Consider the following 56500-nt stretch of genomic DNA (forward strand, 5'->3'; position numbering starts at 1 on the left):
CCAAGGCGGCCCGATCGCCTTTCAAAAAACGCCCATGCATCACGTGCGCCAAATATCGGCTCCCGTGCAAAGGCCTCATGTCGGGAGCGTCGGGGGGCGACATCGTCCGGAAACAGTGCCGATGCTAGTGCCGACGCTGGAAGTCCGGCGGCGACAGCGCTCGCCTGGCGATCAACTCATTCCCAGCTTGGGAAAAGGCAATTCGGGGGACTAATATGCAAGGGACAGCACGGAATTTCTTCACGCTGGCGATCATCTATGCGCTGTGCGGCATGGCACTCGGCATCCACATGGCCATCAGCGAAGATCACGGCCAGATGCCGACCCACGCCCACACTATGGTGGCGGGCTGGCTGATGTCGGCGGTCTTCGCGTTCTTTTACCACCTGTTTCCGGCAGCCGGGCAAAAGACGCTGGCCCTGGTCCATTTCTGGCTGACGGCAATCAGCGGCATCGGGCTCATGATCGGCCTTTATATACTGCTTGCCGGAAATCCGGGGATCGAGCCGTTGCTGGGGATATCCTCAATCGGCTTCTACGCAGGCATTCTGCTGTTTGCCTTCATTGCCTTGCCAGTGGTGTGGAAAAAGACCTGAGGGAAGGTTGAAACCGGGCCTGTGCGGCTGTGCTGTTACGGCACAGGAGCACGGTGTCGGGTTAAAAAATATCAGGGATGTTAAGGGTTCATTAAGCTTTACAGGCGTTTACTATGTCCATCCAGTGATCTGGATTCTTACCGAGTGGTTGGAGCCACTTTGTTTGACGCCTCCCTGTTAAACTCCTGAGAGCCGCCTTATCCGCGGCTCTTTTTTTGTCCGCATTCCGGCGGCATTCCGCGCAGCGGTTCCCCGTTAACCTTCTGTTAAACATGTGCTTGCCTTCACCCCGGACGAAGCGCATTTTCAAGCTTCAGTTATATAGCGTCCCGGGTGTATCGGCAGAGAGCCGAATCGGCCGGTTGCGAGTGCAGGGGCATTATCAATGAACGAGCCTTCGAAGGGCATTGCGAAAACCGTGAAGCTGGCGGAGCGCCGGGTTTTTTCGCACTCCTTCAAGCCGCTTTACCAGGAAGGCATGGGGCTGGTCGAACAGGCGGCGGAGTATCTCGACGGCAAGGGCCGGGCCGAGGCCAAGAAACTGTCGCGGCTGGCGGCCACGCTCTACGCGGCCGAATCGATGCGACTGACCACGAGGCTGATGCAGGTTGCCTCGTGGCTGCTTTTGCAGCGCGCGGCGAATTCCGGCGAGATGACCCGCGACCAGGTCGCCTCGGAAAAGTCCAAGGTGCGTCTCGATACCGCTTCCGCCCATGACGAAGCGGCCGGCTGGGCCGAACTGCCAAACGATTTCCTCGACCTCGTTAACCGATCGCTGCGCCTGCAGGCATTGGTGCGCCGCATGGATGAAGAGATCTACGGCGCCGGCGCGGTGGTCGACATGCAGCCCGTGGCCCGCCGGCCCAATCCGGTTTCGGACCAGATCAGCCTGCTCAACACGGCGTTCGCCCGCAATTAAGCGATCCCGCAATCGCTCCCCTTGAATTGGCAAGGGTTGTTTCTGGTTTGTTCACATTTCGCTGGCATCGCTGTCCGCCGGGGGTAAAGTCACCGGATGGGGGACGCGATTCGCATCATCGGTATCGATCCGGGGCTCAGGCGCACCGGCTGGGGCATTGTCGAGAGCCTCGGCAATTCCTTGCGTTTTGTCGCTTCGGGTACCGTGCGCTCCGAGGACAAGGCAGCGCTGGCGACGCGGCTCTGTCAACTGCATGATGGGCTTGCCGAAGTCCTGCATCAGGCCATGCCGCATGAGGCCGCCGTCGAACAGACCTTCGTCAACAAGGACGCCGTTGCGACGCTGAAGCTCGGCCAGGCGCGCGGCATCGCCATGCTGGTCCCGGCGCGGGCGGGCCTCGTCGTCGCCGAATATGCGCCCAACGCGGTGAAGAAGGCGGTGATCGGCGTCGGCCACGGTGACAAGAAGCAGATCCACATGATGGTGAAGGTGCTGCTGCCGAAGGCGATCTTCGACACCGAACACGCCGCCGACGCGCTGGCCATCGCGATTTGCCACGCGCATCACCGGCAGAGTGCGGCCTATCGGCTGGCAGTATTGGCATCATGAGAGGCTGTTGGGGATGATCGGCAAGCTCAAGGGCACGCTCGACGAGGTCGACGAAGACCATTGTCTCGTCGATATCCACGGCGTCGGCTATGTCGCCTACTGCTCGACCCGCACGCTGGCGGCACTGCCTTCGCCCGGCGAAGCGGTGGTGCTGTTCATCGAGACCTATGTCCGCGAGGACATGCTGCGGCTCTACGGTTTCCAGTCGCAGCTCGAGCGCGAATGGTTTCGGTTGCTGATGAGCAACGTGCCGGGTGTCGGCGCCAAGGTGGCGCTGGCCATCCTGTCGACGCTGGCGCCGGCCGACCTCGCCAATGCCATTGCACTGCGCGACATCGCCATGGTTTCCCGCGCCCCTGGCGTCGGCAAGAAGGTGGCCGAGCGCATCGTCACCGAATTGAAGGCCAAGGCGCCGGCCTATGCAGGCACAGCCACCGGCACCATCGGGCTCAAGCAGGAACTCGGCGAAGGCGTAGCGCCGGCGCCGATCACCGACGCGGTCTCGGCCCTGGTCAACCTCGGCTATTCGCGTGACACCGCCGCCAATGCGGTGTCGGCGGCGCTGAAGACGGCGGGCGAGGGCGCCGATGCGTCGAAACTCATCCGCTTCGGGCTGAGGGAACTGGCGCGGTGAGCCATCGCTTGTCCGAGGCGCTACCCTGTGCAAGGAAGGACCCATGAGTCTTTCCCCCCGTCTCATTGCACCGGAAAAGCGTGGCGAGGACGCCGAGCAGACGTTGCGGCCGCAGACGCTCGACGATTTCGTCGGTCAGGCGGCGGTGCGGGCAAACCTCAAAGTCTTCATCGAGGCTGCCATGGGCCGCAAGGAGGCGCTCGATCATGTGCTGTTCGTGGGACCGCCGGGGCTGGGCAAGACGACGCTGGCGCAGATCATGGCGCGTGAGCTCGGCGTCAATTTCCGCTCGACCTCCGGGCCGGTCATCGCCAAGGCAGGCGATCTCGCGGCACTGCTGACAAATCTCGAAGAAGGCGATGTGCTGTTCATCGACGAGATCCACAGGCTCAACCCGGCGGTGGAGGAAATCCTCTATCCGGCGATGGAGGATTTCCAGCTCGACCTGATCATCGGCGAGGGACCGGCGGCGCGCTCGGTCAAGATCGACCTCGCGCGCTTCACCCTGGTGGCAGCCACCACGCGGCTCGGTCTGCTCACCAATCCGTTGCGCGACCGCTTCGGCATTCCGGTGCGGCTCAATTTCTACACCGTCGAGGAGTTGGAGCAGATCGTGCGGCGCGGCGCTCGCATCCTGCAGATGCCGCTCGGCAATGACGGTGCGCTCGAGATCGCACGGCGCGCGCGCGGCACGCCGCGCATTGCCGGCCGGCTGTTGCGGCGGGTGCGCGATTTCGCCTCGGTTGCCGGCGACGGCCATGTCGACCGCCTGATCGCCGACGAAGCCTTGACCCGGCTCGAAGTCGACGCGCTTGGCCTCGACGCGCTCGACCGCCGCTATCTCAGCATGATCGCGCGCAATTTCGGCGGCGGGCCGGTGGGTATCGAGACGATCGCGGCGGGCCTGTCCGAGCCGCGCGACGCCATCGAGGACATCATCGAACCCTATCTGATCCAGCAGGGCTTCATCCAGCGCACGCCGCGCGGACGCATGCTGACCGCCAATGCCTGGCGCCATCTCGGCCTCGATGCGCCGAAGGATCTGGCGCAGCAGCAGATCAATTTGTTCCAGGAAGAGTAGCCCGCCGCGGCTTTCACGCCGATCAAGCATCAGTGAACGGACCTGCGCAAATTCTCCTCATCTTCGCCGGCTTGCAGGCGTATTCTTGGATTGTATCGGGCTCGCTGCCTCTTGCACGTCGTCCTCCCAAATCGAGATCGCTTTTGGGGGGACAGGCGTCAGCGCATGCCGAAATGAGGTGCCGGAGTCACTCAATGATAACCAGACGCGGGTTCCTGCGCTTCATCGGCGGGTCATTCCTGTCGGTCGCCTCGTTCAGTGCCTACGCCGTCGGCATCGAACCGATGCTGCTGACGCATGTGAAGCGCTATGCGCTCACGCCACCGCATTGGCCCGCCGGATTGAAGCTTCGCGTCGTCGCGCTTGCCGACATCCACGCCTGCCGGCCGTGGATGACGCCGGAGCGGATCGCTTCGCTTGCCGAAGAGGCGAATGCTCTGCAGCCGGACCTGATCGTGCTGCTCGGCGACTACATCGCCGGCATTCGCCTGTTGTCGCAAAGGGTGACGCCGCCGGAATGGGCTGGCGCCCTATCGGGCCTCAAGGCACCGCTCGGCGTGCTGTCGATCCTCGGCAATCACGACTGGTGGGCCGATGGCTTCGCGCAGCGTGCCGGAGTTGGTCCGACGATCGCGCGCAAGGCATTGGAGAAGGTCGGCATCCCGGTTCTGGAGAACGACGTCGTGCGTCTGGAAAAGGATGGACATGGCGTATGGATCGCCGGCCTCGCCGATCAGTTGGCGCTGTTGCGGAAAAAGAAGCACGAGCGTCCCAGGCGATTGGACGATCTCGACGGCACGCTGGCTAAAATCAGCGACCCCGCGCCTGTCATCCTGCTGGCGCACGAACCAGACATTTTTCCAAAAGTGCCGTCGCGCGTGTCGCTGACGCTAGCGGGACACACCCATGGCGGGCAGGTGCGGCTGTTCGGCTATTCGCCTATCGTGCCGTCGCAGTTCGGCAATCGCTACGCCTATGGCCATGTCATCGAGAACGACCGCAACCTGATCGTCTCGGGCGGGCTCGGCTTCAGCAATTTGCCCATCCGCTTGGGCATGCGTCCGGAAATCCTGCAGATCGACCTCGGCTGACCGGCACTTCAGGGTAGGCTTCGGATTGCGTCCTTCACGTCCGGCTCGGCCTTCTCGCCATTGAACGCTTCGACGACGCCAGCACGGGTCTTGATCCGCGCCGTCAACAGTGCCATCGGGTTCATGCGCCAAAAATACCTGCCGCGTCGGCATCCAAAAGGAAAGCGCAATGGGCGATCATGGTGAATCCGCGGCATTGCTGGCTGGGCTTTCCGGCGCGCTGACCGAGTTCGGCCACCGGCTGATGGCGCGGGTCTATTATGCCGATACCGATTTCTCAGGCGTCGTCTATCACGCGCGCTATCTCGAATTCCTCGAGCGCGGCCGCTCCGATTATCTCAGGCTCACCGGCGTGCATCATACCGAACTCGCCGACGGCAAGCATGGCGAGAAGATCGTATGGGTGGTACGCCGCATGGAGATCGACTTCCGCATCCCCGCCCGCATCGACGACATACTGACCGTCGACACCCGCACGCGGGACATCTCAGGCGCGCGCATCTTCATGGCGCAGCAGCTCAAGCGCGGCGACGAGGTGCTGGTCGAGGCCAAGGTCGAGGCGGCGATCATCGGCGAGAACGGCCGGCCGAGGCGCTTCCCCAGGGAATGGGTCGCGGCCTTCATGCCTCGGGTACGCTGATATTCAGGTGATGCCGGCCTGCGATGCCCGGGCGCGGCAATGCGCCGCGCCTGACAGACTAACCCATCCTTAACCATAACGGTTCATGAAGAGATTGGCGAAGATTGGCGTTATCCAGCGCCTTCCTTTCACCAATATTTGCCCCGAAAAGGCCGCTAACGGCACGGTTTGGGGTGTCCGGTAGCTTCGTGCGAACCGACCACAAGGGATGCCATGGGCCAGCCGCCAGCTTCGCCCGGAAAATCTTAAGGACGTAACGATGGAAAATATCGCACTCGCCGAACCGGGCGCGCAATTGTCGATTTGGGCCTTGTTCATGCAGGCCAGCTGGGTGGTCAAGCTGGTCATGATCGGGCTGCTTTGCGCCTCGGTATGGACCTGGGCGATCATCGTCGACAAACTGGTTGCCTATGGCCGCATGCGGCTGGCGCTGAACCGCTTCGAGCAGGTTTTCTGGTCCGGGCAGTCGCTGGAGGAACTCTACCGCACGCTCGCCGACCGCAAGACGACAGGCATGGGCGCCATTTTCGTCGCCGCCATGCGTGAATGGAAGAAGAGTTTCGAGAAAGGCGCCAAGTCGCCGCTCGGCCTGCAGACCCGCATCGACAAGGCCATGGACCTGGCGCTGACTCGCGAGATGGAGAAGCTGGAGGGACGCCTCGGCTTCCTTGCCACGACCGGATCGGCAGCACCTTTCATCGGCCTGTTCGGCACCGTCATCGGCATCATGACGTCGTTCCAGGCCATCGCCGGCTCCAAGAACACCAGCCTCGCGGTGGTCGCGCCCGGTATCGCCGAAGCGCTGCTGGCGACGGCCATCGGCCTGCTCGCCGCTATTCCGGCTGTCATCGCCTATAACAAGCTGTCATCGGATGCGAGCAAGATCGCTGTGCGCATGGAGGGGTTCTCCGATGAGTTCTCCGCCATACTCTCGCGCCAAATCGATGAAAAAGTCGCGCCTAAGGCCTGAGGAGTAACGAGATGGGTATGTCCGTAGGCATGGGAGGGCGCGGCGGGCGCGGCCACCGGCGGCGCGGCCGCCACCATGCGCTGATGTCGGAAATCAACGTCACGCCGATGGTCGACGTCATGCTCGTGCTTTTGATCATCTTCATGGTCGCCGCGCCGATGCTGACGGTCGGCGTGCCGATCGACCTGCCGGACACGCAGGCCAAGGCGATGAATGCCGACACCCAGCCGATCACCGTCTCGATCGATGCGACCGGCAAGATATTCCTGCAGGAAACCGAGATTCCGATCGAGGAACTGGTGGCCAAACTGCAGGCGATCTCGAAGACCGGTTATGAAGAGCGTATCTTCATTCGTGGCGACAAATCGACCGACTATGGCACGGCCATGAAGGTCATGGCTCGCATCTCGGCCGCTGGTTACAAGAACATCGGCCTGGTTTCACTGCAGGAACAGGATCAATAGACGCACGATGAGGACCGGCCTCACCACATCGGTGATCCTGCACACGGCGGTGCTGGCCTTCGGCTTGTTCACCCTGTCGGCGCCGGCCGCGCTTCCGTCGGCCGACGTGGAGTCGGTTGCGGTCGATATCGTGCCGATGGAAGCCATTGCGCAGACGCTACAGGGCGACAAGAAGGCCGTGATGCATGAAAAGCCGGCGCCGTTGCCGACGCAGCGTCCCGACGTCGTGCCGGATGCGCAGAAAGTGGGCGAAAACAGCGTCGACACCGACAAGCCGATAACGCCGGAAGCCAAGCCGAACCCCGTCGACACGACGTCGGCCCCGGCGCCAGCGCCAACCCCGAAGGAAATCCCGAAGACCGAAGACGTGCCGAAGCCGCAGGAAAAGCCCAAGCCCATTCCGGCGACGGAAGTGGCGCCAGCGCCGACGCCCAAGGAAGAGGTCAAGCCCGAGCCGGTCAAGAAGACGGAGCCCAAGCCGACGCCGGCCAAGCCGGCGCCGACACCGCCGCCGCAGGACAAGACCGCTGCTATCGATCCGACCCCTGAGGTCAAGCCGGATGCCGTCGCCGAGGCCATAGCCAAGGACCCGCCCACAGAAGAGACCCAATTGCCGAATTCGGCGCCCGCGCCGGAAGCGCGGCCAAAGCCGCAGCCGGCACAGGCCGAAAGCGCCAAGGCGCCTGACCGCAAGGATGCCGACAAGCCGGTCAAGGAAGCCTCGTCGAAGCCGAAGTCCGACGACAAGCAGTTCAACGCCAATGAGATTTCGGCCCTGCTCGACAAGCAGAAGCCGTCCGGCGGCGGCGCCAAGCGCTCGACCCAGCAGGCGTCGCTCGGTGGCGACAAGAATCAAGGCCAGAAGCTGTCGAAGTCCGAGCAGGGCGCCCTGGAAAGCCAGTTGGGCGGTTGCTGGACCTTGCCGGCCGGGCTTGAAGGTTCGGAGAATTTCGTCGTCGTCGTCCGTTTCAATCTGAACAACTCAGGCAAGCTCGACGGCCGTCCCTCCGTTGAAACATCGAGCGGCAACAGGCAGTTCGATGAGAGTGCGGTGCGCGCGGTTCAGAAATGCGACATGGCCGGCCTGCAGGTTCCCGCCGGCAAGCAAGATATCTGGAACGACATCCGGGTCACCTTCGATCCAAGGGAGATGCTCGGCCTGTAGGCCCTGACATCCGAAAATCAGTATGAGAAGCGAGAAGACATGAAATCAATCCTCAAGCCGCTCCTGATGATTGCCGCGATGGCGATGGGCATGACCGCTGCCGGCACGCTGCCGGCGCTGGCGCTCGTCGAACTCAACGTCAACAAGGGCAATGTCGAGCCGCTGCCGATCGCCATCACGGATTTCCAGGGCGGTGATGCGCTTGGCGCCCAGATTTCCCAGATTGTCACCGCTGATCTCAAGCGCTCCGGCCTGTTCGCGCCGATCGACAAGAGCGCCTTCATCGAGAAGATCGCCAATCCGGACGCAACCCCCCGCTTCGACGACTGGAAGGTAATCAACGCGCAGGCGCTGGTCACCGGCAGCGTCAGCAAGGAGGCCGACGGCCGTATCCGCGCCCAGTACCGGCTGTGGGACACCTTTGCCGGACAGCAGATGGCCGGCGAGCAGTTCTTCGCCAACGATGCCAATCAGCGCCGCGTCGCCCACATCATCGCCGATGCCATCTATGAGCGGCTGACCGGGGAGAAGGGCTATTTCGACACGCGCGTCGTGTTCATCGACGAGTCCGGCGCCAAGAACGCGCGCAAGAAGCGCCTCGCCATCATGGACCAGGACGGCGCCAACGTCCGCTACCTTTCGGATGGCCGGTCGATCGTGCTGACGCCACGCTTCTCGCCGAACCGGCAGGAAATCACCTACATGTCGTATGAAAGCGGCCAGCCGCGGGTCTATCTCCTGCAGATCGAGACCGGGCAGCGCGAACTGGTCGGCAATTTTCCCGGCATGACGTTCGCGCCGCGCTTCTCGCCCGACGGCCAGAAGGTGATCATGAGCCTGCTGCGCGACGACGGCAATTCCAACATCTTCGCCATGGACCTGCGCAGCCGTTCGACGACGCGGCTGACCAACTCCACCGCCATCGACACCTCCCCCTCCTATTCGCCCGACGGCAGCAAGGTGGTGTTCACCTCCGACCGTGGCGGCCGCGCGCAGATCTACGTCATGGGCGCCGACGGCTCGGGCCAGACCCGCATCTCCTTCGGCGACGGCGTCTATTCGACGCCGGTATGGTCGCCGCGCGGCGACCTCATCGCCTTCACCAAGCAGAGCGGCGGCGAATTCCAGATCGGCGTCATGAAGACCGACGGCTCTGGCGAGCGCATCCTGTCGTCCGGCTTCCAGCAGGAAGGCCCGACCTGGGCCCCGAACGGCCGCGTGCTGATGTTCTTCCGTGACTCCAATGGCGGCCCGAAACTGGTTTCCGTCGATCTCACCGGCCGCAACGAACAGCCGATCCCGACATCGAATTTTGCTTCGGATCCGGCCTGGTCGCCGTTGCTGGAATAGGTTCGACTGAATTGCCACACAAGCTGAAAAGGGGCCGTTTTCGGCCCCTTTTTCCCGCCTTCGTCGCGTTTTGGCCGCATTTCCGCCTAGGGTCCGCGCCAACTGTGGCTCATGACAAAACGGCTGCGGACGGGCAGTTTAAACCGAATTTTAACCGTGTTTCTTGAATGCCGGTTAACCCAAACGTGGTTACTGGGTGATCAACGAAATCACTCGAATACGAAGGAGAGGCGGCATGGGCCGTATCGCAGCACTTACCAGAAACCCGGTCATGATCGCGCTGGTGGCGATGCTCGCCGTCGCCGGTTGCGCCTCGAAGAAGACGCCGAACAGCGCCGCTGACCTTGGCCTCAATGGCGCGGGTGCTGCAACACCCGGCTCTGCGCAGGACTTCACCGTCAACATCGGCGACCGCATCTTCTTCGATACGGACTCGACCTCGATCCGGGCCGACGCGCAGACGACGCTTTCGCGTCAGGCGCAGTGGCTGAACCAGTACAAGCAGTATGCCATCGTCGTCGAAGGCCATGCCGACGAACGCGGCACGCGCGAATACAATCTGGCGCTCGGTGCCCGCCGTGCGGCCGCTACTCGCGACTTCCTGGTTTCCAAGGGTGTTTCGGCCAGCCGCCTCAAGACGATTTCCTACGGCAAGGAACGTCCGGTCGCGGTATGCGACGACATCTCCTGCTGGTCGCAGAACCGCCGCGCCGTCACCACGCTCAGCGGCGCTGGATCCTGATCGGCAAAAATACAACACACTTCTGCGAAAGGCGGCCTCCCGGCCGCCTTTTTCATATCCGGAGGCCCGAAACAAAATTTGGCCGAAGTCTCGCGCCCTGCTATGAGCCGAGGGCGCTTGGCTGGTCTCACATCGATTGGAAGGCGCGAACAAGCTAACGATTGGACGGCGAGAGGCACATGCATTTGAGATCGGTTCTGAGCGGCACGCTTGCGCTGCTGCTCCTATCAGGCGTAACCGCTTTGGCGAGCGGTTCGGGGCAATCAACCGAGAGCGGGTTTTCCTTCCATCTGCCGACACTTGAGTTGCCCAGCCTTTTCGGTGAGAAGAAAAAGCAGGATCAGGTCCAGCTCGCGCAGTCGAGCGGCGCCGGCGTGACCGGGCTCGAGGACCAGCTGCGGCAGCTGACCGGCAAGGTCGAGGAACTCAATTTCCAGATCCTGCAAATGCAGGAGCAGATCCGCAAACAACAGGAAGACAACGAGTTCCGCTTCCAGCAGCTGGAAGGCGGCTCGCAAGGTGGACAACCGCCGGCGCAGAAGAAATCAGACGCCACCACCGGAACCAACACCGACGTGGCCTCGGCCCCGGCAACCCAGGCGCCGGCTGATGCCGGGGCCGCGCCCGGCGGCGATCAATCCACAAGCGGCAAGACGGTCGAGGACGTCATTGTCGAATCACCCGACGGCGACCCCGGCAAGGTGATCCCCGGCAAGGGAGCGCCCGAAAAGACCTTTGGGTCCATCACCGTCGACAAGAATGGCAATGTGATCGATGCCGGCGGCAATACGCAGGCAACCGCACCGGCACAGGACACGGCACCCGCCAACGGCGCACCTGCCAAGGCCGGCAAGTCCGGCGGCACGGTGGTCGCGGCGCTGCCCGCCACCAACAATCCCGAAGAGCTCTACCGCAACTCCTACCAGTTCATCCTGTCGGGCGACTACGGCACCGCCGAACAGGGTTTCCGCGACCACATCTCCCGCTTCCCCAAGGACGCCAAGACGGCGGACGCACATTACTGGCTGGGCGAATCGCTGCTTGGCCAGCAGAAATACCGCGATGCGGCGGAAGTCTTCCTCGCCGCCAGCAAGGACTATCCCAAAGCCAAGAAAGCGCCCGACATGCTGTTGAAGCTCGGCGTGTCGCTGGTCGGCCTCAAGCAGCATGATGTCGCCTGCGCCACCTTCAGCGAGGTCGGAAAGCGCTATCCCGATATTTCCAGCACACTCAAGGAACGCGTCAAGCAGGAGAAGGCACTGGCTGCGTGCTGATCTTTCCCAGGGATGTCGCAGTCCCAAACCCGGGACCGCTTTTGGGCGACATGCATTGATGCTCGACCCCGGGCCTGATTTTTCGACGAGACTTTTTTCGCATATCGATTTTACCAACGGCGCTGTTGCGGCCGTATCGGGCGGCAGCGACTCGACTGCGCTCCTTCTTCTTCTCAAACAGCATCTCGACCGAACCGCACCGTCCGCCAGGCTGCTGGCTGTAACCGTCGACCACGGTTTGCGGCAGGGTTCGGCTGATGAGGCACTGGCCGTGGCGAAGCTTTGCGCGGAGCGCGGCATCGACCACCGTATCCTGGCCTGGTCCGGAGAAAAACCGTCGACCGGCCTCCCGGCGGCAGCGCGCGAGGCGCGCTATCGGCTGCTGGCCAGCGCCGCGCGGGCGGAAGGCATCGGCCTGATCGTGACCGGACATACATCCGACGACCAGGCCGAGACGGTGCTGATGCGGCTCGATCGCAATGATGCGGCCCGCGACGAGGGACGGGGCCTTGCCGGCATGGCACCCGCCACCTTGCATGACTGGCGCGACTGGATCGTGCGACCGCTTCTTGGGGTGCGGCGCCATGCGTTGCGCGATTTCCTGCGGCGCCAACAGGTCGGCTGGGCCGAGGACCCGACCAATGCCGATGAAGCCTTCGAGCGGCCGCGCATGCGCGCAATCCTTGCCGGGGAGGCTGGCGCACAGCGCATGAACGACGCGCTGGCGTTGGCCGCGAAGGAGGCCGGCGCCCGCACGCGTCTTGGCGCGGAGGCCGCCTGCCTGGTCGAGCGCTTTGCCAGCCGGCCGGCAGTGGGCCTCATCCGGCTCGATCCGGCCCTGCTCGGCGCCGGCGACGATCGGGCGGCCGTCTACGCGCTGCGCATTCTCCTGGCAACGTCGGGCGGGATTGCCTTCCTGCCGGACCTGGCTCGCAGCGAGGCGTTGTTCGCCCGGCTGAAGGCCGGGTTTCTTTGCGCCACATTGTCGCGGACGGTGGTCGACTTCCGGCGCGCCGGCATCTTCCTGCACCGAGAGATGCGGGGCTTGCCGGCGGCAGCGGCGGCGGTCGACGCGGCCATCTGGGATGACCGCCGCCAAATCACGTTGAACGACGCCAACGGTGCATTGTTGATCGCGCCATTCGGGGCAGCGGCGGCGAAGCGGCTGGCTGTAGGCCGGGGCGACACCCCGCCCAGCCTGTTGCGCGCGGCATTGGCGGCTGAACCAGCCCTGCCGGAAGCCGTCGGGAAAGCTGGTCCGGCGCCTGATTGGCCCGCACCGCAAAGGTTTGCGGCCTCGCCGATCGTTAGCCCCTTTGCCCGCTTCCTGCCGTCCTTTGATCTGGCCCCGGCACGCGCCGTCGCCGGGTTGATCGGCGCCGCGCCGCTTCCCGCCTTGCCATTGCGTGGCCACAGTGCCGGTTGACGCTGGGCGAAAGCTTAACCCAGACATGCTGTTCTGCTTGGCAAGGGGGGACGCTCTCCCTATGTTAGGCTCAAGTTTCCTCTCATGATGCTGTCCGCTCGCGGACGCCAACGGGACAATTGATGAATCCGAACTATCGCAACCTCGCGCTCTGGGCGATCATAGCGGTCCTGCTCATCGCCCTCTTCAATCTGTTCCAGACGCCGCAGACGCGCGGGGCTTCGAGCGATGTGCCTTATTCGCAGTTCCTGCAGGATGTCGCGGCCGGCCGGGTCAAGACGGTGACCATCGCGGGCGCCCGCATCACCGGCACCTACACCGACAACTCCAGCGGCTTCCAGACCTATTCGCCCGGCGATCCGCAGCTGGTCTCGCGGCTGCAGGACAAGAACGTCACCATCAATGCGCGGCCTGAGACCGACGGCTCCAATTCGCTGTTCGGCTACCTGATCTCGTGGCTGCCGATGATCCTCATCCTCGGCGTGTGGATATTCTTCATGCGCCAGATGCAGTCCGGCTCCGGGCGCGCCATGGGCTTCGGCAAGTCCAAGGCCAAGCTCCTGACCGAGGCGCATGGCCGCGTCACCTTCCAGGACGTCGCCGGCGTCGACGAGGCCAAGGAAGATCTCGAAGAGATCGTCGAGTTCCTACGCGATCCGCAGAAATTCCAGCGCCTCGGCGGCAAGATTCCGCGCGGCGTGCTGCTGGTCGGCCCTCCCGGCACCGGCAAGACGCTGCTTGCCCGCTCGGTCGCCGGCGAAGCCAACGTGCCGTTCTTCACCATTTCGGGCTCGGACTTCGTCGAGATGTTCGTCGGCGTCGGCGCCAGCCGCGTCCGCGACATGTTCGACCAGGCCAAGAAGAATGCGCCCTGCATCATCTTCATCGACGAAATCGACGCCGTTGGCCGCCATCGCGGCGCCGGCCTCGGCGGCGGCAATGACGAGCGCGAGCAGACGCTGAACCAGCTGCTGGTCGAGATGGACGGCTTCGAGTCCAACGAAAGCATCATCCTGATCGCCGCCACCAACCGGCCCGACGTGCTCGATCCGGCATTGCTCAGACCAGGCCGTTTCGACCGCCAGGTGGTGGTGCCGAACCCCGACATCGTCGGCCGCGAGAAGATCCTCAAGGTGCATGTGCGCAACGTGCCGCTGGCGCCCAATGTCGACCTTAAGGTCGTCGCTCGTGGTACGCCCGGCTTCTCTGGCGCCGACCTGATGAACCTGGTCAACGAATCCGCGCTGATGGCGGCGCGGCGCAACAAGCGCCTCGTCACCATGGCCGAGTTCGAGGACGCCAAGGACAAGATCATGATGGGCGCCGAGCGCCGCTCGTCGGCCATGACCCAGGCCGAGAAGGAGCTGACCGCCTATCACGAGGCCGGCCACGCCATCCTGGCGCTCAACGTGCCGTCGGCAGATCCGCTGCACAAGGCGACCATCATCCCGCGCGGCCGCGCGCTCGGCATGGTGATGCAGTTGCCGGAAGGCGACCGCTACTCCATGAGCTACAAATACATGATCTCGCGCCTCGCCATCATGATGGGCGGCCGAGTCGCCGAGGAGTTCAAGTTCGGCAAGGAGAACATCACGTCCGGCGCTTCCTCCGACATCGAGCAGGCGACCAAGCTGGCGCGCGCCATGGTCACGCGCTGGGGCTTCTCCGACAAGCTCGGCCATGTCGCCTATGGCGACAACCAGGAGGAAGTGTTCCTCGGCCATTCGGTGGCGCGTACGCAGAACATCTCGGAAGAGACCGCGCAGATCATCGACGGCGAGGTGCGCCGGCTGATCGACGAAGCCTATTCGACGGCTAAATCCATCCTGACCAAGAAGAAGAAGGAATGGATCGCGCTGGCACAAGGCCTGCTCGAATACGAGACGTTGTCCGGCGAGGAGATCAAGCAGTTGATCGCCGGACAGAAGCCCTCGCGCGACCTTGGCGACGACACGCCGCCGAGCCGTGGCTCGGCCGTGCCGAAGTCCGGCCGCCGCAAGAAGGGCCCCGAGCCCGAAGGCGGCATGGAGCCGCAGCCGTCCAGCTGAGCTTAGATTACAGGTTTCAAGAAAAACGCCGCGGTTTGAAGCCGCGGCGTTTTTTATTCGTGCTGGTCATGAAGCGTGCGGCGCGGGCGCATCTGCCTTGCCGGGACGCCTTTCAGTCCGCACCGCATGTTGCTTGCCCCATCTGGCGAGCGGGATCAGGGCATTGTCCAGCTCGATGCCGAAGTCGGTGATCGAATATTCGACCCTGGGCGGCACTTCGGGGAAGACCTGGCGATGGACGATGCCGTCCGCCGCCATTTCGCGCAGCTGCTGGATCAGCATTTTTTCGCTGATGTCGGGCACCAGGCGCTTCAGCTCGCCGAATCGCGCCGGCGCTTTGTGTATCTGCCAGAGCAGCAACGCTTTCCATTTGCCGCCGATCACCTCGAGTGCGGGTCCAAGTCCGCAACTATCTGGCTGTTTCTTTCCCATGTTTCATCCAATTCTGAGCAATCGGTGGGTGGCTTACATTTTTGTCGGTACTTGAGAAAAACCAAGTCGGCCCATAGCTTCGGACCAGATCGCAAACACCGGCGAGCACCACAACACCATATCGGTATCCCGCTTCGGCCTGCAAAGGCCGTCGAGGGCAGGATTTTGTCAAAAGGATGCATCATGACACGATACGCAAACAGCAAAGCTGTGGTGATCGGCGGAACCCACGGCATGGGGCTCGCTGTCGCCGAGGCATTGGTTGAGGGCGGCGCCGAGGTGCTGGTCACCGGCCGTGACGAACGCAACATCGATGCCGCACGCGCCAGGCTGTTTTCGCGCGCCCATGTGCTGCGGTCCGACATCGGCGACATGGCCGCTATCGTTACACTCGGCGCAGAGGTCGGGCAGAAGCTCGGCCAGATCGATTTCCTGCACGTCAATGCCGGGATCGCCTATCTGGAGCCGGTGCCGCAGGTGACCGAAGACAGCTACGACCGCATCTTCAACATCAATACCAAGGGGGCCTTCTTCACCGTTCAGCGGCTCTTGCCCCTCATTAGGGATGGCGGCGCCATCGTCTTCACCTCGTCCGTCGCCGACGAATCCGGCACCGGCGGCATGAGTGTCTATTCCGGGTCGAAGGCAGCACTTCGCGCCTTCGCCAAGGTGCTGGCCGCCGAACTGCTGCCGCGCCGGATCCGCGTGAATGTGGTCAGCCCCGGCTTCATCGACACACCGACAATGGGTGTGGCCAGCGCTTCCGCCGAGGAGCGTGCGGCCTTCATCAGGATAGGCGACAAGGTCACGCCGATGAAGCGTCACGGCACGATCGAGGAGGTGGCGCGTGCGGTGCTGTTCCTGGCTTTCGACGCGACCTTCACCACGGGTGCCCGGCTGACCGTGGATGGCGGCCTTGGCCAGGATCTGAGCCCTCTGCCGACGTGACCGGCAAAGCGAACAAAGGAAAAGCAGGATGAGTGATATTGCTGTAATCGGCCTCGGTGCCATGGGCACGGCGCTCGCCGAAGCCTTTCTTGATAAGGGGCACGCGGTGACGGTGTGGAACCGCTCAGCGGCAAAGTCGGAGCTCGTCGCGGCAAAGGGCGCCATAGTGGCCAGGAATGTCGAGGAGGCGGTCAGCTCGAGCCCGCTGATCGTGGCATGCCTTCTGGTCTACGACACGGTCCATGAGGTGCTCGGTCCCGCAGGGGACGCGCTTTCGGGACGCACATTGGTCAATCTCACCAACGGCACACCCGAACAGGCGCGAGTGATGTCCGTCTGGGCCGCCCAATGCGGTGCCGACTATATCGACGGCGGCATCATGGCGGTGCCGCCGATGATCGGCGGGCAGAATGCCTTGATACTCTACAGTGGCTCCAGGCAAGCGTTCGACGACCATGCAGGCCGGTTCGATGCGCTCGGCACCAGCAAGTATCTTGGCGAGGATGCCGGTCTAGCGCCACTCTACGACATCTCGCTCCTGGCCGGCATGTACGGGTTGTTCGCCGGTGTGCTGCAGGCATTGGCATTGACGGGCAAGGCTGGAATCCCCGCCGGCGAATTCATGCCGCTGCTGACATCGTGGCTTCAGGCGATGCAAGGCGGATTGCCGAAATGGGCGCAACAGATCGACAGCGGCGACCACACCGCGAATGTCGTTTCCAATCTGGGCATGCAGGCAGATGCCTATATCAATCTGGTCGATGCCAGCAAAGCGGCTGATGTCAGCACCGAACTCGTCTTGCCGATGCAAAATCTTATGCGACGCGGTGTGGCGGCTGGCATGGCCAACGCCGATCTTTCAAGTCTGGTCGGGCTCCTCTCCAAGCAAGGGAGTTGAGCCTGGCCAATGCCGAACAAAAAAAAGCCCGCGAACCTTGCGGCTCGCGGGCTTTGTTTTTTCAGATGCGGTCGATCAGCTCTTCAGCTTGGCATTGCAGAGGCTGTAGAAGCCGCCGCCCTTCTGGATCCACTTCAGGCCGCCAAGCGTGTTGGCGTCCTTGTTGGCGTAGTACTGTTCGAGGCAGGTGTGCATGCGGCCCTTGGCCGGGGTCTCGCTGGCGAATTTCGGCGAGATGGCGGTCGGGAAAGTCACGCCCTTTGGCGCCACAGCAGTCGGCTTTGCTGGTTCCTTGGTGTAGGTCGCCTCGCTCGGAGCCGGCACGGTATCATCGTCAGAGGCGCTGGCGCCGCATTCGCTCTTGCGGAAGTCGTTCCACTTCATGCCGTTCAGCGTGTTCGCCGTCTTGGCAGCCTGATATTTGGTGCTGCATTCGGCCATGCTCAGGCCCTTGCCAGAAGCGGCGGCCGGGGCGGTCGTGGTCGCAGCCTTGGTGGTCGCCGGCTTGGTGGTGTCAGCGGCGGCGGATGCGCCAGCGGCGCATTCGGTTTTGCGGAAGTCGTTCCACTTCATGCCGTTCAGCGTGCCGGCGGCCTTGGCCGCCTGGTACTTGGTGCTGCATTCCTTGGCGGTCAGGCCCTTGGCCGTGCTGTCGGCGGTTGCGGCGGCAGCCTTGGGGGTCTTGGCCGGCTTGGTTTCGGCCGGCTTGGTTTCAGCAGCCTTGGTCGTGGCCGCCTTGGTGTCGGTGGTGGCCGCGGCGTCGGTGCCGCACTGTGCCTTGCGGAACTGGTTCCAGGTCGCCCCGGCAAGTGTCCCCGCGTCCTTGGCGGCGTTATACTTCGTGCTGCACTCGGCCATCGTCAGCGCGTTGGCTGGCGCGGCCAGGAACAACGTCGCGACCGCAAGGCCGGTCAGAGTAGCAATTCGGTGGATGAGCATAGCGTTTCTCCGTGGCTGCAGCCCATTATACGTCCCAGCGAATCAATAACGCTCAACGGTCGGTTGCGCCAGATGCCAAGTGGCGTATATATCGCCGAAAATCGCATTCTGACGACAAGGTGATGAAATCATTTGGCCTGACGGCCGCCGAAGCAAGAATTCTCGGGGTGCATCCGCGCCGAATGGCTCGCAAAACTGGTATATTGAGAGGCAACCGCGTCTCCATGCTAAGCTGCCGCCATGTTGTGTGCAGTGCACAACAATGATTTTCTAAGGATTGGTAACATATAATCACACAATGTGATCGAGGCGCGGCGGCCAATTGTGGCATCACGTGCCGGCTAAGGACAATCGAGGGTACTGGCTAGCATGGCAGGGAATTACTTCGGCACGGATGGCATTCGCGGGCGCGCCAACAAGTTTCCGATGACCGCCGAAATCGCCATGCGGGTTGGCATGGCCGCCGGTCTTTCGTTCCAGCGTGGCAGCCATCGCCATCGTGTCGTGCTCGGCAAGGACACCAGGCTTTCCGGCTACATGATCGAGAACGCGATGGTGGCCGGCCTTTGCGCCGCCGGCATGGACGTGTTCCTGCTCGGCCCGATCCCGACGCCGGCGGTGGCCATGCTGGTGCGTTCGCTGCGTGCCGACATCGGCGTCATGATCTCGGCCTCGCACAATCCCTATTACGACAACGGCATCAAGCTGTTCGGGCCTGACGGCTACAAGCTCTCCGACGAGATCGAAGAACGCATCGAGAGCATGCTCGACAAGGATATCGAACTGGCGCTCGCCGATTCCGACGGGCTTGGCCGCGCCAAGCGTGTCGACGGCGTGCATGACCGCTACATCGAGTTCGCCAAGCGCACCTTGCCACGCTCTATGTCGCTTTCGGGCCTCAGGATCGTCGTCGACTGCGCCAATGGCGCGGCTTACAAGGTGGCGCCCGAGGCGCTGTGGGAACTCGGCGCCGAGGTCGTGGCGATCAATGTCGAACCCAACGGCTTCAACATCAACAGGGAATGCGGCTCGACCCATCCGGCCGGGCTGCAGAAGAAGGTGCATGAAGTGCGCGCCGACATCGGCATCGCGCTCGATGGCGATGCCGACCGCGTCGTCATCGTCGATGAGAACGGCGCCATCGTCGACGGCGACCAGATCATGGCGCTGATCGCCGAGTCATGGCACCAGAGCGGGCGGCTGGCCGGCGGCGGCGTCGTTTCGACGATCATGTCCAATCTCGGCCTCGAACGCTTTCTCGGCGACATGAAGCTGCAATTGCACCGCACCAAGGTCGGCGACCGCTATGTCGTGGAGCATATGCGCGCGCATGGGCTCAATGTCGGCGGCGAGCAGTCGGGCCACATCGTGCTGTCAGACTTTTCGACCACGGGCGACGGTCTGGTCTCGGCGCTGCAGGTGCTGGCCTGCATCAAGCGGCAGGGCCGCCCGGTCAGCGAACTGTCGAAGAAGTTCGAGCCGGTGCCGCAACTGTTGAAGAACGTTCGCATCGCCGGCGGCAAGCCGCTGGAGGAAGCCCCGGTCAAGGCCGCGATCGAAGACGCCCGCCACCGTCTCGGCAAGGCCGGGCGGCTGGTCATCCGTCCATCCGGCACCGAGCCGCTGATCCGTGTCATGGCCGAGGGCGACGATCCGCAGCTGGTCGAGGCCGTGGTCAACGACATCGTCGGGGTGATCTCGGAAACCCGTAGCGCCGCCTGATCGCCGCCCAGGGGAAGGCGTCGCGCGCCGCCTTGGTTGCATCGAAGCTCCCCTCCCGGCGGCTTTTTGTTGGCCACAACTGGTCTCCTTCTGTCGAAATCATGGCCGAATCCCTGGAACTTTAGAGATTCGTGGTTAATCGACAGGGTTAAACGCCTTTTAACCTTTGCAATTCATTATCCACGCCTGAAAGCCAATCTCATTCGGACGCGATCGCCGTTCCGAGGTTTCTAGGGGTGACAAGCATGTTCAATACAGCAAGAAGGGCCCTGTTCGCGCTGCTGTTCGCGGGTTTGGCCTGGCCGGTGTTCGCAGCCGACCTGCCGGAGCCACAGGTTGAAGAGGCACCGCCACCGGTCTACGAGCAGCCGGTGGACGTCGGCGGCTGGTATATCCGCGGCGACATCGACTATCACAAGTCGAAGGTGGGCGACATCGACTACATCACCTATGGGGCCGCCCCTTGCCCCTGCGGACCTCCTGTCGGGGTCGCCGGCAGCAAGACTTTCGATTATGGCAAGCTCAAAGGCGGCTTCTCGCTCGGCGGCGGCGTCGGTTACAAGATCAACGAACACTTCCGCACCGACCTGACCGCCGACTACTGGTTCAAGTCGAATTTTAATGGCGGAACCTCGGATCTCACCTCGACCTCGACCGAAGTGTCGAAGATGAGCGCCTTGCTGCTGCTGGCCAATGCTTATGTGGATATCGGCACCTGGCACGGCATCACGCCCTATGTCGGCGCCGGCATCGGCGGTGCGCGCATCAAGTGGGATACCGTCCACGATCCGAACACCACCGAGACCAATCCTGGCGCGTCCAACTGGCGTTTCGCCTACGCGGTCATGGCCGGTGCTTCCTACTGCCTGACCGACAAGATCATCCTCGATGCTGGCTACCGCTTCTCCCATATCCAGGGCGGCCGCATGTTCGAATACGACACGAGCAGCGCCGGGCCTGGCTTCGACCATGGCTTCAACACCCACGAGGTGCGGGGTGGCCTGCGCTACCAGTTCGGCGGCAACAACGGTTGCGCCGCACCGGTGGTGGCCTACCAGCCCGAACCCGAGCCGATCTACACCAAGTAAGACTTGCACGACCTGATATATGCGAACCGCCCGGCCCAGCCGGGCGGTTTTCGTTTGGGTTGTCGCCAGGGAAGTACTTCAGACGTCGCATCGAAATAGAACCAAGCGGCACACTTCAGATCTTTGCTTTCCTGCATGCCGGCTTCTCCAAAGGCAGGTCATTTTGGGCGACATGCATTAGCGAAATCAATTCGCTAACGCTCTGTTAGCCTTAACCGCGACTTAACCACTATGGTTAACAATGCTCCTCGAAACGATGGTGCGTCACCTATGCGACGCGCCGAATTCGGGAGCCGGGGACCATGATATCAATATCGCGTATGGGGCTGGCGCTTGCCGCATTCCTGTTGCCGCTGACGCCTGCAATAGCCGCCGACTACGATCCACCGATCTATGTCGACCAGGCACCCGACTATGTGCCGGTCGAGGTCGGCTCTGGCTGGTACCTGCGCGGCGACGTCGGCTATGCGTTCAGCCACCCATTCGATAACGAGGAGGTCTCGAGCGGGCCCCTGAACAGCTTTACGTCCGAGAGCAGCCTTTTTACAGGCAGCGTTGGCATGGGCTATCACGTCAACGACTATCTTCGGGTGGAACTGAATGGCGGGATTCTGCCGACCAATAAATTCGCCGATCATCAGAAACTTGCCACCACTTGCAAAGGCACGACGCTCGTAGATGACGGTTTCGGAACCATCAATTCCGCGCCCGCATCGCAGTTGTGCGACCAGATCGACAACGGCAGCAACAAAGCCTACAGCCTCATGGCCAATGGCTATGTCGATCTCGGCACTTATGTCGGGATCACTCCGTATGTCGGCGGCGGCATCGGCCTTGCGTACAACAAATATTACAAGAGCATCGGCGCCAAGGATTGTGTGGAAACACCGGTAAATTCCGCCGGAACGGGCGGGTTTTTCTGCAATGACCCCGCAGGGTATGATGGCCAAACCGATACGGCCGCCAAATTCAACTTCGCTTACTCGATCGGCGCCGGGCTGTCTTATCAGGTTACGAAGAACGTTTCCGTCGATCTGGGCTATGAGTATTTCTCGGTGCCGGACGGCAAATATGTCGCCTACGACAATGGCGCCTTCAACGTTCACAAGGGCATAGACTACCAGACTGTCAAGCTCGGGCTGCGCTACGACCTCTGGTAAGGCCTGGGAAAGACCGGGACTTTGGCGGCGGATCCTGAGGTCCGCCGTTTGCGTTTGGATCCCGAAATCCTGATCGCAGACATTTCTTGTTTGATTACATGTCGCTGTCCGCCGCGCGCTTTTGGGCGACATGCGTCTGATATCCCGGCAGCGACAAAAACTTTCCTCTTGACGCCCGAGGCCTGAACGCATATCGCCGTCCGTGGGCCACCCCTCCCCAACGAGGGGCCACTATCTGGAAGGATAGACCACGATGACGAAGCTTACGAAGCCCGGACTCCGTCCGGCAAATCCCAATTTTTCCTCAGGTCCCTGCGCAAAACGTCCCGGCTGGTCGGTCGAGGCGCTGAAATCCGCCGCGCTCGGCCGTTCCCACCGCGCCAAGATCGGCAAGACCAAGCTCGAGCAGTCAATCGCGTCGACGCGCGAGATTCTCAAGGTCCCGGCCGACTACCGCATCGGCATCGTGCCGGCCTCCGACACAGGTGCCGTCGAGATGGCGCTGTGGTCGCTGCTCGGCGAGCGCGGCGTCGACATGGTCGCCTGGGAAAGCTTCGGCTCCGGCTGGGTCACCGACGTGGTCAAACAGCTGAAACTCGCCGATGTCCGCAAGATCGAAGCCGGCTATGGCGCACTGCCGGATCTGACCAGGATCGATTTCGATCGCGATGTGGTCTTCACCTGGAACGGCACGACCTCGGGCGTCCGCGTGCCGGACGGCGGCTTCGTTCCCGCCGATCGCAAGGGCCTGACCATCTGCGACGCTACTTCCGCGGCCTTCGCGCAAAGGCTCGATTTCGAGAAACTCGATGTCGTGACCTTCTCCTGGCAGAAGGTGCTGGGCGGCGAGGGGGCGCATGGCATGCTGATCCTGTCGCCACGTGCCGTCGCGCGGCTGGAGAGCTACAAGCCTTCATGGCCGTTGCCGAAAATATTCCGCCTGACCTCGGGCGGCAAACTGATCGAGGGCATCTTCAAGGGCGAAACCATCAACACGCCGTCGATGCTTTGCGTCGAGGACTATCTCGACGCGTTGAACTGGGCGAAGTCGATCGGCGGCCTCGATGCGCTGATTGCCAGGGCGGATGCCAATGCCGCCGTGCTCGACCGGTTCGTGGAAAGCTCATCCTGGCTCAGCCATCTCGCCGTCGCGCCGGCGACACGATCGAACACGTCGGTTTGTCTGTCTTTCAGCGACCCGGATGTCGCGGCGCTCGACGCTGATGGGCAAGCGGCGTTCGCCAAGGGGCTTGTCTCGATGCTCGACAAGGAAGGCGTCGCCTACGACATCGGTTCCTATCGCGATGCCCCGCCGGGATTGCGCATCTGGTGCGGCGCAACCGTCGAGGCCTCCGATCTCGAAGCGCTGATGCCCTGGCTCGATTGGGCTTTTGCCAGCCAGAAGGCGTCGCTGAAAGCGGCTGCCTGAAACTCTCCGTGGCGGCCCGAGGGCCGCCCATTCCCGGATCAATCCCATTTTCAAGGAGGCCGCCATGGCGCCCCGCGTTCTCGTCTCTGACAAACTCTCTCCCACGGCCGTGCAGATCTTCAAGGATCGCGGCGTCGAGGTCGACTATCTGCCCGATCTCGGCAAGGACAAGGAAAAGCTGCTCGAAGTGATCGGCCGCTATGACGGCCTCGCCATCCGCTCGGCGACCAAGGTCACCGAGAAGCTGATCAACGCCGCCACCAATCTCAAGGTCATCGGCCGTGCCGGCATCGGCGTCGACAATGTCGATATCCCTGCGGCAAGCCGCAAGGGTATCATCGTGATGAACACGCCCTTCGGCAATTCGATCACGACGGCCGAACACGCTGTGGCGATGATCTTCGCGCTCGCCCGCCAGATCCCGGAAGCCAACGCTTCGACCCATGCCGGCAAATGGGAGAAGAACCGCTTCATGGGCGTCGAGATCACCGGCAAGACGTTGGGCATCATCGGCTGCGGCAACATCGGTTCGATCGTCGCCACACGCGGCGTCGGGCTAAAGATGCATGTCATCGCCTTCGACCCCTTCCTGTCGGACAAGCGCGCCGAGGAGCTCGGCGTCGACAAGGTGGAACTGGACGAACTCTTCGCCCGCGCCGACTTCATCACCCTGCACACGCCGCTGACCGACAAGACCCGCAACATCATCGATGCGGCAGCCATCGCCAAGATGAAGAATGGCGTGCGCATCATCAACTGCGCCCGTGGCGGGCTGGTGGTCGAGGCCGACCTGGTCGCGGCGCTGAAGAGCGGCAAGGTGGCGGGCGCCGGCATCGACGTGTTCGAGGTCGAGCCAGCGGAGCAGAATGCGCTGTTCGGCATGGAGAACGTGGTGGCGACACCACACCTTGGCGCCTCGACGGCGGAAGCACAGGAGAATGTCGCGCTGCAGGTCGCCGAACAGATGGCCGATTATCTGATCAAGGGCGCGGTCTCCAACGCCATCAACATGCCCTCGATCACGGCGGAAGAGGCGCCGCGGCTGAAGCCGTTCGTCAAGCTCGCCGAAGTGCTCGGCGCCTTTGTCGGACAGGTCACCGAGGATCCGATCAGCGAGGTCGAGATATTGTTCGACGGCTCGACCGCGACGATGAACACCCGTGCGCTGATCAGTGCCGCCCTTGCCGGACTGATCCGGCCGCAGGTCGCCGACGTCAACATGGTCTCGGCGCCGATCATGGTGAAGGAGCGTGGCATCATCGTCGCCGAGGTCAAGCGCGACAAGTCGGGCGTCTTCGACGGCTATATCAAGCTCACCGTCAAGACCGAGCACAGGACCCGCTCGATCGCCGGCACCTGCTTCTCCGACGGCAAGCCGCGCTTCATTCAGATCAAGGGCATCAATCTCGACGCCGAGGTCGGCCAGCACATGCTCTATACGACCAATGCCGACGCACCAGGCATCATCGGGCTGCTCGGCACGGTGTGCGGCGAGAATGGCGTCAACATCGCCAACTTCCAGCTTGGGCGCAACCGACCCGGCGGCGACGCCATCGCGCTGCTCTATCTCGACGCGCCGTTCCCGGAAAAAGTGCTGGAGCAGGTGCGAGGCCACATGTCGATCGACTCGGCAAAGCGCCTCCAGTTCGACGTGGGCGGGATCTAGCTCTCCGCACCTCCCCAGGTGACAAGCACACGACGCCCCGTTTGCCGGCATGCATGCGGGGCGTTTCCATGACCGCCGGAACCGCCCGGCGGATGCGCCGTTGCCGACGGTGGCATGATTTGGAAGCCTCTAGTCAGCGGTTCAATGTTTGATGGAATCGCCGAACCGCTTCAACTCCTTACATGGCAATCCCTAGGGAAAGTGCTACGCGCGCTTCCTGGAATTGCTCTGGCCAGAAGCCATCTTGCGCCCGCTGTGTTCGGCGAGCCCGATGCCGCCCAGAACGAGAACCAATGCCAGCGCCTGATAGAGCTGAAAGGTCTCGCCAACGATCAGCACCGAAAGCAGCGTGCCGAAGATCGGCACCAGATTGATGAACAGGCCAGCGCGGTTGGCGCCGATGAGCTCGTTGCCCCTGATATATGTTATCTGCGAGATCACCGAAGCGCCGATCGCCGTGTAGACGATGACAGCCCAGCCGCGCGTATCGGGCACGATCACCTTGCCGGCGGCGGCTTCCCACAGGAAGAAGGGCAGCGAGGTGATGAGTGCGGCGAACGACATGGCCAGCATCAGGCTCTGCCAGCGCATCGCCGGCTTCAGCCGCAACCCGACCGAATAGCCGCTGTAGAGAACGACCGCGACCAGCATGATGGCGTCGCCGAAATTGAGTTCCAGTGTCAGCAGCCGGCGGGGATCGCCATGACAGGCCGTCAGGATGACGCCGAAGATGGTCAGCGCGACGCCGGCGATCTGCGCCCAGTTCACGCGCAGGCGGAAGAAAACGAAATTGGCTGTCATGATCAGGATCGGCATCGCCGCCTGTTCGATCGAGACATTGATCGCGGTGGTGTAATTCAGCGCGGTGTAGAAGATGGTGTTGAACAGGGTGAAGCCGCTGGCGCCCAACGCCGCCAGCACGAACCAGTGCCTGCGCACGACATGCCAATCCTCCTGGATCGTGCGCCAGCCGATCGGCAGCAGGATCGCCACGGCCAGCATCCAGCGCAGGAAGACCAGCGTCATCGGCGAGACGTGGTCGACCGCCAGCTTGCCGGCCACCGAATTGCCGCCCCACAGCAAGGTGGTGAGCAGCAGGAATATGTAGGCGCTTCGATGCATCGCGGGCTTCCGGCCGCGGGATGGGCTGCGGTGTTTGCCGGCCTATTGCCCCCACCAGCCCAAGTAAATGATGTCAAAGCCGGAAATTGTTGTGCCTCAGGGCATTTTTGGCGGCAAAGAAAGGTCGCACTCGCGAGGTCTTGACGCTATAGAGGCCTGTCGTTTCGAACCATATCCAAGCCGCGCGGCGGCGTCTCAAGGGAAAAGAAACATGGCCAATGTGGTGGTCGTCGGCTCGCAGTGGGGCGACGAAGGCAAGGGCAAGATCGTTGACTGGCTGTCGGAGCGTGCCGATGTGGTGGTGCGTTTCCAGGGCGGCCACAATGCCGGTCATACGCTGGTCGTCGACGGTAAGGTCTACAAGCTGTCGCTGCTGCCTTCGGGCGTCGTGCGGGAAGGCAAGCTGTCCATCATCGGCAATGGCGTGGTCTTTGATCCCCATGCTTTCGTCGCCGAAGTGGAGAAGCTCAAGGCGCAGGGTGTGGAAGTGACGCCGGATCGCCTGAAAATAGCCGAAAACACGGCGCTTATCCTGTCCGTACACCGGGAACTGGACGGATTCCGCGAGGATGCCGCTTCGAATTCCGGAACGAAGATTGGCACGACCCGACGCGGTATCGGCCCCGCCTACGAGGACAAGGTGGGCCGGCGCGCGGTTCGGGTGATGGATCTGGCGGATTTGGAAACTTTGCCCCTGAAGGTCGACAGGCTGCTGACGCACCACAATGCGCTGCGTCGCGGGCTCGGCCACGCCGAAGTCACGCATGACGCGATCATGCAGGAATTGACCTCGGTCGCGAACAACATCCTGCCCTATATGGATCGCGTCTGGAAGGTGCTCGACGACAAGCGCCGCGCCGGCGAGCGCATCCTGTTCGAGGGCGCGCAAGGCACGCTGCTCGATATCGACCACGGCACCTATCCGTTCGTCACCTCGTCCAACACGGTCGCCGGCCAGGCCGCAGCCGGCTCCGGCGTCGGCCCGGGCGCCATCGGCTACGTGCTCGGCATCACCAAGGCCTACACGACGCGCGTCGGCGAAGGTCCGTTCCCGACCGAGCAGAAGAACGAGGTCGGCGAGTTCCTCGGCACGCGCGGCCATGAATTCGGTGTCGTCACCGGGCGCAAGCGCCGCTGCGGCTGGTTCGACGCGGTGCTGGTGCGCCAGGCGGTCGCCGTCAACGGCATCAAAGGCATCGCGCTGACCAAGCTCGACGTGCTCGACGGGCTGGACGAGATCAAGGTCTGTACCGGCTACAGGCTCGACGGCGAGACGATCGACTATCTGCCGGCAAGCCAGGGCGCGCAGGCCCGCGTCGAACCCATCTACGAGACGCTGGAAGGCTGGAAAGGCACCACCGCCGGCGCACGCAGCTGGAACGATCTTCCGGCCCAGGCCGTCAAATATGTCCGATACATAGAGGAGTTGATCGGCGCGCCGGTCGCGCTCCTCTCCACCAGCCCGGAACGGGACGACACGATACTTGTGACCGATCCGTTTCAAGACTAGTTTCTGAAGCCTTTCCGGGCATCGCGGCTGATTTGCGGGGGCCGGCGCGGAGGCAAAATACAGGTCGACTGACGCATGGCAGATTTCGTTGCTGTTCTGAAAAACGCGTTCGAGAAGCACGGCGACGAGACGCCCGAGAAGCGTACGCGCATCTATAACAGCGTTCGCGCCATGCTGGCGAAGAAGCTTGCGGAATATTCGCCGCCGCTGGCTCCCGAGGCCATAGACAAACAGAAACGCTCGCTGGACGACGCCATTGCCGGCGTCGAGCGTGAGTACGTCAAAAGCGTTCCGGAGACGGATCCGCTCGCGGAACTGGAACACATCTTTTCCTCCATCGACCGTAACAAGAACCAGTCGAGCCACGTCAAGCAGCCAGTCAAGGCCGAACCGGTTCCCGCTTCCTCTCCGTATCGGCCCGCCCCTGCCGCGGCCAGCCCGGCGCCGTACAAACCGGCGCAGCCCATGGCGAATCCCGAGCCCTACCGGCCTGCTCCAGCCGCCAAATCCGAGCCAGGCTGGCAAAGGCCGACGCCGGTGCAGCCCGCTCCGGACTTTTCGGAAAAGACCTTGCCGGGGATGGACGCGAATCGGGATGACGACCAGGACGATGTCTTTGCCGATGACGAAGCGTCGGCGGGCGCCGACACTTTCGAGCGTTCGCGCCCGGCTGAACGCAAGCGCAGCTATGGCGGGTTGATCGCCGCCGTCGTCGCATTGCTGGTCGTTGCCGGCGGCGGTTACGGCATCTGGCTGAACAAGGATGCCTTCGGCAAGATGCTGGGCATGGACGGCAGCAAGGTTGTTGCCAAGACCGAACCGGTGAAAACGACGCCGGCCAAGCCGGCAACCGATGCCGCGGCCGCGCCTCCGGCGCCCGCGACAGGCGCCGAAGGCACGAAATTCACGCAGCGGCTGACGCCTGAAGGCGGCGAAACCGATCCCGGCCCGGCGGGTGGGCAGAGCGGCATAGGCGAGGGCGAATCCGTCGCCGCGTTGACGACGCCGCCAACGGCAACGAATGCGCCGGCCACGGCAGCGCCGGCGGTTCCCGCGCCGGCTGCCAATACGCCGGCTGCCGGTACGCCCGCGGCGGGCGCGCCAGCCGCGACCACGCCCGCGGCGGGCACCCCGCCCGCGACACCACCCGCCAATGGAACCGCGCCCGCGGCCCCGGCCGGTGCCGCCGCCACGCCGCCGCCCGCGCCGGCAGGCGCCACGCCGGCGGCACCGGCCGCGGCTGCTGCGCAGACCGCGGTTCCGGTCGGCCAGAAGGCGATCTTCTATGAGGAGCGCACCAGCACCGCGCAGGGTTCGGCCGAGCCCGGCAGCATCGTCTGGTCGCTGGTGCAGGAATCGCCCGGCGGCGACCTGCCGCCCGAGCCGGCGATCCGTGCCGAGGCGACCATACCCGGCAAGGACATCCAGCTGCGCATGACAATCCGTCGCAACACCGACCAGACCCTGCCGGCCAGCCATATCATCGAGATGATCTTCCTGACGCCCGACGGCTTCGAGGGCGGCGGCGTCGACAACATATTGCGCGTCGCCATGAAGAGCTCCGAACAGGATGCCGGCAGCCCGCTGATCGGCATCCCGGCCAAGATCGCCGACGGCTTCTTCCTCGTCGCGCTCAACGATACCAAGGCCGACGAAGACGCCAACATGACCCTCTTGCGCGGCCAGGACTGGATCGACGTGCCGGTGGTCTACAAGACCGGACGGCGGGCATTGCTGACCATGGAAAAGGGCCTTCCCGGCGAGAAGGTGTTCGACGAGGCGATCAAGGCCTGGCAGGCCAAGACGGCGGGTTGAGAAGACGGCGCAACGGTCGCCTTCGTTCAGAAACCCTGGAACAGCATGTCGAGTGCGGCGGCGATTTCGTCGTGATGCCGGGAAAGATTTCCTTCGACGTCCGGCAATTCGGAGGCCGACAAGGCTGAGATGAATTGTGTGACCATCACATGGTCTTTGCCGTCGATGGCGAAGGTCGGGTTTAGTCGGCGGCCCGGCACCGGAGCCATATTGGGCGGCATCAACGGAATGACGACTCTCGTGGTCAACCTATCAAGAAGGTCGGACTGAACATCGAGGAGATAACCGTTGCCGTCGATATTCCGATAAAGATCGTAACGTGCCATCAAAACAGCCGGTATTTGGCCAATGGCAGTCCGTTGCGCTCCACGTAGGCGTTGGAACTTTCAATCGCTTCCTTGTTCTCTTCTTGCCAACGGCGCGTTTTTTCCGCTGCAATTGCCTTGGCAATACCTGCTTCGGCAGCGCGGGAGATGTTGATGCCCAGCGCTTTGGCATCTTCGATCAGCTGGGCGTCAATGGACGTGTTGACCGACTTTCGCTGAGATTTCTGTGTCGATTGCAGCATGGAAATTGCCTTCCTTTATGCGCATAATATATGCGCGCCCAAGGCCGCATGCAATCTTCACCCTTCCATCTCTTCCCGCAGCATTTCAAGCTCCAGCCATTCTTCCTCGAGCGCCGCCAACGTGGCGCGCTCCTTGTCGAGGGCGGCGATCGTCTTCTGGAACGAGGCCGGATCGCGCTCGTAATAGGCCGGATCGGCGATGTTGTTTTCCAGCCGCGAGATCGATGCGGTCACCGCCTCGATCTTCTTGGGTAGGGACTCCAACGCGAACTTCTGCTTGAACGACAGTTTCTTCGCCGGCCCTTTCGGCGCCGCCGGCTCGCTCCTGCCCGACGTGGGCACATCGCCGGCTTCCGCCTTGGGACGCGCTTTTCGGTCGTCCAGCCTGGTGCCGCCGCGTTGCGCCAGCATGTCGGAATAGCCGCCGGCATATTCGACCCAGCGGCCGCCGCCGTCCGGCGCGATGATGCTGGTGACGGTACGGTCGAGGAAATCACGGTCGTGGCTGACCAGGATGACGGTGCCGGCAAAACCGGCAACCAGTTCCTGCAGCAGTTCCAGTGTCTCCATGTCGAGATCGTTGGTCGGCTCATCGAGCACCAGAAGGTTCGCCGGCCGTGCCAGCACGCGCGCCAGGATCAGCCGCGCCCGCTCGCCACCGGAAAGCTCACGCACAGGGGTGCGGGCCTGTTCCGGCTTGAACAGGAAATCCTTCATGTAGGAGACGACATGGCGCTGCTCGCCATTGATGACGAGATTTTCGCCGCGCCCGTCGGTCAGATATTGCGCCAGCGTCTCCTGCGGATCGACCGCCTCGCGCTTCTGGTCAAGCGTGGCGATTTCCAGATTGGTTCCGAGCCGTACCGAACCGGCATCCGGCGCCAATTCGCCGGTCAGCATCTTCAGAAGTGTCGTCTTGCCGGCGCCGTTCGGCCCGACAAGACCGACGCGGTCGCCGCGCTGGATGCGGGTCGAGAACCCCTTGACCACGGTGAGATCACCAAAGCTCTTCTCGATGTTCTTGGCTTCGATCACCAGCTTGCCGGATTCGGCGGCGTCGCTTGCCACCATGGTCGCGGACCCTTCGGCGCCGCGATGGCCGCGAAAGCGCTGGCGCATGGTCTGCAGTTCGCCCAATCGGCGCATGTTGCGCTTGCGCCGCGCCGTCACGCCATAGCGCAGCCAGTGCTCCTCGCGCACGATCTGGCGGCCGAGCTTGTGCTGCTCGCGCTCTTCCTCTTCCAGCACCAGGTCGCGCCATTCCTCGAAATGGCCAAAGCCCTTGTCCAGCCTGCGGGTCTGGCCACGGTCGAGCCAGACGGTGGCGCGCGACACGCGTTCGAGGAAGCGGCGGTCATGCGAAATGACGATGAGCGCCGAGGAAGTCCGGACGAGCTCTTCTTCCAGCCATTCGATGACCGACAGATCAAGATGGTTAGTCGGCTCATCAAGAAGCAGAATGTCGGGCTCCGGCGCCATGACGCGGGCAAGGGCGGCGCGCCTGGCCTCGCCGCCGGACAGGTCTCCTGGCCGTTCCTCGCCCGACAGGCCGAGATGCTCCATCAGATAGCTGGCGCGGTAGGGATCGTCGGCTGGCCCGAGCCCCCCTTCGACATAGGCCCGCACATTGGCGAAGCCGTCCATGTCTGGCATTTGCGGCAGATAGCGCACTGTCGCGGAAGGCTGGCGGAACACCTCGCCGTCCTGCGGCTCGACCAGGCCGGCGGCGATTTTGAGCAGCGTCGACTTGCCGGACCCGTTGCGGCCGACCAGCGCGATCTTGTCGCCGGCCGAAGCGGTCAAGGCGGCGCCGTCGAGCAGCGGTGTGCCGCCAAAAGTCAGTTTTATCCCGTCGAGATTGAGAAGAGGCGGGGCCATGTCAGCTTTCAGGCAAAGGATAGGGATGGGCGAGCAGCAGGGCTCGGCCATGGCGAAGCGCGATATCGAGGCGGCCCTTGACCTCGTTGGAAACGGTCAACGATGAACCGAAAGCCACCTCGACCTTGTCGAGCGGCCATTTGGCGCCGGTGACGGTCAGGCCGGAGAGTTCGGAGAAGCCAAGGATCGAAAACAGCGTGCCGTCGGCATAATCGAAGCCGGCCCTGCCGAGCAGCAAGGGGACAGCCTCCTGGGCACCGCTGGTCAGAAGCACATCCGTTCCGGCTTCGGCCAACCGCAGACCAAGCGCCAGGTGCAGGAAGGCGTGGTCGGCGCGCTTGCCGCCGAAGGCGCCCGCCAGCACAAGGCGCGTCGCCCCGCGTTCAAGGGCTGCCGCGATCGCCAGTTCGCCGTCGGTCTTGTCCTTTTCCGCCGGGAAGGTTTGCCGCGGCACCGCGGCCAGGTGGGCGGGCAGATGGGGCGGCACGGAATCGAAATCGCCGACCCACAGTTCCGGAACAAGGGCCAGCATCCGCGCGTGGCCGATGCCGGCGTCGGCGGCGATGACGCGCGAGCCTTCGACCTGGCGGTCAAGCCGGGGCGTGCGGATGAGATCGCCGCCAAGCAGGATGGTGAATGTGCTCATATCCCGTCGCCCTTACCAGCCCGGCACGGGAAACGGAAGGCGGCAAACTCCCACTTGCGTGTCCCGTCGGCCGGGCTTATGTGTCGAAACGCTCTAACGGGGTGCCGGACGCGACTTTCGCGGGCCGGCTGAGAGGCAGTCTCGCCAACCCGCTGAACCTGATCCGGTTTGTACCGGCGGAGGGATTAGACGTTTCGGACAATCCGACGCCTCAATTCCTTTCAACGCAAACGAAGGAGGCGCCGATGCGCACGCTTTTATATTCCCTCATCGCGGCCACTGTAGTGACCCTGTCCGGACCAGCTTTGGCCAAGGACAAGCTCACCGTCTACACCTATGAGAGCTTCACCGCCGACTGGGGTCCAGGCCCGGTGGTGAAGAAGGAATTCGAGGCCGAATGTGGCTGCGATGTCGAATTCGTCTCGGTCGCCGATGGCGTGGCGCTGCTCAACCGCGTCAAGCTGGAAGGCGCTTCGACCAAGGCCGATATCGTGCTCGGCCTCGACACCAATCTCACCGCCGATGCCAAGGCGTCGGGCCTGTTCGCGCCGCACGGCGCGGTGAGCGATGTCAATGTGCCGGGCGGCTGGAGCGACGATACTTTCGTCCCCTTCGACTACGGATATTTCGCTGTCGTCTACGATACCGAAAAGCTGAAGACGCCGCCGAAAAGCCTGAGGGACCTGGTCGAGGGCAGTGCCAATGACAAGATCGTCATACAGGACCCGCGCACGTCGACGCCCGGTCTCGGCCTGCTGTTGTGGGTGAAGTCGGTCTATGGCGACAAGGCGCCGGAAGCCTGGGCCAAGCTCAAGGCCAAGGTGCTGACGGTGACGCCGGGCTGGAGCGAGGCCTATGGCCTGTTCACCAAGGGCGAGGCGCCGATGGTGCTGTCCTACACCACCTCGCCGGCCTACCACATGGTCGCCGAGAACACCGAGCGCTACCAGGCGGCATCCTTCGAAGAGGGCGAGTACCTGCAGATCGAAGTCGCCGGCATCACCACGACAGGCGCCAAGAACCCGCTGGCGGCCAAGTTCATGGCTTTCATGACCGGGCCGAAATTCCAGGACGCCATCCCGGAGACCAACTGGATGTTCCCAGCCGGCAAGACCGGCAAGCCGCTCAACCCTGCCTTCGACAAACTGGTCAAGCCGACCAAGACCTTGCTGTTCAGCCCGGAGGAAGTCGCGGCCAACCGCAAGGCCTGGGTGGACGAATGGCTGGCGGTGATGAGCAAGTAGATTTTGTGGGCGAGTCTCGTAAGATGACCGCCAAGGAACACAATGTTTCCCAAGTCGATCGTTGGTTCTCAGTGCAAACCCGCTCTGACCCCCGCATCACAGCCGGCATTGTCGCGCTTGCCGCAACCTCGCTGCTGATCGGCGGCGCTTTTGCCGGGCTGCTCGCCGAAGGCGCCTACGATTTTTCCGGCGCCTGGGCCGCCTTCGATCCTTACCTCTTCCGTGTCGTGCGCTTCACGCTCTGGCAGGCGGCCCTGTCGACGCTGCTCTCGGTCGGGCCTGCCCTGTTGGTGGCGCGGGCGCTGTCGCGGCATCCACGTTTCCCCGGCCGCGCCTTCATCCTGCAGCTCTTCGCCGTGCCGCTGGCTCTGCCGGCGATCGTCGCGGCGCTCGGCATACTGGCGCTCTACGGCCGAGCCGGTTATTTCGCCGGTCTGTCCAACTGGGTCGGCGGCCAGGGTTGGCCGGGCATCTACGGCCTCTCCGGCATTCTCGTTGCCCATGTCTTCTTCAACCTGCCATTGGCTACCCGCCTTCTCCTGGAGGCGCTGCAAACCATCCCCTCAGACCAGTGGCGGCTGGCGAGCCAGCTCGGCATGGGAGCGCGACCGGCGTTGCGGCTGATCGAATGGCCGACGCTGCGGGCCGCCTTGCCTGGTGCCGCCGGACTTGTCTTCATGCTCTGCATCACATCCTTCACCATCGTGCTGACGCTCGGCGGCGGACCGGCCGCGACGACGCTGGAGGTCGGCATCTATCAGGCATTGCGCTTCGATTTCGATCCCGCGCGGGCTGTCGCGCTGACATTGTTGCAGATCGCGCTGACCTTTGTCGTGGTGCTGGCGTTGGCCCGGCTTGGCGCCAACGTGGCCGGCGACGCCAACCTGTCGGTCGCGCCGCGCCGCTATCTCTTGGTCAACAGGACTGAGGCCGTGCTGAATGCCCTGCTCATCGGGCTGGCGCTGCTGTTCGTCGTGGGACCCATGGCGGCAACCGTAGCGGCCGGATTGGGCGCCGATCTCGGCCGGCTGGCCGGTGAGGCCACTGTCCGGCAAGCGACACTGACCAGTGCCGTGCTCGCGTTCCTGTCGGCGTTGCTTTCGGTGATGCTGTCGCTGGCTCTCACAATGGCGCGGAGGGCGCTGGCATTGAACCGCCGCTCCGGCTCAAGGACACTGCTCGAACATGCCACCGATACCGGCGCCGGGTTTGTGCTGGTCGTGCCGCCGATCGTCATCGGCGCCGGCTGGTTCCTTCTGTTGCGCCATCTCGGCGATGTCTTTGCTGTCGCCCCGCTCATGGTCGTCACCGTCAACGCCGTCATGGCGATGCCTTTCGCGCTGCGCGCCGTCCGTCCCGCCTATGATGCGGCAAGCGAGCGTCACGAGCGGCTCTGCGCGCAGCTCGGAATTTCCGGCTGGTCAAGGCTGTGGCTGGTCGACTGGCCGTCGCTTCGGCGGCCGCTCGCCACCGCCTTTGCCTTCGCCATGGCGCTGTCGCTTGGCGATCTCGGCGTGATCGCCCTGTTCGGCAGTGATTCCGTGCAGACCTTGCCCTACCTTCTCCTGGCGCGCATGGGCAGCTACCGCACGCAGGACGCCGCCGGCCTGGCGTTGTTGCTGGGCCTTGTCTGCCTGGCGCTGGTGCTGGCAGCGGATCGGCTGGGAAAGGGGATGGCCCGCGATGTCTGACGGGGCGGCTGACGGCAAAGGGGTTCCGGTGCGGCTGGACAAGGTCTCGTTCAGTTATGGCGAGGCGTTGTTCGCCTTCGATGTCGGATTCACCGCGACGCAGATCACCGCCATCATGGGGCCGAGCGGTTCGGGAAAGTCGACGCTGCTCAATCTGGTGGCCGGGTTCGAGACGCCGAGATCCGGCCGCGTACTGATCGGCGGGGCCGACATAGGTGCCGAGCCGCCGGCCATGCGGCCGGTGTCGATGGTATTCCAGGAAAACAATCTTTTCGCCCATCTTTCTGTCCAGCAAAATGTCGGGCTCGGCCGTTCGCCATCGTTACGGTTGACGGATACAGACCACGCCGATATCGCGGGCGCCCTTGCACGCACCGGCCTTGCCGACAAGGAGAAGCGGCTGCCGCGCGAGCTTTCGGGCGGCGAGCGTCAGCGCGTCGCCCTGGCCCGCGTGCTGGTGCGTGACCGCCCGGTGCTGCTGCTCGACGAACCCTTCGCCTCGCTTGGGCCCGCCTTGCGCGACGACATGCTCGACCTGGTTGCCAGCCTCCATGCCGAGCGTGGCATGACGGTGCTGTTCGTCACGCACCAGCCGCAGGATGCCCGCCGCATCGCGCAGAAAGTGGTGTTTCTGGACAATGGCACCATCGCTGCCTCAGGCACCTCGGAGGATTTCTTTGCAGGGGCTGGGCCGGAGGCGTTCCGGCGCTATATCGGTGCCGGTGCCGGGGATGCGTTATCACGAGATATTGCCCGGAAGCGGACATAATTTACGCTCAAACCGGCTTGAGGCGATGTGGCGCTTGCTTGCCATGACTGGAGTAGTGTGGCTAGGTCCGCTCGATACCGGTCCGGCACAGGCCGTGATTTGCCTACAGCATCTGCTGCCCGCCCCGAGGGGCGCGTGACGGACGCTGTAGCAGTTTGTTTTGCGCATGCCGTGGTCATGCGCAAGGACCTGAAAGGAAGCCATTCTGGCGATCAGCGCTGACAGGCTACGAATGAATCCGCTGGCGCGGTTCCTGGCGCTGGCTGGCTTTGCCGTGGCGCTGGCAAGCTGCCAGATGTTCACGCCTCCCGAGGTCCAGGAATCCGGCTTCCAGCCATCCGACAAGCCGATCACAGTGGACAATGTCGCCGCCAACAACAAGCTTGCCGAACTCGCCAAGGCGCAGCATCCGCGCATCCTTGCAACGTATGGCGGCGAATATTCCGATCCCAAGCTCGAGCGCATGGTCGCCAAGGTGGTCGGCAATTTGACCGTGGTATCGGCCAACCCGACCCAGACCTATCGCATCACCATCCTCAATTCGCCCAACGTCAACGCCTTCGCGCTGCCGGGCGGATATCTCTACATCACGCGCGGCCTCTTGGCGCTGGCCAATGATTCGTCCGAGCTCGCCGCCGTCATCGCGCATGAAATGGGCCACGTCACCGCCAATCACGGCCTGCAGCGCCAGCAGCTGGAGGCCGAGGAAGGCCTGGCGACCAAGGTCGTTTCCGATGTGCTCGGCGACAGCCCGACCGCCAAGGCAGCACTGATTCGCGGCAAGCTCAGGCTGGCGCAGTTCTCGCGCAACCAGGAACTGGAGGCGGACGCCATCGGCATCAAGTCGATCGGCGAAGCCGGCTACGATCCCTATGCCGCCGGCCGCTTCCTGCAGTCGATGTCGGCCTACACCGATTTCCGTTCGATCAGCGGTGCCACGGACGCCAGCCTCGATTTTCTGGCCACCCACCCCAACACGCCGCAACGCATCGATCTGGCACAGCGCCACGCCCGCCAGTTCGGCGCGCCCGGTTTCGGCACGCGCGACCGCGATTCCTTCCTCGCCGGCGTAGACGGCCTGCTTTATGGCGATACGCCGGAAGAAGGCTATGTGCGCGGCGAAACCTTCCTGCATCCGGGCCTCGGCGTGTCGTTCACCGTGCCGGACGGTTTCATCATCGACAATTCAGCGGCAGCGGTTACGGCGACCGGTCCGGGCGACATAGCGATCCGCTTCGACGGCGTTTCGATCGACAAGAACCGCGCCCTGACCGATTATATCAGAAGCGGCTGGGTGGCTGGCCTTGACGACAGCACCGTCAAGCAGGAAACCATCAACGGCAATGAGGCGGCGACCGCGCACGCAGGCGCCGAAGGCTGGCAGTTCGATATCGCGGTGATCCGGGCCGGAGGCCAGGTCTACCGGTTGCTGACCGCGGCTCCCTCGGCCAGCACCTCGCTGGAGACGGTGGCTCGCTCGGTCAGCGGCTCCTTCCGCATTCTCAGTCCCGCCGAAAAGGCGGCACTGAAGCCACTGCATATTCGTGTGCTCACCGTGCAGCCGGGACAGACCATGGGTTCGCTTGCTGCCCAGATGGTGGGGGTCGACCGCAAGCTCGACCTGTTCCGCGTGCTCAACGCGCTGTCGCCGGGGGCCGCGGTTTCGGCCGGCGACAAGGTCAAGATCGTCACCGACAAGTAAGCGCCCGTTGCGGGAATCAGGCGGCAGTCGCCATGAATTCGGGGTTCTGCTTCACCAGCGCAACCTTGAGCTTTTCCATGGCGCGGGCCTCGATCTGGCGCACGCGTTCCTTGGAGATGCCGAGCGTTTCGCCGAGAGCCTCAAGCGTGGCGCCCTCGTCGGTAAGCCGGCGTTCCTCGATGATGCGGAGTTCGCGAGCGTTGAGAGCTTGAAGCGCCTCCCTCAGCCAGAGCGAGCGGCGCGCGACGTCGATCTTGTCGCCGACAATCTCGTCGGGCAAGGGATCGTCCGAGACCAGGAAGTCCATCCGCTCGGTCGCACCCGCATCGTCGGCAAGCGGCACGTTGAGCGAGGAGTCGGGCGCCGACAGGCGTGAATCCATCAACTCCACATCAGCTTCGGAAACGCCGAGCGCAACCGACACCTCGCGGTAAAGAGTTGTGTTGGAGAGCGGTTCGGCGCCGTTCGCGAGACGGGCACGCAAGCGCCTGAGATTGAAGAACAGGGCCTTTTGCGCCGAACTGGTGCCGCCGCGCACGATCGACCAGTTGCGCAGGATGTAGTCCTGCATCGAAGCGCGAATCCACCACGTCGCGTAGGTCGAAAACCGCACCTCGCGCTCCGGCTCGAAGCGGGCGGCGGCCTCGAGAAGACCGACATGGCCTTCCTGGATCAAGTCACCGAGCGGCAGGCCGTAATGACGGAATTTCGAGGCCATCGAAATGACCAGACGCATATGGGCAACGGTGATGCTGTGCAACGCATTCTGGTCGTTGTCCTCTTTCCAAAGCAGTGCCAGCCGATGCTCCTCGTCGCGTTCGAGGTAAGGCGCCCTCATTGCCGCGCGGACCATGACCCGACCTGCCGTGTCTTCCATCATAAGGCGCTCCTTGGCTCAGGCGTGCGAATGACAAACTGGCAGGAACCGGCTTGAAATGACGGCGTCGTGCCCTAGAACAGCCAAAACTGCCGTGCGCGGGAAAGGTTCCGCTGGCGCAGGCAGGCGAGCGATGACGTCCGGGCAATTTCGGCACGGCTGCCCGGAATCCCGGTGCTGCAACGAAATTCCTTTTGGAGTATTTGATTTCTGGAATTAGCCTTTTTTGAAATTTCGTTCCTTATTTTTTCGACCTGCATCTGTCATTTTCCAGCCCTCACAACATGCCTGATATCAGGCCAAGGACGGGATCACAGAAAAATGAAATGGCTGAAGTCGCTCATCATCGCCGGAACGCTGCAGGCCCTGACGGTCGCATCGGGGCATGCCGGCGCCAATCTCGACCAGATCAAGCAGGCCGGCGTCATCAAGGTCGGTACGGAAGGCACTTACGCTCCGTTCACCTATCATGATGCATCCGGAGCGCTCGTCGGATTCGACGTCGAAATCGCCAAGGCGATCGCCGACAAGCTCGGCGTCAAGGCGCAGTTCCTCGAGGGCAAGTGGGACGGTCTGATCGCCGGCCTCGACGTCAACCGCTATGATGCCGTCATCAACGAAGTCGGCATCACCGATGCCCGCAAGGCCAAGTATGATTTCTCCGATCCCTACATCGCCTCCAAGGCGGTGCTGATCGTGCGCGGCGACAATACCGACATCAAGACTTTCGCCGATCTCAAGGGCAAGAAGTCGGCGCAGTCGCTAACCTCCAATTTCGGCAAACTGGCCGAGTCGAATGGCGCCGAACTGGTCGGCACGGATGGCTTCGACCAGTCGATCCAGCTGCTTTTGACCGGCCGTGCCGACGCCACCATCAACGACAGCCTGTCGTTCCTCGACTTCAAGAAGCACAAGCCCGACGCCAATGTGAAGATCGCCGCCCAGGAAGAGAATGCCGATTACTCCGGCGTCATCGTGCGCAAGGGCGATCCGGAGCTGGTCGCGGCCATCAACAAGGCCCTGGCCGACATCAAGGCCGACGGCACCTACCAGAAGATCGCCGACACCTATTTCGGCCAGGACGTCTCGAAGTAGTTCATAAGGGGGCGGTTGTCGCCCCGCAGCCCATCCAGCGGCGAGCCGTCTTTGACGGCTCGCCGCTTTTGTCGTGATATGGCTGACGCATTCGCGCTTCGATGACGCTGCCCGTCCCTTCCGGAGGATATTTCGTGCCGCACTGGCTGCAACTGATGCTGGATTCGCTGCCCTCGCTGCTGTGGGCAGCGTTGATCTTCACCGTGCCGCTGACGCTGCTGTCCTTCGTGCTCGGCCTGACGGTGGGATTGGGCGCAGCGCTCGGCCGGCTGTTCGGGCCGAGGCCGCTGGTGGCGCTCGTGCGCTTCTATGTCTGGATCTTCCGCGGCACGCCGCTCCTGGTGCAGCTGTTTCTGATCTTCTACGGCCTGCCGTCGGTCGGCATCCTGCTCGACGCCTTTACCGCGGCGCTGATCGGCTTCACGCTCAATATCGGCGCCTACACGTCGGAAATCATCCGGGCGGCGATCGGCTCGGTGCCGAAAGGCCAGTGGGAGGCCGCCTATTCGATCGGCATGACCTGGAGCCAGGCGATGCGGCGCACCATCCTGCCGCAAGCCGGCCGGGTGGCGGTGCCGCCGCTCTCCAACACCTTCATCTCGCTGGTCAAGGACACGTCGCTGGCCGCCGCCATCACCGTGCCGGAGATGTTCCAGGCGGCGCAGCGCATTGTCGCCACCACCTATGAGCCGCTCATCCTCTATGTCGAGGCGGCGATCCTCTATCTGGCGATGAGTTCAGTGCTTTCGGCCTTGCAGACACGGCTGGAGGAGCGGCTCAACCGCTATGGCGGCTTCCTGGAGGCACGCTCATGATCGGCCTCACCAACATCGAAAAGCGTTTCGGCGACAATCTCGTGCTGAAGGGGGTGACGGTTGCCATCGCCGAAGGCAGTGTCACCGCGCTGGTCGGGCCTTCGGGCGGGGGAAAAAGCACGCTGCTGCGCTGCATCAACCTCCTGGAGATCCCAACATCGGGCACGGTGCGGATCGGCGACGAGACGCTCGAGTTCCGTCCCGGCGGGAAGGTGTCGGCGGCGGACATAAGGCGTCTGCGCCTGCAGACCGGCATGGTGTTCCAGAATTTCCAGCTGTTTCCGCACCGTACCGCCATCGAAAATGTCATGGAGGGGCTGGTCACGGTGCTGAAATGGCCGGAGGCGCGCGCCCGCGAGCGGGCGCTCGCGCTGCTGGAAAAGGTCGGGATGGCGCACAAGGCGGATGCCTGGCCGGCGACGCTGTCGGGTGGCCAGCAGCAGCGCGTGGCGATCGCCCGGGCGCTGGCGCCGTCGCCGAAGGTGCTGCTGTGCGACGAACCGACTTCGGCACTCGACCCGGAACTGGCGCAGGAGGTGGTCGATGTGCTGAGTCAGCTCGCCAGCGAGGGAACGACCATGGTGATAGCGACGCATGATTTGCGCCTCGCCTCCAAGATCGCCCAGGAAGCGGTGTTCCTCGACGCCGGCGTCATCGTCGAGCAGGGGTCATCCGCCACGCTGTTCGGCAATCCGGAGCGTGAAAGGACCAAGCGGTTCATCGCCACGCTGAAGCAGGAGGCGGCGGAGAAGAAGGCCGGCGCATAGGCGCGGCAATCTCCGGCAATCCCAAAGACAAAAAACCCGGCGCGAGGCCGGGTTTTCGTTAACTCGAAGGCGAAAAGCTCAGGCGGCTTCTTCCTGCTCGGCTTCCTCATTGTCGGCCTTGGCGCCACGCTTGGGGCCTTTGTTGAGGTTGACCTCGATCAGGCGCACGGCTTCGGTTTCCGACATGCGGTTGACGGCCGCGATCTCGCGAGCCATGCGGTCGAGCGCCGCCTCGTAGAGCTGGCGTTCGGAATAGGACTGCTCCGGCTGGTTGTCGGCACGGTAGAGGTCGCGCACGACTTCCGAGATCGAGATCAGGTCGCCTGAATTGATCTTGGCATCATATTCCTGGGCACGGCGCGACCACATGGTGCGCTTAACGCGGGCGCGACCCTGCACGACCTTCAGCGCGCGCTCGACATAATCCTCTTCCGACAGCTTGCGCATGCCGATCGAGGTCGCCTTGGCGACCGGCACCTTCAGGCGCATCTTATCCTTCTGGAAGTCGATGACGAACAGTTCCAGCTTGTGGCCGGCCACTTCCTGCTCATCGATCGAGACGATCTGCCCGACGCCATGCGCCGGATAGACGATGTACTCGCCGGTCTTGAAACCGTGACGCGCGGCAGTGGACTTCTTCTGCGGGGTGATCGTTGCCATTACGCCCTGAACTCCTTGTTGTGGGCCGGCGGCGGTGCCGGCTGAACTCGCGTGATCGGGGTCACCGACCATTAGCCGCACAACAGATGAACCCACCGGAAAGGCCGGGACCGGCAAACCGCACGAACTGCAGCCGCCTAGCCCAGATCGCTCTGGTCCGGAATGGGATTTTCACCTTTCAGTGATTTGGGGCGTCTGCGCCATAAATCGACGTTGTGTCACCGGCATGTTTTGTTGATGTAACACAAAAAGTCGGAAGAATCAAGGTTTTGCTGCGTAAGCGAAGGCCACAACCAAACGCCGCCTGTCAAGGCGGTTAATCCGACGGGCCTATTACGCTGCGTGATACGAGCCTTTACAGCGGCGTTGTCAATCGCCTTCGCCCGGCTCGGCGGAGAAGTATTTCTCGAACTTGCCGGCCTCTCCGTCGAAGGTCTTGGCGTCGGCCGGCGGCTCCTTCTTGGCGGTGATGTTGGGCCATTTCTCGGCGTATTCGGTGTTGATCTGCAGCCATTTGTCGAGGCCGGACTCGGTGTCGGGCTTGATCGCGTCGGCCGGGCATTCCGGCTCGCAGACGCCGCAGTCGATGCACTCGTCGGGATGGATGACGAGCATGTTCTCGCCCTCGTAGAAACAGTCGACCGGACAGACCTCGATGCAGTCCATATATTTGCATTTGATGCAGTTGTCGGTCACGACATAGGTCATCGGTCGGCTCCGGGATGTCCCGTTTTTGTTGGCTTTTTTTGTGAGGTAACGCCTTTATCGGCCGCTTGCAAGGGTGGCCATTCCCATCCGCGCCAGGGTTTGGGAATGGAATTCCAGGCGGCCGGTGCCACGAGGGCCTGACATGCCCCACCGGCCGTCGCGTTTGCCGCTCCCGCTTCTGCTTTTTGTTTGTCTTTGCCCTCGGGAAACACACACCCGCGTCTGGTCGACAAGGCTCAATCTTCGCCGAGCAATCGGTCGGTCTGGCGGCGCTCTTTTTTGGTCGGGCGGCTGCTGCCTGCCTCGCGCAGCGCAGGGATAGCATCGGGAAGGGCGTCGGCCTTGGATGCGGGCGGCGGCGACATGTCTTCATAAAGTGTGCGGGCTTCCTCGGCCGGGCCACGCCGCACACCGGCGCCGAGCACCTTCCAAACGAAGATACGCCGGTCGAGCGTGATGGTCAGCACATCGCCTGGCTTGACCAGATCGGAAGCCTGCGCTGCTTTGTCGCGATTGATGCGCACGCGGCCGGCTACAACCAATTTGGCCGCCAGCGAGCGCGATTTCACCGCGCGCGAGAAGAACAGCCATTTGTCGATGCGCTGGCGGTCTTCAGCAACCATCGAAGTGAGCCTACTTCTTTAATTGGTCGCGTAAGGCTGCGAGCTTGGCGAAGGGGGAATCCGGGTCGACGCGCACCGGGCGCTCCTCGCGCGGCTTGGGCTGGAAGGCGGGCTTTCCGCCCCCCTTGCCGCGATCGGGGCCCTTGCCTTCCGGCCTGCCACCCTTCCAGTCGGGCCGGCCTTCGCCGCGCTCGGGACGCTCGCCTTGCGGCTTGGGCTTGAACTTCGAGCGGTCGAAGCGTGGCTTGCCGGCGCCGTCGCGGCGTCCTTCATGGGCCGGACGGTCCGCGGGAGCGCCTGTTGCCGGTGCACCGGCGGCATCGGCCGTCGCATTGCCTCGGCCGCGCGCCTGTCCGTTCTGCGGGCGGTTGTTGCGGCCGTCGCGATGGCGCGGACGCTGGTCAAAGCGACCTTGGCGCCACAACAGGATCGGCTTTGGCGCTTCGGCTTCCTGCGCGTGTTCGCCGGCAGCGTCCGCAACTGCCACTGGTTCGGTGGCTTCCGTCGGCGCGGAGGCCTCGACGGTCGGCTCCGCCGCTGCGGCGTTCTCTTCTGTGGGCGCGGCGTCAATCTCGGCAGTTTCAGGTTCGGCCTGCGGTTCAACCGGCGCCGGCTCGACCGGTTCAACGGCGGCTTCGGCTACCGGCGCCTGTTCGCCCGCAACTTCGGCCGCGGCTTCCGCCTGTTCTTGCGCGACAGGCTCTGCCGCCGTTTCCGCGATGACCTCGGCCGGAGCTTCGATGGCGGCCTCGGCGGCTGCCGTTGCCGAACCCTCGACCGCTGCCTCCGCGGCCGCATCTACAGCGCCGGCTTCCGTTACTGCGGCTTCCACTGCCGCCTCTTCCGCCGCCTTGGCCTGTTCCGCGCGGGCTGCCTCTTCGGCTGCCTGCTTGGCTGCGGCGGCTTCCCGCGCGGCAGTGTCCTGCGCTTCCAGCCGTGCCTTGACTTCAGCAGCCGGTTTCGGCTCGGCGCGATAGCCTAGGCCCTTGAGGATCTCTTCCATGTCGTCGGCGGTGGCTCCGAGGATCGACATCATCGGCGGCGTCACCATAAAAGACTGGCCGTCATAGGCGCCGTCCGGTCGCTGGCCGAGGCCGGGCTTCCAGTTGGTCGCCGGGCGGATCAGGTCGGCCAGCCGCTCGAGAATGTCGATGCGTACGGCGCGGCGGCCGAGATTGCGGTAGCCGGCAAGCTTATAGAACGCCTTGTCGAAGGCCGGATCGATGACCACCGAGGTGCGACCCGACGCCAGCGCATGGACGACGTCGCCGAAGCCAGGCTTGTCCTTGCCGTCGTTCTTCAGCGCCCACAGTAAGGTCACCAGTCCGGCGGGGGCCGGCTTGATCAGCGCCGGCACGAAGACGTGGTAGGCACCGAAGCGCACGCCGAGCCGGCGAAGTGCCGCGCGACCTTCCTGGTCGAGCGACTTCATCTCCTCGGCGATGTCGCGGCGATTGATGAGGCCGAAATTCTCGACCAGCTGGAAGGCGATGCCGCGGCCGATGCCGGAAATCTGCTCGGCATTCTTCAGGTCAACCAGTGGCTTCAGCAGGGATTCGATCTGGAAATTGACGAAGCGTTCGGCGCGCGCGGCGACCCTGTCGCGCGCCGGGCCCGTCAGCTGTTCGTCTGCCAGCAGCACCAGACGCGGCTTCAGCGCGTCCTCGCCCGAAACCAGCGTGCCGATCGGCGCGCCGATCCAGCGCAGCGTGCCGTCCGAACCGAGCGCGAGATCGCCATTGGCGCAGGCGCCGAAGCGCTCCGCGCGTGCCTCGAATTCGGCGGCCAGCGCCTTTTGCGCGGCCGTGCGCACGGCCTTGGCGTCCTCGCCGCCGGCGGTCTGGTCGGCGGTGAAGCGGAACCCTTGCAACTCGCCGACATGATGGCCTTCGACAAGGACGGTTCCGGTAGGGCTGATTTCGGCTTCAGGCATGGTATTTTCTCTAAGGCGCCGCATGAGGACGGAAGTCCTGCGGTCTACGAAGCGTTTCGTCAACCGCTCATGCAGCGCATCCGACAATCTGTCTTCGATTTCGCGCGTCTTTTCCCGCCAGTGTGCCTGATCGGCCAGCCAGCCGGGCCGGTTCGACACGAATGTCCAGGTGCGGATCTGGGCAATGCGGTGCGACAGCGTATCGATGTCGCCCTCGGTGGTGTCGGCGCGGCGCACCTGCTCGGCCATGTAATTTTCGTCGACATGGCCATGCCGGGCGAGGTCCATGTAGATCGAGGCGATGAGATCGGCATGCTGGGCCGGCGCAATCTTGCGATAGTCGGGCAGCGCGCAGGCTTCCCACAGCAGCGCCACACGTTTGGCGTTGGTTGCGAGCGCGCGGATGTCCTCGTCGCGGGAGAGATGTTCGAGCGCTTGTGCATCGACGGCCGGCAGCGCGCGTGTCAGGCCCTCGACTGGGGCGTTGGTTTCGATCGACCGCTTCAGCGCATCGAGGCTGGCGAAATCGAATTGCGCGGTGCGCCATTGCAGCACCTTCACCGGGTCGAAGTCATGGCCCTCGATCTTCTGGACCAGATCCTCGTCGAGCGGATCGACCTGGCCGGTGACGCCAAACGTGCCGTCGCGCAGATGCCGGCCGGCGCGGCCGGCGATCTGGCCGAGTTCGGCCGCCGTCAGATTGCGGTACTGGTAGCCGTCGAACTTGCGGTTCTGGGCAAAGGCGACATGGTCGAGATCGAGGTTAAGCCCCATGCCGATCGCGTCGGTGGCAATGAGGTAGTCGACATCACCCGACTGGAACAGCGCCACCTGGGCATTGCGGGTGCGGGGCGACAGCGCCCCGAGCACGACGGCGGCACCGCCCTGCTGGCGGCGGATCAGCTCGGCGATGGCGTAGACCTCGTCGGCGGAGAAGGCGACGATCGCGGTACGCCGTGGCAGGCGGGTCAGTTTCTTGGAGCCGGCATAGGCCAGATGCGACAGCCGCGGCCGCGTCACCACGGAGATGCCCTTCAGCAGCCGCTGGAGGATGCCGTGCATGGTGGCCGCGCCGAGCAGCAGCGTTTCCTGGCGGCCGCGCAGATGCAGGATACGGTCGGTGAAGATATGGCCGCGCTCGAGGTCGCCGGCCAGTTGCACCTCGTCGATGGCGACGAAGGCGGCGTCGGTCTCGCGCGGCATGGCTTCGACGGTGCAGACCGAATATTTGGCGCCTTGCGGCTGGATCTTCTCCTCGCCGGTGATCAACGCCACCTTGTGGGCGCCGACCTTCTCGCAGACGCGGGTGTAGACCTCGCGCGCCAGCAGCCTCAGCGGCAGGCCGATGACGCCGGTTTCGTGCGCCACCATGCGCTCGATGGCGAGATGGGTCTTGCCGGTGTTGGTGGGGCCAAGCACTGCGGTCACGTCGCGGCCCGACAGGATCAGCGGCTCGGTGTGTTTCTGCTGGATGTTCATCGGCTCGGAAATAAGGCTTTCTGGCCTCTCGTGGTCGGGAGCGTGCCTGGACGGCGCGTATGACAGCCGACACATAGGGATTTCGGGCGCGAAGCGAAAGCGGAATGTTCCAACCGGTTTCCGAAGACGTCCGCGTCAGCCCGCAAATCAGCCCTTGCTTAACAGTTGGAACGAGTCTGGAACGAATCAGCGACGAATCGGTGACTCCGTCAGGTTCAGCTTTTGTTCACGGCTAGATATGGATTTTGGGACCTCGAGTCTCACCACATGCTGAATCACCGGATTGGCCCGTTTTATGCTAGGCGGGCTTTGCCGTTAATCTTTGCCTGTGAAGGATGCGGGAGGATCGGTATGCCCCGCTCAAAGTTATGAAATCGTTAATCTTTCTGAACTCGACATTAAGGAATAGCAGGCGATCGCGGCCATTAATGTTAACATTGCGCTCAAAGCCGGAACGAATCGGCGACAAATCAGCGTCAGCGGTTTTTTCTCCTTTTGTTCCCCCAATATCTTGTGTTGTGAACAGCTTATCCACCGAGAATCCACAGGCTTGACCACAGGGTTTCGCACAGACGCGCTGCCGCCATTAACCTTTGCGTGCCGGAACAGGACATGTCGGTTGGGAGGTCCGATAATGTCGTGATCATGCGCACAGCAATGCTCGCCGCCGGTTCAGGATGTATCCACCCCGGTTGCATAGCGCTGCAGGACCGGACCGACATCCCTGATGATTTCTTCGTGCGATAAGGCCACGACGGGCGGCAGCCGCAGCAGATATCGGCACGTCGCCAGACCCAGCAACTGGCTGGCGACGAGGCCGGCGCGCCGGCCGGCGTCGGAGGGGTCGCCGAACGGTGCCGCAACCGGCCGGACCTGAGTGGCGAATACGTCGCGCACCTTCTCCGCGGCGAATTCATTGGACGCAGCCGAGCGCAGCAGAATGACCGACCATGCCGGTGGCGCTGGGAGAATTCTCCCAAGTGCGAAGAAAACGCCGGATGATTGCGTCGCCGATGGAAGCCCGGTCGGTCACCTGCGTTGCGGGCAGTTGCAGGTCGAACAGCGCCGCCCTGGCGAACAGCTCATCCTTGCTGCGGAAGTAGCCCGGCGAAGGTGCTCGACCTGAGTTGGAGTACACGTTTTCGCGTTCATCATCGCATCGCCAAGTCCTATCGCCATCGGTCGTTGTTCGTCATGGGCGATGCTGCCCATGTGCACAGCTCCGCCGACGGTCAAGGCATGAACACCGGTCTGATCGATGCCGTGGTGCTGGGAGAAGTACTCGGCGACGTGATCAACGGCATCCGCGGCGAAAGCGAACTCGACCTTTACGAGACGCTTCGCCGTCCAGCGGCGCAGGAAGTGATTGACCTCGCGGGCAGGCTGACCGGCATGGCACTCACGCGCACCCCGTTCCGGCGCTTCCTGCGCAACCTCGTCCTCGGCTTCGTCAATATCATCCCGATCGCCAAGCGCAAGATTTCACTGAAGCTGTCAGGTCTCAGCCGGGCCGATATGGCCAAGCTGCCGGCACCGTCACAATCGGGTGTACGCAAGCAGTCCATGAAAAGCGGGCTTAAGCTGGTCGCATGAATCGACAGCGCCCGCTTCCGTGTCCGTATGGGCGAGCATCAAAAATGAAAGCGCCGGCGGAACTGCCGGCACTTTCAGATTTGGCTACACGGTTTGATCAGACGAAGTACTGGCCACCGTTGGCGGTGAGGGTCGAGCCGGTGATGAAGCCGGCGTCTTCGGAAGCGAGGAAGACGACGCAGCGCGCGATCTCTTCCGGTTCGCCAAGGCGGCCGACCGGGATTTGCGGGATGATGCGTTCGTTGAGCACCTTTTCGTCGATTGCCTTGACCATCTCGGTGGCGATGTAGCCAGGGCAGATGACGTTGACGGTGATGCCCGCGCGGGCGCCTTCCTGGGCGAGCGCCTTCGAGAAGCCGATGTCGCCGGCCTTGGCAGCGGAGTAATTGACCTGACCGGCCTGGCCCTTCTGGCCGTTGATCGAGGAGATGGTGATGACGCGGCCGAACTTGCGGTCGCGCATGCCGCTCCACAGCGGATGGGTCATGTTGAAGACACCGGACAGATTGGTGTCGATGACCTCTTTCCACTGCTCGCGGGTGATCTTGTGGAACATGGCGTCGCGGGTGATGCCGGCATTGTTGACCAGTACCGAGACAGGGCCGAGGTCGGCCTCGACTTGTTTGATCCCGGCCGCGCAAGCGTCATAGTCGGCGACCGACCATCTGTAGACCGGGATGCCGGTCCGCGCCTTGAACTTCGCCGCCGCCTCGTCATTGCCGGCGTAGTTCGCGGCAACCGAATAGCCGGCGTTCTTCAAAGCGATCGAGATCGCCGCGCCGATGCCGCGCGATCCACCGGTGACGATTGCAACCTTGGTCATGCATTTTCCCCTTTTTGAAATCGCCCTGTTGTCGGGCTTGGCAGGCACTGGATTTGCTACAGGCACCACATGTGAAACGGGCGGCTTGCGCCGCCCGTTTCAAAGTCTATCAGAAAGCCTCCACGCACATGGCGACGCCCATGCCGCCGCCGATGCATAGGGTGGCCAGTCCCTTCTTGGCGCCGCGTCGGCGCATCTCGAAGACCAGCGTGTTGAAGATGCGGGCGCCAGACGCCCCGATCGGGTGGCCGATGGCGATGGCGCCGCCATTGACGTTGACGATCGCGGGATCCCAGCCCATGTCCTTATTAACGGCGCAGGCTTGCGCGGCGAACGCTTCGTTGGCCTCGACAAGGTCGAGATCCCCTGCCGACCATCCGGCCCGTTCCAAAGCCTTGCGCGAGGCGGGAATGGGTCCGGTGCCCATGATCGCCGGATCGACGCCGGCGGTTGCCCAGGACGCTATCCGCGCCAGCGGGGTGATGCCGCGCCTGGCGGCTTCCGCTTCGCTCATCAGCAGCGCGCCGGCGGCACCGTCATTGATGCCCGAGGCATTGGCGGCCGTCACCGTGCCATCCTTGTCGAAGGCCGGCTTCAGCTTGGTCATGGCATCGATCGTGGCGCCGTGGCGGATGTATTCATCCTGATCGACAACCGTGTCGCCCTTCTTGCCCTTGATGGTGAAGGCGACGATCTCGTCCTTGAACTTGCCCGCCTTCTGCGCGGCCTCGGCCTTGTTCTGGGAGGCCAATGCGAACTGGTCCTGGTCGTCGCGGGTGATCTGGAACTGGCGGGCGACGTTCTCGGCGGTGTTGCCCATGTGGTAGCCGTTGAAGGCGTCCCAAAGCCCGTCCTTGATCATGGTGTCGATCATCTTGTAGTCGCCCATCTTGACGCCGGCGCGCAGGTGCTCGGCGTGCGGCGACAGCGACATCGATTCCTGGCCGCCGGCAATGATCACCTTGGCGTCGCCGGTGGCGATCTGCTGCATGCCGAGCGCGATGGCGCGCAGGCCCGAACCGCAAACCTGGTTGAGGCCCCAGGCGGTGGTCTCCTTGGGCAGTCCGGCCAGGATCGAGGCCTGGCGGGCCGGGTTCTGGCCTTGCGCCGCGGTCAGCACCTGGCCGAGGATGACTTCGTCGATCTCGGCCGGTTCGACCCCGGCACGCGCCAAAAGTTCCTGGACGACGACGGCGCCGAGTTCATGCGCGGGCGTGGCGGCGAAGGCGCCGTTGAAGGAGCCTACAGCCGTGCGCGCGGCGCTGGCAATGACGATGGAAGCGGACATTTTCTTCTCCAGACTTCAAGGGTGTTGTTGTGCCGTTGAGGACTTTTCTTGCCCTTTCCCAATCCCAAGTCAAACCGGAAATCGGCATGGCGCCCATGCGCCGCAAGCAGGCCAAGTCTCGCCGCTCCGGTGGCCCAGCCGCTGCTGCGCAGCATATTTAGCCTGCCATGCAGCATTATATGATCCCGCAGTGCACAAACTGCTTGGAATTGTAAGGCTTTTGCGCATATCCTCAAAAAGGGCGCAATCGTTACCGGCTGCTTACTCAGGCGTGCCGGTGTCCGGGGAGGATGCAGATGGCCGCAAAAGACGACCCGATCATTATCAAGAAATACGCCAACCGCCGCCTCTATAATACGGGGACGAGCACCTATGTGACGCTCGAGGATTTGGCCGAAATGGTCAAGAAGGGCGAGGAATTCACCGTCCAGGACGCCAAGACCGGTGACGACATCACCCATCCGGTGCTGACCCAGATCATTTTCGAGCTGGAGAACAAGGACGGGCAGAACATGCTGCCGATCCCGTTCCTGCGCCAGCTGATCGCCTTCTACGGCGACCAGATGCAGATGATCGTGCCGAGTTTCCTCGAACAGTCGATGATCGCCTTCTCGAAGGAACAGGAGCGGTTCCGCGAGCAGATGAAGGGCGCCATCGGCAAGTCGCCGCTGGACGTGATGAAGATGGCGACGCCGATCAAGGCGCTGGAAGAACAGACGCGCCGCAACATGGAAATGTTCCAGAATGCGATGCGGCTGTTCACGCCATTTCCGCCTCCGGGCTCGGCGCCCGCCGCGGCGCCCGCCGAACCGGCCAGGAAAGAAACGCCGGAAAAGCCGGACGATCTGCAACAGCTGAAGGACCAGATCGCGGCCATGCAGCGCAAGCTCGACACGATGTCGTAAGCGCATAGCGCTCACGACATTTATGGCAGCAATCCTTCATAGCGGCCGCGCGGCCGGATGATGCTGCCGCTCACGATCTGTTCGACCATGTGCGCGGCCCAGCCGACGCTGCGTCCAAGCGCGAACAGGTGGAACGGTGCATCGCGCGGCAAGCCAAGGCCGCGCGTCAGCACGGCCAGGGCAAAATCTATGTTCGGTGAGCGCCGGTCGCGGCAATGGCGGCGGTTTCCAGCGACTGCAACGTCTCGTCGGCGTTGTCGAGGCCCGCCAGAAGCGCTGCGGCCCGGGAATCGCCCTCGGGATAGAGCGGGTGGCCGAATCCTGGCAGTGGCCGGTCGTGGCCAAGCCAGCGCCGGATCGCGGCCTCGGCGCCATGCCGCGCCGCGTCTTCGGCGAGTTGCATCACGGCTTCGCCAGCGCCGCCGTGGCGGGGACCGGACAGTGTCGCCAGGCCCGCCAGCAGACACGCGGCGGGCGAAGCTCCGGTCGAGGCCGCGACGCGGGCCGCGAAAGTCGATGCGTTGAGTTCGTGATCGGCGAGCAGGACAAGGACGTGACGGATCGCTTCCGCGCCATCATCGTCCACCGACCAGCCCCGTGCCAATCGCTGGTGCACCGGTTCTGGTCCCGCCATGGCACCGAGGGCGCTGGCCAGAACGCCGATCGCGTGCGCGGCGTCGGCGCACAGCGAGGCAGCACTTCGTCCAAGCGAAGGCCGCGCCTGGCCGGCTAGCAAGGCGAGTTGCGCAAAGGCCGGGGCGCGACCGATCTGGGGCGGTGCATCTGGCGACGGCGCTTCGAAACTGATCGGGCCGGGCAGAGCCCAGAGCAGTCCGGCGGTTTCTTCCAGCGTGGTACGGTCGGACAGCGCAACCGCGTCCCGGCCCCGATAGATGAGGTGGCCGTGCCAGACTGTCGAGATCGCGGTGACGATCGACGGCTCGCCCCAGGCGATCGCGCTTTCGGCAATGGCCGCAGGGCTGCGCCCGCGCGCCCTTCGCGTCGCCAGCGCCGCGATGTCGTCGGCGCGGTACTGGCTGCGGCGCGGATCGGCTCGATCCGGGCGCATGCCGATGCGGCCGCGGCTGACATAGGCATAGAGCGTCTGCGGCCTCACCCCAAGCCTTTCCAGCGCTTCTTCCCGCGACAGCCATTCCGACATATCGGCCCTGATATTGATTCAGTTGATCAAGATTGATGCTTATGTTGCCCAGCCTTATTTCCCATCGGGAAAAGCTTCAAGGAGACAAGGCTATGGCGAATGGGCTCGATGATGTGGTGGCGGCCGAAACAGTGCTGTCCGATGTGGATGGTCTGGGTGGCCGCCTGACGATCCGCGGCCACTCGCTTGGGGAATTGGCAGGGCGATGGAGTTACGCCCAGGTCGTGCGCCTGCTGCTGGACGGGTTCTTCGACGATCTGCCTGGCGACGCCGAACTGTCGGCAAGGTTGGGTGAGGCTCGCGTCGAGGTGTTCGACCGGCTCGCGGTTTCGCTGCCCTTGCTGGCACCGCTCGATATCTACAGCGCCATGCGCGCCGGCATGGCCTTGCTGCCGGATGGCGAGACGCTGACGGACGCCTTGCGGCTGATCGCGGGGCCCGCGGTGCTGACGCCGGTCCTGCTGCGCCTGCGGCGCGGCGAGCAGCCGATCGCACCCGACGGTAAGGCGGATCATGCCGCCGACATGTTAGGGATGCTCAAGGGTTCCGTCCCGTCGCCGGCATTGGCAAAGGCGCTCGACACCTATCTGGTCACCGTCTGTGACCATGGCCTCAATGCCTCGACCTTCGCCACCCGCGTCGTTGCTTCGACCTTGGCGGGCCTGACATCGTCGGTGCTGGCCGGCCTTGGCGCGCTCAAGGGCCCGCTGCATGGCGGCGCGCCTGGTCCTGTCATTGAGATGCTCGACGCCATCGCCGCGCATGGCGACGCTGCCGGCTGGCTGCGCGACAAGATCGCGCATGGCGAGCGCATCATGGGCTTCGGCCATCGCATCTACCGCGTGCGCGATCCGCGTGCCGATGTGCTGAAAGCAGTGGTGCGCAAGCTTGGCGGCGAGGGCGACACCGGCCGCCGGCTGGCTTTCGCCGAGGGGGTCGAGCAAACCGCGCTCGACGTGCTTCGGATCGCCAAGCCGCAGCGCTCGCTGCAGACCAATGTCGAATTCTACACCGCGCTGGTGCTGGAAGCGGCGGGATTTCCGCCCGGTGCCTTCAGCAATGTCTTTGCCGCCGGGCGCGTTGCCGGCTGGGTCGCGCACGCGCGCGAGCAGCAGACGACCGGACGGCTGATCCGTCCGCAGTCCCGCTATGTCGGGCCGGTGCCGGACCTCGTCGCCTAGATTCTCTGTTTGTTTCGAGAGCTACGGCCTCTCCGCATTGCAGCGGAGGGGCTTTTCGCATGACCGAAACTTCATGTGATCACGCGACCGTGTTCGTGTTCTTGCCTTGGTCCGTCCTTATATGCTGCACTGCAACATAGGCCGGCGACAGCTGCTTCCCTCCAATGACGTTGGGGCAGGCCGGCGCATCAGGATGACAGGAACGCCATGACGAAGAACGGCAAGGCGGAGGAAAAGAAAAAGATCAACATCGCCCTTCAGGGAGGCGGCTCGCATGGGGCCTTTTCCTGGGGCGTGCTCGACCGGCTGCTGGAGGACGGCAGGCTTGAGATATCGGCGGTTTCCGGCACCAGCGCCGGCACCATGAACGCGGTCGCATTGGCCGATGGTTTCGTGCGTGGTGGGGTTGAGGGCGCCAGGCGGAAGCTGGACGATTTCTGGCAGGCGGTGGCGGCAAAGGGCCGGTTCAGCCCGGTGCAGCGCATGCCGTGGGATGTCGCCTGGGGCAACTGGTCGATCGAGAACACGCCGGGCTATGTGTTCTTCGACACCATGTCGCGGGTGTTTTCGCCCTATGTCGCCAACCCGCTCGGCCTCAATCCGCTGCGCGATGTGGTCGCGCGGGAGATTGACTTCGAGAATGTTCGCGCCTGCAAGTCGATGGAACTGTTCATCTCCGCCACCAATGTCGAGACAGGGCAGTTGCGGGTGTTTTCCGATGGCGAGATCGACCTCGACACGGTGATGGCGTCGGCCTGTCTGCCGCAACTGTTCCGCGCCGTCGAGATTAAGGGGGTGCCCTATTGGGACGGCGGTTATGGCGGCAATCCGGCGCTCTACCCGTTCTTCAAGACGGCGGCGACCGAGGACGTGCTTCTGGTGCAGATCAATCCGGTGGTGCGCGAGGGAACGCCAAAAAGCGCCAACGAGATCCAGAACCGCATCGACGAGATCACCTTCAATGCCGGCCTGCTGCGCGAATTCCGCTCGATCGCCTTCGTCAAGGAACTGATCGCCGCAGGCCGTCTGCCGCATGGCGAATATCGGGACATCCGCATGCATCGCATCGATGCCGACGAGGCGTTCAAGGATCTGTCGGCATCGTCCAAGGTCAATGCCGAATGGGCCTTCCTGACCTATCTGCGCGACCTCGGCCGCACCGCCGCCAGCGACTGGCTGGAAGAGAATTACGAAGCGGTCGGCAAGCGGGCTACGCTCGATCTCTCGGGCGAACTCGATGACGGGTTCAAGCCGGTACGCGGTCCCGCACCCGGCCGTCGGGTGAAGGAATTTCTCGCCGTGCGCAAAAACCTGGAGACCGAGCGCCGTCGGGCCTGAATCTGACGGCACAGGCTTCGAGGGGCAGCGTTTGCCGGCAATCGCGGGCGTAATCCGCGGAGCTTCAGAGAGGTCGTGGCGTGACAGCAACCTTGGCGTGCGGAAGGAGCCCTCATCATCCTGACGTCTGCTGCCACTGACGGTCAGTGGCACCGCCCCAGGGGCGCTCGTTACCTGCTAACCGGCAGCGCTCGATACAGAATTGCGATTGGGACGAATACCCCCGGCGTTCCCGCCCCTGCCTCGCGCCGCGCCCGACATCGCACGTGTCAGGGCACGACGATTCAGGACGTTATCGCGCCGGCTCATTGGCGTTTTCAGCGTCTGGTTTGACTTCGGTGCATTGGGATCGGCAAGCCTGATCCGAAGGGGCTGCCGTGCCTTTTCCTGAGCGATTCCAGGCTTTTGGCTGAGTATCGTGGCGCCGCAACCATTGTCCCTCGCCGATCGCACTGACGCGGATCGTCGGTTTGTGCCCGAACTCCAATCAGCGACGTGATGCGGATCGCGACTGTATTCCGGAGACGGCCCATGACGAGCGGGGCTGGTCGCCCCGTAGCCGGCGTGTCAGGGCCTGCGTGAGCCGGCGGGCCGCTTCGTCAAGTAGACTGGCAAGTCAAGAAGAACCGTTTCATGGCTGCCACACCTTGTCCGTCTATGCAATGCTGCTGCAACTTTAGGACTATATTGCGATGCAACTTTGATGTAGAAGCGCGCTCGCCGATCACGGCAATTTGAACACGGTCATGCGCGCACCCATATCGGCGACGCGCCCGCGTCATAAGACGCGGTGCTGGCCGAACCCGCAGTGGAAAAATGACGATGCCTAAAATCAGGTTTCACAAGCTTGCAGCCATTGTTGTGCTCATCGGTTTCGCCGCGTGGATGGCGACAGGCGAGTTCTCGTCGGTCGGCAGCGTAGCGGCCAACAAGGCCAAGGCAGCCGAGGTCGAGCAGGGCAAGGCGCCGGACGCGAGCAAGCCGAAGACGGCGGAAGCCGAACCGAAGGCCCCGCTG

53 protein-coding genes, 1 pseudogene and 1 riboswitch (1 of these 55 cut by a window edge) are annotated in these 56500 nt (G+C 63.4%); of the genes and pseudogenes, 36 read left to right on the plus strand and 18 right to left on the minus strand.

The window, feature by feature from the left end; all coding sequences use genetic code 11:
- Positions 1 to 215: 215 nt before the first annotated feature.
- The 15 genes from FJ434_RS25400 to ftsH all read left to right on the plus strand — a co-directional run bounded on the left by FJ434_RS25400 (position 216) and on the right by ftsH (position 15009).
- Positions 216 to 596 (plus strand): cbb3-type cytochrome c oxidase subunit I, encoded by a 381-nt coding sequence (locus FJ434_RS25400; protein WP_140752001.1) that lies wholly within the window; start codon positions 216 to 218, stop codon positions 594 to 596.
- Positions 597 to 981: 385 nt separating this feature from the next.
- Positions 982 to 1515, plus strand: a complete 534-nt coding sequence (locus FJ434_RS25405) for a DUF1465 family protein (RefSeq protein ID WP_027141789.1) — start codon at positions 982 to 984, stop codon at positions 1513 to 1515.
- 96 nt (positions 1516 to 1611) lie between these two features.
- Positions 1612 to 2124 carry a crossover junction endodeoxyribonuclease RuvC gene (gene ruvC / locus FJ434_RS25410; protein WP_027141790.1) on the plus strand — a complete coding sequence of 171 codons (513 nt, stop codon included), beginning with the start codon at positions 1612 to 1614 and terminating at the stop codon, positions 2122 to 2124.
- A gap of 13 nt (positions 2125 to 2137) precedes the next feature.
- On the plus strand, positions 2138 to 2758 hold the full coding sequence (ruvA, locus tag FJ434_RS25415; RefSeq protein ID WP_140508964.1) for a Holliday junction branch migration protein RuvA: 621 nt from the start codon (positions 2138 to 2140) through the stop codon (positions 2756 to 2758).
- Positions 2759 to 2801: 43 nt separating this feature from the next.
- Positions 2802 to 3839, plus strand: a complete 1038-nt coding sequence (gene ruvB / locus FJ434_RS25420; protein WP_140752003.1) for a Holliday junction branch migration DNA helicase RuvB — start codon at positions 2802 to 2804, stop codon at positions 3837 to 3839.
- Between the two features lie 194 nt (positions 3840 to 4033).
- Positions 4034 to 4930, plus strand: a complete 897-nt coding sequence (locus FJ434_RS25425) for a metallophosphoesterase (RefSeq protein WP_140752005.1) — start codon at positions 4034 to 4036, stop codon at positions 4928 to 4930.
- Between the two features lie 169 nt (positions 4931 to 5099).
- Positions 5100 to 5570 carry a tol-pal system-associated acyl-CoA thioesterase gene (gene ybgC / locus FJ434_RS25430; protein ID WP_140508965.1) on the plus strand — a complete coding sequence of 157 codons (471 nt, stop codon included), beginning with the start codon at positions 5100 to 5102 and terminating at the stop codon, positions 5568 to 5570.
- A gap of 259 nt (positions 5571 to 5829) precedes the next feature.
- Positions 5830 to 6540: a protein TolQ gene (tolQ, locus tag FJ434_RS25435; protein ID WP_015315267.1), complete on the plus strand. Its 711-nt coding sequence runs from the start codon at positions 5830 to 5832 to the stop codon at positions 6538 to 6540.
- Positions 6541 to 6551: 11 nt separating this feature from the next.
- Positions 6552 to 7004: a protein TolR gene (gene tolR / locus FJ434_RS25440; protein ID WP_027141797.1), complete on the plus strand. Its 453-nt coding sequence runs from the start codon at positions 6552 to 6554 to the stop codon at positions 7002 to 7004.
- Between the two features lie 7 nt (positions 7005 to 7011).
- On the plus strand, positions 7012 to 8169 hold the full coding sequence (locus FJ434_RS25445; protein ID WP_140752007.1) for a TonB family protein: 1158 nt from the start codon (positions 7012 to 7014) through the stop codon (positions 8167 to 8169).
- Positions 8170 to 8208: 39 nt separating this feature from the next.
- Positions 8209 to 9519 (plus strand): Tol-Pal system beta propeller repeat protein TolB, encoded by a 1311-nt coding sequence (tolB, locus tag FJ434_RS25450; RefSeq protein WP_027141799.1) that lies wholly within the window; start codon positions 8209 to 8211, stop codon positions 9517 to 9519.
- Between the two features lie 235 nt (positions 9520 to 9754).
- Positions 9755 to 10261, plus strand: coding sequence for a peptidoglycan-associated lipoprotein Pal (pal, locus tag FJ434_RS25455; RefSeq protein WP_027141800.1), 507 nt, complete (start codon positions 9755 to 9757; stop codon positions 10259 to 10261).
- A 179-nt stretch (positions 10262 to 10440) separates the two neighbouring features.
- Positions 10441 to 11535 (plus strand): tol-pal system protein YbgF, encoded by a 1095-nt coding sequence (ybgF, locus tag FJ434_RS25460; protein WP_140752009.1) that lies wholly within the window; start codon positions 10441 to 10443, stop codon positions 11533 to 11535.
- 58 nt (positions 11536 to 11593) lie between these two features.
- Complete coding sequence (tilS, locus tag FJ434_RS25465) at positions 11594 to 12961, plus strand: tRNA lysidine(34) synthetase TilS (RefSeq protein ID WP_140752063.1); 1368 nt, start codon at positions 11594 to 11596, stop codon at positions 12959 to 12961.
- Positions 12962 to 13083: 122 nt separating this feature from the next.
- Positions 13084 to 15009 (plus strand): ATP-dependent zinc metalloprotease FtsH, encoded by a 1926-nt coding sequence (ftsH, locus tag FJ434_RS25470; protein WP_027141803.1) that lies wholly within the window; start codon positions 13084 to 13086, stop codon positions 15007 to 15009.
- 66 nt (positions 15010 to 15075) lie between these two features.
- On the opposite strand, the gene FJ434_RS25475 is transcribed toward ftsH, so the two are convergent.
- The gene (locus FJ434_RS25475) at positions 15076 to 15393 is read right to left on the minus strand and encodes a winged helix-turn-helix transcriptional regulator (RefSeq protein ID WP_348640984.1); all 318 of its coding nucleotides are present in this window, start codon (positions 15391 to 15393) and stop codon (positions 15076 to 15078) included.
- 231 nt (positions 15394 to 15624) lie between these two features.
- On the opposite strand from FJ434_RS25475, the gene FJ434_RS25480 reads away from it, so the two are divergent.
- Positions 15625 to 16389, plus strand: coding sequence for an SDR family oxidoreductase (locus FJ434_RS25480; protein ID WP_140752011.1), 765 nt, complete (start codon positions 15625 to 15627; stop codon positions 16387 to 16389).
- A 28-nt stretch (positions 16390 to 16417) separates the two neighbouring features.
- Positions 16418 to 17287: an NAD(P)-binding domain-containing protein gene (locus tag FJ434_RS25485; RefSeq protein ID WP_140752013.1), complete on the plus strand. Its 870-nt coding sequence runs from the start codon at positions 16418 to 16420 to the stop codon at positions 17285 to 17287.
- A gap of 75 nt (positions 17288 to 17362) precedes the next feature.
- On the opposite strand, the gene FJ434_RS25490 is transcribed toward FJ434_RS25485, so the two are convergent.
- Positions 17363 to 18226, minus strand: coding sequence for a hypothetical protein (locus FJ434_RS25490; protein WP_140752015.1), 864 nt, complete (start codon positions 18224 to 18226; stop codon positions 17363 to 17365).
- Between the two features lie 369 nt (positions 18227 to 18595).
- Between FJ434_RS25490 and glmM the strand changes: the two genes are divergently transcribed.
- From glmM to serA, 5 genes are all read left to right on the plus strand, one after another.
- Entirely contained in the window at positions 18596 to 19948 is a 1353-nt protein-coding gene (gene glmM / locus FJ434_RS25495; protein ID WP_027141808.1) for a phosphoglucosamine mutase, read from the plus strand.
- Positions 19949 to 20193: 245 nt separating this feature from the next.
- Entirely contained in the window at positions 20194 to 21036 is an 843-nt protein-coding gene (locus tag FJ434_RS25500; RefSeq protein WP_140508980.1) for an outer membrane protein, read from the plus strand.
- A gap of 302 nt (positions 21037 to 21338) precedes the next feature.
- Positions 21339 to 22196: an outer membrane beta-barrel protein gene (locus tag FJ434_RS25505; RefSeq protein ID WP_140713050.1), complete on the plus strand. Its 858-nt coding sequence runs from the start codon at positions 21339 to 21341 to the stop codon at positions 22194 to 22196.
- 253 nt (positions 22197 to 22449) lie between these two features.
- Positions 22450 to 23625 (plus strand): phosphoserine transaminase, encoded by a 1176-nt coding sequence (locus tag FJ434_RS25510; protein WP_140752017.1) that lies wholly within the window; start codon positions 22450 to 22452, stop codon positions 23623 to 23625.
- Between the two features lie 64 nt (positions 23626 to 23689).
- Positions 23690 to 25291, plus strand: a complete 1602-nt coding sequence (serA, locus tag FJ434_RS25515) for a phosphoglycerate dehydrogenase (protein ID WP_027141812.1) — start codon at positions 23690 to 23692, stop codon at positions 25289 to 25291.
- Between the two features lie 204 nt (positions 25292 to 25495).
- Here the strand turns inward: serA and FJ434_RS25520 are convergent, their stop codons facing one another.
- Positions 25496 to 26413 (minus strand): DMT family transporter, encoded by a 918-nt coding sequence (locus tag FJ434_RS25520; protein ID WP_027141813.1) that lies wholly within the window; start codon positions 26411 to 26413, stop codon positions 25496 to 25498.
- A gap of 211 nt (positions 26414 to 26624) precedes the next feature.
- Between FJ434_RS25520 and FJ434_RS25525 the strand changes: the two genes are divergently transcribed.
- Positions 26625 to 27923: an adenylosuccinate synthase gene (locus FJ434_RS25525; protein ID WP_140752019.1), complete on the plus strand. Its 1299-nt coding sequence runs from the start codon at positions 26625 to 26627 to the stop codon at positions 27921 to 27923.
- A gap of 75 nt (positions 27924 to 27998) precedes the next feature.
- Entirely contained in the window at positions 27999 to 29738 is a 1740-nt protein-coding gene (locus tag FJ434_RS25530; protein WP_140752021.1) for a hypothetical protein, read from the plus strand.
- Positions 29739 to 29764: 26 nt separating this feature from the next.
- On the opposite strand, the gene FJ434_RS25535 is transcribed toward FJ434_RS25530, so the two are convergent.
- From FJ434_RS25535 to FJ434_RS25550, 4 genes are read right to left on the minus strand one after another with little or no spacing between them, the layout of a single operon-like run.
- The gene (locus FJ434_RS25535) at positions 29765 to 30064 is read right to left on the minus strand and encodes a CcdB family protein (RefSeq protein WP_140508989.1); all 300 of its coding nucleotides are present in this window, start codon (positions 30062 to 30064) and stop codon (positions 29765 to 29767) included.
- Positions 30064 to 30306 (minus strand): type II toxin-antitoxin system CcdA family antitoxin, encoded by a 243-nt coding sequence (locus tag FJ434_RS25540; RefSeq protein WP_181166098.1) that lies wholly within the window; start codon positions 30304 to 30306, stop codon positions 30064 to 30066. Before FJ434_RS25540 ends, FJ434_RS25535 begins: the two co-directional genes overlap by 1 nt.
- A gap of 57 nt (positions 30307 to 30363) precedes the next feature.
- Positions 30364 to 32184, minus strand: coding sequence for an ABC-F family ATP-binding cassette domain-containing protein (locus FJ434_RS25545; RefSeq protein WP_140713043.1), 1821 nt, complete (start codon positions 32182 to 32184; stop codon positions 30364 to 30366).
- A gap of 1 nt (position 32185) precedes the next feature.
- Positions 32186 to 32830: a thiamine diphosphokinase gene (locus tag FJ434_RS25550; protein WP_140713041.1), complete on the minus strand. Its 645-nt coding sequence runs from the start codon at positions 32828 to 32830 to the stop codon at positions 32186 to 32188.
- 87 nt (positions 32831 to 32917) lie between these two features.
- Positions 32918 to 33032, plus strand: a riboswitch (TPP riboswitch).
- A gap of 43 nt (positions 33033 to 33075) precedes the next feature.
- Here FJ434_RS25550 and thiB point away from each other — a divergent pair.
- From thiB to FJ434_RS25570, 4 genes are all read left to right on the plus strand, one after another.
- Positions 33076 to 34074: a thiamine ABC transporter substrate binding subunit gene (gene thiB / locus FJ434_RS25555; protein WP_140508995.1), complete on the plus strand. Its 999-nt coding sequence runs from the start codon at positions 33076 to 33078 to the stop codon at positions 34072 to 34074.
- Between the two features lie 23 nt (positions 34075 to 34097).
- On the plus strand, positions 34098 to 35765 hold the full coding sequence (gene thiP, locus FJ434_RS25560) for a thiamine/thiamine pyrophosphate ABC transporter permease (protein WP_140752023.1): 1668 nt from the start codon (positions 34098 to 34100) through the stop codon (positions 35763 to 35765).
- Positions 35758 to 36534 (plus strand): thiamine ABC transporter ATP-binding protein, encoded by a 777-nt coding sequence (thiQ, locus tag FJ434_RS25565; RefSeq protein WP_140752025.1) that lies wholly within the window; start codon positions 35758 to 35760, stop codon positions 36532 to 36534. Before thiP ends, thiQ begins: the two co-directional genes overlap by 8 nt.
- A 232-nt stretch (positions 36535 to 36766) precedes the next feature.
- A complete protein-coding gene (locus tag FJ434_RS25570; protein ID WP_140752027.1) occupies positions 36767 to 38236 on the plus strand; it encodes a M48 family metalloprotease in 1470 nt (489 codons plus the stop codon).
- A gap of 16 nt (positions 38237 to 38252) precedes the next feature.
- On the opposite strand, the gene FJ434_RS25575 is transcribed toward FJ434_RS25570, so the two are convergent.
- Positions 38253 to 39116 carry an RNA polymerase factor sigma-32 gene (locus tag FJ434_RS25575; RefSeq protein ID WP_027141824.1) on the minus strand — a complete coding sequence of 288 codons (864 nt, stop codon included), beginning with the start codon at positions 39114 to 39116 and terminating at the stop codon, positions 38253 to 38255.
- Between the two features lie 71 nt (positions 39117 to 39187).
- The gene (locus FJ434_RS25580) at positions 39188 to 39373 is read right to left on the minus strand and encodes a hypothetical protein (protein WP_140752029.1); all 186 of its coding nucleotides are present in this window, start codon (positions 39371 to 39373) and stop codon (positions 39188 to 39190) included.
- A gap of 61 nt (positions 39374 to 39434) precedes the next feature.
- Between FJ434_RS25580 and FJ434_RS25585 the strand changes: the two genes are divergently transcribed.
- From FJ434_RS25585 to FJ434_RS25595, 3 genes are all read left to right on the plus strand, one after another.
- Positions 39435 to 40208 carry an amino acid ABC transporter substrate-binding protein gene (locus tag FJ434_RS25585; RefSeq protein WP_140509004.1) on the plus strand — a complete coding sequence of 258 codons (774 nt, stop codon included), beginning with the start codon at positions 39435 to 39437 and terminating at the stop codon, positions 40206 to 40208.
- A 134-nt stretch (positions 40209 to 40342) separates the two neighbouring features.
- Complete coding sequence (locus FJ434_RS25590; protein ID WP_140752065.1) at positions 40343 to 41023, plus strand: amino acid ABC transporter permease; 681 nt, start codon at positions 40343 to 40345, stop codon at positions 41021 to 41023.
- Positions 41020 to 41790, plus strand: a complete 771-nt coding sequence (locus tag FJ434_RS25595; protein WP_140752031.1) for an amino acid ABC transporter ATP-binding protein — start codon at positions 41020 to 41022, stop codon at positions 41788 to 41790. Before FJ434_RS25590 ends, FJ434_RS25595 begins: the two co-directional genes overlap by 4 nt.
- Before the next feature lie 78 nt (positions 41791 to 41868).
- Here the strand turns inward: FJ434_RS25595 and FJ434_RS25600 are convergent, their stop codons facing one another.
- The 6 genes from FJ434_RS25600 to FJ434_RS30375 all read right to left on the minus strand — a co-directional run bounded on the left by FJ434_RS25600 (position 41869) and on the right by FJ434_RS30375 (position 48090).
- Positions 41869 to 42450 carry a CarD family transcriptional regulator gene (locus FJ434_RS25600; RefSeq protein ID WP_006327799.1) on the minus strand — a complete coding sequence of 194 codons (582 nt, stop codon included), beginning with the start codon at positions 42448 to 42450 and terminating at the stop codon, positions 41869 to 41871.
- A gap of 369 nt (positions 42451 to 42819) precedes the next feature.
- Positions 42820 to 43158, minus strand: coding sequence for a ferredoxin FdxA (gene fdxA, locus FJ434_RS25605; RefSeq protein WP_013892564.1), 339 nt, complete (start codon positions 43156 to 43158; stop codon positions 42820 to 42822).
- Positions 43159 to 43394: 236 nt separating this feature from the next.
- Entirely contained in the window at positions 43395 to 43781 is a 387-nt protein-coding gene (locus tag FJ434_RS25610) for an RNA-binding S4 domain-containing protein (protein WP_140752033.1), read from the minus strand.
- Positions 43782 to 43791: 10 nt separating this feature from the next.
- Positions 43792 to 47193 (minus strand): helicase-related protein, encoded by a 3402-nt coding sequence (locus tag FJ434_RS25615; protein ID WP_140752035.1) that lies wholly within the window; start codon positions 47191 to 47193, stop codon positions 43792 to 43794.
- A 298-nt stretch (positions 47194 to 47491) separates the two neighbouring features.
- Positions 47492 to 47728, minus strand: coding sequence for a hypothetical protein (locus FJ434_RS25620; protein WP_140752037.1), 237 nt, complete (start codon positions 47726 to 47728; stop codon positions 47492 to 47494).
- Positions 47729 to 47865: 137 nt separating this feature from the next.
- On the minus strand, positions 47866 to 48090 hold the full coding sequence (locus FJ434_RS30375) for a hypothetical protein (protein ID WP_246678394.1): 225 nt from the start codon (positions 48088 to 48090) through the stop codon (positions 47866 to 47868).
- Between the two features lie 216 nt (positions 48091 to 48306).
- Here FJ434_RS30375 and FJ434_RS25630 point away from each other — a divergent pair, with 216 nt between their 5' ends.
- Positions 48307 to 48786 carry an FAD-dependent monooxygenase gene (locus tag FJ434_RS25630; RefSeq protein ID WP_246678395.1) on the plus strand — a complete coding sequence of 160 codons (480 nt, stop codon included), beginning with the start codon at positions 48307 to 48309 and terminating at the stop codon, positions 48784 to 48786.
- A 97-nt stretch (positions 48787 to 48883) separates the two neighbouring features.
- Here the strand turns inward: FJ434_RS25630 and phbB are convergent, their stop codons facing one another.
- Together phbB and FJ434_RS25640 are read right to left on the minus strand one after the other, a co-directional pair.
- Positions 48884 to 49609, minus strand: coding sequence for an acetoacetyl-CoA reductase (gene phbB / locus FJ434_RS25635; RefSeq protein WP_140713023.1), 726 nt, complete (start codon positions 49607 to 49609; stop codon positions 48884 to 48886).
- A 109-nt stretch (positions 49610 to 49718) separates the two neighbouring features.
- Positions 49719 to 50897 (minus strand): acetyl-CoA C-acetyltransferase, encoded by a 1179-nt coding sequence (locus tag FJ434_RS25640; RefSeq protein WP_140752041.1) that lies wholly within the window; start codon positions 50895 to 50897, stop codon positions 49719 to 49721.
- Positions 50898 to 51193: 296 nt separating this feature from the next.
- Here FJ434_RS25640 and phaR point away from each other — a divergent pair, with 296 nt between their 5' ends.
- Positions 51194 to 51802 carry a polyhydroxyalkanoate synthesis repressor PhaR gene (phaR, locus tag FJ434_RS25645; RefSeq protein WP_027141834.1) on the plus strand — a complete coding sequence of 203 codons (609 nt, stop codon included), beginning with the start codon at positions 51194 to 51196 and terminating at the stop codon, positions 51800 to 51802.
- A 20-nt stretch (positions 51803 to 51822) separates the two neighbouring features.
- On the opposite strand, the pseudogene FJ434_RS30530 reads toward phaR, so the two are convergent.
- Positions 51823 to 52964, minus strand: a pseudogene (locus FJ434_RS30530) (citrate/2-methylcitrate synthase).
- A 92-nt stretch (positions 52965 to 53056) separates the two neighbouring features.
- Here FJ434_RS30530 and FJ434_RS25655 point away from each other — a divergent pair.
- The 3 genes from FJ434_RS25655 to FJ434_RS25665 all read left to right on the plus strand — a co-directional run.
- On the plus strand, positions 53057 to 54145 hold the full coding sequence (locus FJ434_RS25655) for a citrate synthase/methylcitrate synthase (protein WP_140752043.1): 1089 nt from the start codon (positions 53057 to 53059) through the stop codon (positions 54143 to 54145).
- Between the two features lie 207 nt (positions 54146 to 54352).
- Complete coding sequence (locus FJ434_RS25660; protein WP_140752045.1) at positions 54353 to 55483, plus strand: patatin-like phospholipase family protein; 1131 nt, start codon at positions 54353 to 54355, stop codon at positions 55481 to 55483.
- Positions 55484 to 56305: 822 nt separating this feature from the next.
- On the plus strand, positions 56306 to 56500 hold the 5' portion of the coding sequence (locus FJ434_RS25665; RefSeq protein WP_140752047.1) for an efflux RND transporter periplasmic adaptor subunit. 981 nt of this gene lie beyond the right edge of the window; only the first 195 of its 1176 coding nucleotides appear in the window; the start codon lies at positions 56306 to 56308; its stop codon lies beyond the right edge, outside the window.

Origin of the sequence: Mesorhizobium sp. B2-5-13, from assembly GCF_006440535.1 — a bacterium.
In the GTDB taxonomy this organism is placed as follows: domain Bacteria; phylum Pseudomonadota; class Alphaproteobacteria; order Rhizobiales; family Rhizobiaceae; genus Mesorhizobium; species Mesorhizobium salmacidum.

Coding starts and splice junctions, on each gene's coding strand:
- FJ434_RS25400 (WP_140752001.1), top strand. CDS start 216: ATGCAAGGGACAGCACGGAATTTCTTCACGCTGGCGATCATCTATGCG.
- FJ434_RS25405 (WP_027141789.1), top strand. CDS start 982: ATGAACGAGCCTTCGAAGGGCATTGCGAAAACCGTGAAGCTGGCGGAG.
- ruvC (WP_027141790.1), top strand. CDS start 1,612: ATGGGGGACGCGATTCGCATCATCGGTATCGATCCGGGGCTCAGGCGC.
- ruvA (WP_140508964.1), top strand. CDS start 2,138: ATGATCGGCAAGCTCAAGGGCACGCTCGACGAGGTCGACGAAGACCAT.
- ruvB (WP_140752003.1), top strand. CDS start 2,802: ATGAGTCTTTCCCCCCGTCTCATTGCACCGGAAAAGCGTGGCGAGGAC.
- FJ434_RS25425 (WP_140752005.1), top strand. CDS start 4,034: ATGATAACCAGACGCGGGTTCCTGCGCTTCATCGGCGGGTCATTCCTG.
- ybgC (WP_140508965.1), top strand. CDS start 5,100: ATGGGCGATCATGGTGAATCCGCGGCATTGCTGGCTGGGCTTTCCGGC.
- tolQ (WP_015315267.1), top strand. CDS start 5,830: ATGGAAAATATCGCACTCGCCGAACCGGGCGCGCAATTGTCGATTTGG.
- tolR (WP_027141797.1), top strand. CDS start 6,552: ATGGGTATGTCCGTAGGCATGGGAGGGCGCGGCGGGCGCGGCCACCGG.
- FJ434_RS25445 (WP_140752007.1), top strand. CDS start 7,012: ATGAGGACCGGCCTCACCACATCGGTGATCCTGCACACGGCGGTGCTG.
- tolB (WP_027141799.1), top strand. CDS start 8,209: ATGAAATCAATCCTCAAGCCGCTCCTGATGATTGCCGCGATGGCGATG.
- pal (WP_027141800.1), top strand. CDS start 9,755: ATGGGCCGTATCGCAGCACTTACCAGAAACCCGGTCATGATCGCGCTG.
- ybgF (WP_140752009.1), top strand. CDS start 10,441: ATGCATTTGAGATCGGTTCTGAGCGGCACGCTTGCGCTGCTGCTCCTA.
- tilS (WP_140752063.1), top strand. CDS start 11,594: ATGCTCGACCCCGGGCCTGATTTTTCGACGAGACTTTTTTCGCATATC.
- ftsH (WP_027141803.1), top strand. CDS start 13,084: ATGAATCCGAACTATCGCAACCTCGCGCTCTGGGCGATCATAGCGGTC.
- FJ434_RS25480 (WP_140752011.1), top strand. CDS start 15,625: ATGACACGATACGCAAACAGCAAAGCTGTGGTGATCGGCGGAACCCAC.
- FJ434_RS25485 (WP_140752013.1), top strand. CDS start 16,418: ATGAGTGATATTGCTGTAATCGGCCTCGGTGCCATGGGCACGGCGCTC.
- FJ434_RS25490 (WP_140752015.1), bottom strand. CDS start 18,226: ATGCTCATCCACCGAATTGCTACTCTGACCGGCCTTGCGGTCGCGACG.
- glmM (WP_027141808.1), top strand. CDS start 18,596: ATGGCAGGGAATTACTTCGGCACGGATGGCATTCGCGGGCGCGCCAAC.
- FJ434_RS25500 (WP_140508980.1), top strand. CDS start 20,194: ATGTTCAATACAGCAAGAAGGGCCCTGTTCGCGCTGCTGTTCGCGGGT.
- FJ434_RS25505 (WP_140713050.1), top strand. CDS start 21,339: ATGATATCAATATCGCGTATGGGGCTGGCGCTTGCCGCATTCCTGTTG.
- FJ434_RS25510 (WP_140752017.1), top strand. CDS start 22,450: ATGACGAAGCTTACGAAGCCCGGACTCCGTCCGGCAAATCCCAATTTT.
- serA (WP_027141812.1), top strand. CDS start 23,690: ATGGCGCCCCGCGTTCTCGTCTCTGACAAACTCTCTCCCACGGCCGTG.
- FJ434_RS25520 (WP_027141813.1), bottom strand. CDS start 26,413: ATGCATCGAAGCGCCTACATATTCCTGCTGCTCACCACCTTGCTGTGG.
- FJ434_RS25525 (WP_140752019.1), top strand. CDS start 26,625: ATGGCCAATGTGGTGGTCGTCGGCTCGCAGTGGGGCGACGAAGGCAAG.
- FJ434_RS25530 (WP_140752021.1), top strand. CDS start 27,999: ATGGCAGATTTCGTTGCTGTTCTGAAAAACGCGTTCGAGAAGCACGGC.
- FJ434_RS25535 (WP_140508989.1), bottom strand. CDS start 30,064: ATGGCACGTTACGATCTTTATCGGAATATCGACGGCAACGGTTATCTC.
- FJ434_RS25540 (WP_181166098.1), bottom strand. CDS start 30,306: ATGCTGCAATCGACACAGAAATCTCAGCGAAAGTCGGTCAACACGTCC.
- FJ434_RS25545 (WP_140713043.1), bottom strand. CDS start 32,184: ATGGCCCCGCCTCTTCTCAATCTCGACGGGATAAAACTGACTTTTGGC.
- FJ434_RS25550 (WP_140713041.1), bottom strand. CDS start 32,830: ATGAGCACATTCACCATCCTGCTTGGCGGCGATCTCATCCGCACGCCC.
- thiB (WP_140508995.1), top strand. CDS start 33,076: ATGCGCACGCTTTTATATTCCCTCATCGCGGCCACTGTAGTGACCCTG.
- thiP (WP_140752023.1), top strand. CDS start 34,098: ATGACCGCCAAGGAACACAATGTTTCCCAAGTCGATCGTTGGTTCTCA.
- thiQ (WP_140752025.1), top strand. CDS start 35,758: ATGTCTGACGGGGCGGCTGACGGCAAAGGGGTTCCGGTGCGGCTGGAC.
- FJ434_RS25570 (WP_140752027.1), top strand. CDS start 36,767: ATGAATCCGCTGGCGCGGTTCCTGGCGCTGGCTGGCTTTGCCGTGGCG.
- FJ434_RS25575 (WP_027141824.1), bottom strand. CDS start 39,116: ATGATGGAAGACACGGCAGGTCGGGTCATGGTCCGCGCGGCAATGAGG.
- FJ434_RS25580 (WP_140752029.1), bottom strand. CDS start 39,373: ATGCAGGTCGAAAAAATAAGGAACGAAATTTCAAAAAAGGCTAATTCC.
- FJ434_RS25585 (WP_140509004.1), top strand. CDS start 39,435: ATGAAATGGCTGAAGTCGCTCATCATCGCCGGAACGCTGCAGGCCCTG.
- FJ434_RS25595 (WP_140752031.1), top strand. CDS start 41,020: ATGATCGGCCTCACCAACATCGAAAAGCGTTTCGGCGACAATCTCGTG.
- FJ434_RS25600 (WP_006327799.1), bottom strand. CDS start 42,450: ATGGCAACGATCACCCCGCAGAAGAAGTCCACTGCCGCGCGTCACGGT.
- fdxA (WP_013892564.1), bottom strand. CDS start 43,158: ATGACCTATGTCGTGACCGACAACTGCATCAAATGCAAATATATGGAC.
- FJ434_RS25610 (WP_140752033.1), bottom strand. CDS start 43,781: ATGGTTGCTGAAGACCGCCAGCGCATCGACAAATGGCTGTTCTTCTCG.
- FJ434_RS25615 (WP_140752035.1), bottom strand. CDS start 47,193: ATGAACATCCAGCAGAAACACACCGAGCCGCTGATCCTGTCGGGCCGC.
- phbB (WP_140713023.1), bottom strand. CDS start 49,609: ATGACCAAGGTTGCAATCGTCACCGGTGGATCGCGCGGCATCGGCGCG.
- FJ434_RS25640 (WP_140752041.1), bottom strand. CDS start 50,897: ATGTCCGCTTCCATCGTCATTGCCAGCGCCGCGCGCACGGCTGTAGGC.
- phaR (WP_027141834.1), top strand. CDS start 51,194: ATGGCCGCAAAAGACGACCCGATCATTATCAAGAAATACGCCAACCGC.
- FJ434_RS25655 (WP_140752043.1), top strand. CDS start 53,057: ATGGCGAATGGGCTCGATGATGTGGTGGCGGCCGAAACAGTGCTGTCC.
- FJ434_RS25660 (WP_140752045.1), top strand. CDS start 54,353: ATGACGAAGAACGGCAAGGCGGAGGAAAAGAAAAAGATCAACATCGCC.